Origin of the sequence: Nonomuraea sp. LPB2021202275-12-8 (assembly GCF_037044575.1) — a bacterium.
Classification (GTDB): Bacteria; Actinomycetota; Actinomycetes; order Streptosporangiales; family Streptosporangiaceae; genus Nonomuraea.
Map to the genome: position 1 here is coordinate 455,488 of NZ_JBAHWD010000003.1, position 41,393 is coordinate 496,880.

Consider the following 41,393-nt stretch of genomic DNA (forward strand, 5'->3'; position numbering starts at 1 on the left):
GACTGGTGGAAGTACTGGATCGGCTGGTTGCCCAGCACCGCGTTCTCGCCGTTGATCCGGCCGACCTGCAGCTCGATGTCGTCGCGCAGGCGCCTGTACTCCTCCACCCGCTCCCGGCTCGGGGTGGCGATCTGCACGAAGACCGCCTCACCCGGGGCGATCCGCCCGTCCTTGAGCAGCTCTCCGAACGCCTCCAGGCGCTGCCCGATGCCCTTGGTGTAGTCGAGCCGGTCCACCCCGAGCAGCACATGCTCCGGGTCGCCGAGCTCCATCCTGATCTCCTTGGCGCGGGAGATGACCTGCGGCTCGCGCACCATGGAGTCCAGCTCGCCGAAGTCCACCGAGATCGGGAACGCCTGCGTGGTCACGACCCGGTCCTCGAGGAAGATCTCGTTGCCCTTGTACGGCACGCCGAGCAGCCTGCGGCACAGCCGCCGGAAGTTCGCGGCGCCACCCGGGAGCTGGAACCCCACCAGGTCGGCGCCGAGCAGCCCCTCGACCAGCTCCCTGCGCCACGGCAGCCGCCAGAACAGCTCCACCGGCGGGAACGGGATGTGCAGGAAGAACCCGATGCGCAGGTCCGGCCTGAGCTTGCGGAGCATCGCGGGCACGAGCTGGAGCTGGTAGTCCTGCACCCAGACGACCGCGCCCTCCTCCGCCACCGCGGCGGCGGCCTCGGCGAAGCGCTCGTTGACGGCCCGGTACGCCTCCCACATGGGCCGCTCGAACACCGGCGGCGCGACCACGTCGTGGTAGAGCGGCCAGAGCGTGGCGTTGGAGAACCCCTCGTAGTAGAGCTCCACCTCGGTGGCCGACAGCGGCACCGAGATCAGGCTCATGCCGTCCTGCTCGAACGGCTCCAGCTCCTCGTCGGCCGCGCCGGGCCAGCCGAGCCAGGCTCCGTGGCGGCGCTGCATGACCGGCGCTATCGCGGTGACGAGGCCGCCGGGGCTCCTGCGCCATGAGGCCGTTCCGTCCGGCTCGACGGTCCGGTCCACCGGCAACCGGTTCGCGACGATCAGAAACGAGCTACGGCCAGCCACCCAAGTCCTCCTAGGCAATCACTGCGTCGAGACTCCGACGAGACGGTCACGAAAGACGCGAAGCGCGTCTCACAGCGGCCACCACCTGCTCCGCCCCCGCATGGGGAATGATCGCGGCGATATGGGCATCGGGCCTGATGAGCCATGCCTCATCGGGTCCTGCGCCGAGCCTCTCAGCGAGCGTGCCGGTCCCGTCTATCCCCGCGAGCTCGCGGACGGCGAGCGGCGCCGTAATGACCTTGCCCAGGACCTGGGCAAACAAACCCGAATCGCACATATCACCCAGGAGAAGGAGGAAACCGTCACGGCAGTGCTCGCGCAGCCGCCCACCCGGGAACGGCACGTCCGGGACGATCACTCCCGGCGCCGGTGCGCACGCCTCGCCCTTCGGCGGCCGGCCCTTGAACGGCCGCCCCGGCTCCGGCGTGGTGAGCGGCGAGTCCACGTACCAGAACGGCTCGGCGAAGCGGCCGGAGTCGACCTCGGCGACCTGGCCGGACTCCAGGACGGCGCGCCTGCGGGTCCGCTCGCCCTCGGTCCGCGGCGCGAGAAAGCGCATGGTGGCGGCCGTGACCTCGAGGTTCTCCAGCGCAGCCGCGTGGCGCTCGGTGTGGTAGGTCTCCAGGAGTTCCTCCGGCGCCCACCCGTTGAGCACGAACGCGAGCTTCCAGGCGGCGTTCTCGGCGTCCGGCACCCCCGAGTTGAGCCCGCGCGCGCCGAACGGGGCCACCAGGTGCGCGCAGTCCCCCGCCAGCAGCACCCGGTCCACCCGCATGCGCAAGGCGACCCGCGAGTGGAAGCGGTAGGTCGTCTGCCAGAGCAGGTCGTAGTCGCGGTCCCCGATGATCTGCCGGATCCTGCGCGCCACGTCCTGCCGGGTCGGGATGAAGTGCGGCGGGATCTGCCAGTCGATCCGGAACGTGCCCCCCGGGCAGGGATGGATGAGCACCTGCCTGCCGGGGTTCCACTCCGGGTCGAAGTGGAAGCGCCGCTCGTGCTCCCAGCCGGGCAGATCCGCCCGGATGTCGCAGATCAGAAACTGGTCGTCGAACGTCTCCCCCTCGAAACCCACCCCGAGCGCCTGCCGCAGCCCCTGGGCGCGCGCACCGGCGCAGACGATGGCGTACGGGGCCCGCAGCACCCGGTCACGGCAGCGCACGGTGACGCCGCGGTCGTCCTGCTCCAGGCCGGTCACCTGGTGGTCCCAGCGAACCTCGATCAGCGGCTGCGCGGCGATGGCGGCGTCGAGGATCTCCTCCGTGCGTGTCTGGGAGATGTTCACGCACGGCGGCAGCGGTCCCTGGGCGTCGAACGTCCAGGAGAACAGCTCCTTGTCCCGGTAGTAGGTGCGGGCCGTGGTCCAGGCCAGCCCCTCCTCGGCGATCCGGCCCGCGCCGGCGGCCGCCCAGATGTCGAGCACGTCGCGCTGCTGGCAGATCGACTTCGATCCGGCGGAATCGCGCTCCGGACGCTGGTCCAGCACCAGCACCGGCACGCCCCAGCGGGCCAGCAGCAGCGCCGCGCTCTGCCCGACCGGCCCCGCGCCGACGACGATGACCTGCCCGCTCATGACTGCAGCCGCTCCCAGACCTCGCGGTCGCGCTCCGCCGTCCAGATCCGCGGCCGCTCCACCCCGTCCAGCTCGTCCCACAGACGCGAGACGTTGAACGGCAGGCAGTGCTCGAAGATCGGCCAGGCGCCGTAGCGGGGCGCGAGCGCCCGGTGCGTGCTCCCGAACGCCTCCTTGAGGGTGCCGCCCCTGCCGTGCACCGCACCGACCTCGGCGAGCATCACCCGCAGGAAGTCACGGGTCTGCGCGACGGCCGCGTCCACCTCCCGCTTGCCGCGTGCCACCACTCCCCTGCCGCCGACCAGGACCTCCGCCCCGAAGGCGGCGACCCGGTCGAGCGTGGCCGAGGCCCACTCGCGGTGGAAGGCGTCACCGGTGTAGAGGGCGGCCTGCGACTCCACCAGGTCACCGGCGAACATCACCCGCTGCCTCGGCAGCCACGCCACCAGATCGCCCTCGGTGTGACCGCGCCCGCAGTGCGCCAGCACCACCTCGCCCCGGTCGCCGCCCAGCTGGATGGTGAACGTGTCGCTGAACGTCGCCGTCGGCCAGGTCAGCCCCGGGATGGACGCGGGCTCCTTGAACAGCCGGGGCATCCGGCCGTACTCGCTCGCCCAGTCCTGCTCCCCGCGCTCGGCGATCAGCTCGCGGGTCTTGTCGTGCGCCACGATGACCTCGGCGCCGAACGCCGAGGCGCCCAGCACCCTGACCGCGTGGTAGTGCGACAGGACCAGGTAGCGCACCGGCTTGTCCGTGCGCTGCCGCAGCAGGGCCAGCCATTCGCGGGCCGCCACGGGGGTCGCCATGGCCTCGAAGCAGACCAGGAAGTCCTCCCCCTCGACGGCCCCCACGTTCGGGTCGCCCTCGGCCGTGAGCGCGTACACGCCCTCGGCGAGCTCCTCGAAGGAACGCTGCTTCTCACCGAGGTCCGCCGACGAGGCGAACGGTCTGGGTGACTTGGCGTGGTCGCTCACTCGGCCCTCCGATGCTCAGGCTGACAGGTCACGACATACCCCACCTCGACAGGTCAAGCGGGGCGGCGGGACTGGACGAGGTGGAAGCGGCCGGCGACGTAGCCGGGGTCGGTGAGCGAGGCCGTGGCGGCGGGGTTGGCGCCGGTCCCGTGATAGTCGGAGAACGCGGCCGACTGGTTGACGAACACGCCGCCGGTGAGGTTGCACGACAGGTTGACGCCCGCGTCCAGCGCCGCCCGCTCCGCCTGCTCCAGCACGGCCGCCGAGGTGGAGTAGACCGAGGCGGTCAGCGCGCCGCGCGCGCGGATCGTCCGCCGGAGCACGTCGAGGCTCTCGGCCGTCGAGCTCGTCGGGATGACGAACGAGATCGGGCCGAAGTGCTCGTGACCGTAGACGTCGGTCTGCGAGGGGGCCACACGGAGGATCGCGGGGGTGCGGACCACCGCGTCGGGGAAGGCCGGATGCTTGGGCGAGCGGGATTCGAGCACCGTGTCGCCGAGCAGCGGCGAGCTCTCCACCCGCGACAGCACGTCCGGATTGACGATCGCGCCGGTCAGCTCCACCGCGCGGGCGTCGTCGCTCAGGAGCTCGCGCACCGCCTGGGCCAGCCCGTCGGCCACCTCATCGAAGCTCTTGTGCCCCTCGTCGGTGGAGATGCCCGCGGCGGGGATGAGGATATTCTGCGGGGCGGTGCACATCTGGCCGCTGTAGAGCGACAGCGAGAACGCCAGGTTGCCGAGCATGCCGCGCCAGGAACCGGTGGAGTCGATGACGACCGTGTTGACCCCGGCCTTCTCGGTGTGGACGAGCGCATGTCTGGCGTTCTGCTCCAGCCAGTCGCCGAACTCGGTGGAGCCGGTGAAGTCGATGACGCGGACGTCGGGGTCGGTGGCGAGCTCGACCGCCAGCCCCCTGCCCTCCTCGGCGGCCAGCTGGACCAGCGCCGGGTCGAAGCCGGCCTCGGCCAGGACCTCGCGGGCGATCCGCACGGTGATCGCGAGCGGCAGGACGGCGCGCGGGTGCGGCTTGACGATCACCGGGTTGCCGGTGACCAGGGAGGCGAACAGGCCCGGATAGGCGTTCCAGGTCGGGAAGGTGTTGCAGCCGATGACCAGCGCGACGCCGCGCGGCACCACGGTGAAGCGCTTGTCCATCACCAGCGGATCTCCCTTGCCCGGCTTCTCCCAGCGGGCGGAGGAGGCCGAGGCGGTCATGGCCGCGTATCCGTAGGCGATGGCCTCCAGCGCGCGGTCCTGCGCGTGCGGCCCGCCCGCCTGGAAGGCCATCACGAACGCCTGGCCGGTGGTGTGCTGCACGGCGTGGGCCAGCTCGAAGCTGCGCTCGTTGATCCGGTTGACGATCTCGACGCAGGTCAGCGCCCTGGCCTCGGGGCCGGCGTCGCGCCAGGCGGGCAGCGCCGCGCCGGCGGCGGCGATCAGGTCCGTCGCGGACGACTCGGGGTAGGTGACACCGAGGTCGATCCCGTACGGGGAGCGCTCGTCGCCGATCCAGGCGCCGGTGCCCGGCTGGTCGAGGGCGAACCGCTCGCCGAGATGACCCTCGAATGCCTGCCTGCCGCGCTCGGCCGAGCCTTCGCCGTAGACGCGGGGGCTGGGCGACTCGGGATAGGCGCTCCAGTAACCGCGCTCGGCGATCGCGGTCAGAGCCTTGTCCAGGGTCTCGCGATTGTGTTCGAACATCGTTGTTCACCCTCTTGACAGAACATGAGCCGGACGATGAAGTATTTACCGAACATTCGGTCAGTTGCAAGGGAGACTTCCGTTGGAGAGCGCGCGTCGCATGATGGACGCCGACATCGCCTCCTCGGCCCTCGGCATCGAGCTGGTGGACCTGGGCGAGGGCCGGGCGGTGTGCCGGATGACGGTGACCGACCAGATGATCAACGGCCACGGGCTGTGCCACGGCGGCTATGTCTTCCTGCTCGCCGACACCGCCTTCGCGTGCGCGTGCAACACCCGCGGCCCGGTCACCGTGGCGGCCGGGGCCGAGATCATCTTCGTCTCCCCCGCCCGCGCGGGCGAGGTCCTGGTGGCCGAGGCGGCCGAGCGCACCCGTTACGGCCGCAGCGGCGTCTACGACATCACGGTGACACGGTCCGACGGTCAGGTGGTCGCGGAGTTCCGGGGCCGCAGCAGGGAGTTGAGATGAGCCTGGGCGACCCACCCGCCGCGCACGAGCTCGACCCGGTCGAGCGGATGTCCGGCGACGAGCTGGCGGCGCTCCAGCTCGAACGGCTCGGCCCGCACATCTGGGAGGACCACTTCTACCCGGAGACCGTCGACCCGCACAGCGGCGCCCAGGCGCAGGCGGGCGAGCTGGTCCTCACCACGCTCACCAAGCAGGCGCAGCCCGTCGTCCGCTACCGCACCCGCGACCTGACCCGGCTGCTGCCCGGCACGGCGAGGCCGGCGTTCAGGCGGATGGAGAAGGTGACGGGCCGCACCGACGACATGATCATCGTGCGGGGCATGAACGTCTTCCCGACCCGGATCGAGGAGGTCGTGCTGCGCACGCCGGGCCTGTCACCGCACTTCCAGGTGCACCTGACGAGGCCGGGGCGGTTGGACGTGATGACGGTCAAGGTGGAGGCGCGTCCCGGCTTCGCGGCCCGTGCCGAGGCGGGCTCGGCGCTGCGCAGGGCCGTCAAGGACGCGACGGGCGTGAGCGTGGGGGTGGAGGTGGTGGATCCCGAGACGCTGGAGCGCTCGGTGGGCAAGCTCCGCCGTGTCATCGATAAGCGGGATAATTAGCCATATGTCCATCACAACCCGTCAGCGGAGACGCGGACACGACCCGGAGTCCGTGCTCTCCATCGCCGTCGGCGTCTTCAACGAGCGCGGCTACGACGGGACGAGCATGGAGGATCTGGCCAGAGCGCTCGGCGTCACCAAATCCGCCATCTACTACCACGTGCCAGGCAAGGAGCAACTGCTCGCGCGGGCGCTCGACCGGGCGCTCGACGGCCTGTCCGCGGTGGTGAGCGACGAGCGCGCCACCTCGGGCCCGGCGATCGAACGCCTGGAGTGGGTGGTACGGCAGTGCGTGCGCACCCTGGTGGACCGCCTGCCGTACGTGACCCTGCTGCTGCGCGTGCGCGGCAACAGCGTGACCGAGCAGCACGCGCTGGAGCGGCGGCGTGAGTTCGACGCCTTCGTCAGCCACCTGGTCAAGGAGGCGGCGGCCGAAGGGAGCATCCGGCCGGACCTCGATCCGGCACTGGTGACGCGGCTGCTGTTCGGCGCCGTCAACTCGATCACCGAGTGGTATCGCCCGGCGTCCGGCGGCTCGGCGGACGAGCTGGCAGACACGCTGGTGACGATGACGTTCGACGGGTTGCGGCTCTAGGCGCGGACGGGGTCAGGCATCCAGCTCCGGGTTGCGCCGGCCGGGCGGCAGCGGAGCCTTGACGCGCAGATCCTTGCGGATGGCCTCGCCGAGCTTCTTGGTGGCCATGCGGTTGAGCGCGCCTCCGGCCACCGCGCCGGTGAGGAACGGGCCGAGCGTGGTCAGGTGGCGCCCGAGGGTCCGCATCAGCCGGTTGCGCAGCGCGGTCTTGGTGGCCGCGCCGAGGGCGAGGGTCACCGAGGCGGGGGCGAGCGGGTCGACGCCGCGCTGCTTGGCCCAGGCCGCGGTGAAGGCCACCGCGCGCTGGGTGCCGCTGCCCTGGACGTGCACGCCGTAGACCTCGTGCAGTTCGGCCAGGAGCTTGACCTCGATCGCGGCCACCACGATGGTCTCGGCCACCAGCTGGGCGGGGGCGGACAGGAGGAGGGGTGGAGCGGCGAACTGGGCCGCCGCGAGCGCCCCGCCGATGGCCCCGACGGTCATCGTGGCCTTCTGGGCGGTGCGTACGAGGTCGTCGGCGAGCTCCTCGCCGGTGAGACCCTGGTGGTGCGCGGAGAGCGTGTGCAGATCCCTGATCGGGATGCGGGGCGCGATGCTCAGGAAGACGTCCGCCAGCCAGCGGCCGCGGCCGGTACCGGACTTCCTGGCCTTGCTCGCGCCCGTCGACAGGGCACGGGCTAGGCGGCCGAGCAGCCTGCGCCGCTCGGCCGGCTCCAGCTCACCGGGCTCGGTGAGCCTGCCTACGAGCTCGCCGACCTCCGACTCGGAGGTGGCGATCTCGTCGCCCGGTTGTTGATCCTTCTCAGGTGCGGACACGCGTCTGCCTCCTTATCAGGCGGCGCACTCCCGGCAGACCTGCTGACCGTTCCTCTCGGAGGCCAACTGGCTACGGTGGTGCACGAGGAAGCATCGTGAACAGGTGAATTCGTCAGCCTGGCGCGGGATCACCCGCAGGCTGAGCTCTTCGTTCGACAGGTCCGCACCGGGCAGCTCGAGCGACTCGGCGAGATCGGTCTCGTCGATGTCGATGCTGCCAGACGACTTGTCCGTGCGCCGCGCCTGGAGCTCCTGGAGGCTGTCTTCCCCCAGATCGTCGTCTGTCTTGCGCGGGCTGTCGTAGTCGGTAGCCATGGTGATTACTCCATCCCCCTCATCAATATGTCTTCGCGCTCATCGCGCGTCTTCTAACGTCCGGGAGGCCCATCTTGTGCCCGTTCCGCCGGGGAGATTTCCCATCGGTACCCCGAGGCAACGGACCACGAACCTCCCAACACGTCAGGGCCTGCTGCCGTCGGCAATGGTTAGCCAAATATGGCGAAACCCACAGCCTTGGCGTCATGCGCCACCGTGTTCGACGGCACATCCAACCACATGTGCGACGAGAACGAGACGCCCCCCGTTGAGCAACACGCCGAGGCTGCACGCCGGATCAGCGTCCCGGAAGCCTAATGGTCACGACAAGTCCTCCGCCCTCCCGCGGCACCGCGTTCACATTGCCGCCGTGAGCTTGCACCACCGCACGGACGATGGACAACCCCAGTCCCGCCCCCTTGGCCGAATCGACGCGATCGGCGTTGAGCCTCCTGAACGGTTCGAACAGGCTGTTCACCTCGTACGCAGGCACATGCTGCCCTGTGTTGGCCACCTGAACAACCAAGGCACCGTCCACCATTCCCGTACGGATCCACACTTTTCCGTTTTCGGGAACGTTGTACTTCACCGCGTTCTCAAGGAGGTTGCTGACCGAGCGCTCCAAGAGCACGGGATCGCCGATGGTAGGCGCGCTGACCAGTTCGGTGGTGAGCGTGACGCCGTGTTCTTCCGCGAAAGGCGTAACCTGCTCCACCGCCGTCTGGGCGACGTCCTTGACGTCCACCGGCTTGCGCACCGCCAGCTCCCGCTCGCTCCTGGCGAGCAGCAGCAGGCCCTCGATGAGCTTCTCGTTACGCGCGTTGACTTCCAGCAGTGTGCGGCCCATCGCCTTGAGGTCCGGCGAGGCCTCCGGGTCCGACAGGGCGATCTCCAGGACCGTCCTGTTGATGGTGAGCGGCGTGCGCAGCTCGTGCGAGGCGTTGGCGACGAAGCGGCGCTGGGCGTCGAAGGCGACGTTGAGCCGGGTCAGCATGTCGTCGAAGGTGTCGGCCAGCTCCTTGAGCTCGTCGTCCGGCCCCGACAGGGCGATGCGCTGGTGGGCCAGGGTGCTCTCGGAGAGCTTTCGCGCCGTGGAGGTCATCTGGCTGACCGGCCGCAGCGCCCGGTCGGCCACGAGGTAGCCGAGGATCAGGGCGAGGATGCCGACGCCGAGCAGGGCCAGGATCGACTGCCTGACGAGGGTGTCCAGCACCTCGTTGATGCCGTTCACCCGCAGGAGCTTGACCTGCGTCTCCAGATAGGAGGCGAGCTCGGCCGGGGTGTCGCCGGGCAGGCGCAGCCGATACTCGAACCCGGTGTAGAGCACCGCCCTGACGATGAAGTACATCACCACGAGCAGCAGCGCGCCCGCCACGAAGAACATCGCGCTGTAGGTCAGCGTCAGCCGCCAGCGGATGCTGACCTTGCCGGGAAGATCTTTCACGCGCTCCATGGTGGTGCGCGGGGCCGGCGCGTACGAAGGCGGGGGCGGGCCGTCCCAGACGGGCGGGCCGTTGGGCGGCGGCGCCTGCGCGGCGGCCCGAGCCGCCTTCCTCTCCGAATGCGGGCTGATCATCGGGTGCGTGGGCACCGACTCATCCGGCCGTTCTGTCACAACTTGTACCCAACCCCAGGCACAGTCTCGATCACCTGAGGCTCGCCCAGCTTCTTTCGCAGCGTCATCATGGTCACCCGCACCACGTTGGTGAACGGGTCGATGTTCTCATCCCATGCCTTGTCCAGCAGGTCCTCCTGGCTGACCACGGCGCCCTCGGCCCGCAGGAGCTCCTCCAGGACCGCGAACTCCTTCTTGGTCAGCACGACCTCGCGGCCGTCACGCTCGACGAGGCGCTTGCCCGGGTCCAGCCGGATGCCGCCGCGTTCGAGCACGGGCGGCAGGGCGGGGGCCGAGCGTCGGCCCAGCGCGCGCACCCTGGCGACCAGCTCGACGAAGACGAACGGCTTGGCGAGATAGTCGTCGGCGCCGAGGCCGAGACCCTCCACCTTGTCGTCCACGTCGCCGGACGCGGTCAGCATCAGGATCCGCGACGCGGAGCGCTGCTCGACCAGGCGGCGGCAGACCTCGTCTCCGTGCACGACCGGCAGGTCGCGATCCAGGACGATCACGTCATAGTCGATGTAGGAGGTGCGCTCGAGCGCGCCGCCGCCGTCGTAGGCCACGTCCACGGCCATGGCCTCACGCCGCAGCCCCGTCGCGATCGCGTCGGCGAGCACCCGTTCGTCCTCGACCACCAGCACTCGCACCCTGGTACACCTCTCTCCGATTTTGCTGAGTCATTCTGCCCACAGCCTCGATAAGCGCACGGTAAGGCATGTCCGGGCACGCGGCGGCACAGGTGACGCAAGGCACAACCGATTTCATGTTTCGGGATCAGAGGAGTCTGGGTAGACCAGCGAAACACCCAAAGCCCGTGCGCCGATTTCGGTGTCTCCCGGGTGATGGAGCACACTTCGCCCCCGCACGAGCACGACCCCTGAGAGAGTAGGTGAGATGGGCGAGTTCACGACCACGATCGAAAGCCGCCTCGACCAGGCTTACAAGGGCCTTCGGGAAGCCAGGAGCACCGGCGACGACTACCTCGCCGACACCCTCACCGCCGAGATCGAAGATCTGCGCCGCCTAGCGGACGATCACGGCATTCCCTTGCCCCGCTGATCGTGACACGGCCGGAGCCCTCAGGGGCTCCGGCCGTTCTCATCAGCCCTCCGTCACGTGTCGCGTTCCGGGTCCAGCGGCGCGAGCAGATCGTGCAGCTCCTCGAACAGGCCGGGCGCGGCGCAGAGCGTGAGCTCGCTGTTGTACGGCCTGCCGCGCAGGCCGCCGATGACGGCCCCGGCCTCGGCCGCCACCAGGCCCGCAGCGGCGTAGTCCCAGTAGTTGACGCCCCGCTCGTAGTAGGCGTCCACCCGGCCGCAGGCCACCGAGCACAGGTCGACGGCGCAGGAGCCGCCGCGCCTGATGTCGCGGACCCGCGGCAGCACCGCGGTCAGCACCTCGGCCTGGACGGCCCGCCTGGCCGAGTCGTAGCCGAAGCCGGTCGCCACCAGGGCCTGCCCGAGTGGCACGGCGGGGTTGCAGCGCAGCCGCTCGCCGCCGAGCCAGGCGCCCTCGCCGAGGGCGGCGGTGAACATCTCGCCGCGCGGCACCACGTTCACCGCGCCCGCCACGATGCGGCCGTTCACCTCGACGGCGATCGACACCGCCCACTCCGGCAGGCCGTACAGGAAGTTGACCGTGCCGTCGATCGGGTCGACGACCCAGCGGACGTCGGACTCGCCCGGCGCCTCGCCGCCCTCCTCGCCCAGGATGCGGTCGCCCGGCCTGGCGGCCAGGATCCGCTGGCGGATGAGCTGCTCGGACGCCCTGTCCAGGGTGGTGACGACATCGGTCGGGCTGGACTTGGTCTGCACCGCGCCGGGCGCCACGGACATCGTGGGCCGCTTGGCGAGCAGCATGTCGCCCGCCTCACGGGCGATGTCCTCGGCCAGCCGGGTGAAGTCGGTCATCAGGCCACCGAGTCCGGGCGCTTCCACTCCTGGCCGAGCACGTGCTGGGCGAGGAAGGCCAGGACGGTCTCGTACCAGGCGACGGTGTTGCCGGGCTTGAGGATCCAGTGGTTCTCGTCGGGGAAGTAGAGGAACTTCGACTCCACCTCGGAGCGCCGCAGGTCCCACCACAGGCGCAGGGCCTCGCCGATCGGCACCCGGTAGTCCTTGTCGCCGTGGATGACGAGCATCGGGGTGCTGATCTTGTCCAGGGCGTGGTGCGGGGAGAGCTTGGCGTAGCGGTCGGAGCCGGGGGCGCCGAACTCCCGCTGCCAGTACATGGCCGCGTCGGTGGTGCCCGCGAACTGGTCGAGGTTCCACAGCGAGGCGTGGGTGACGATCGCCCGGTAGCGGTCGCTGTGACCGGCGACCCAGTTGGCCATGTAGCCGCCGAACGAGCCGCCCATCGCGCCGATCCGGTCGCTGTCGATGTCGTCCCTGGCCAGGGCCACGTCCACGATGGCGTCGAGATCGGCCATGGTCCGCGGGCCCCAGTCGCCCCAGCCGCGGTCGATCATCTCCTGACCGTAACCGGTGGACAGGCACGGGTCGGGCATCAACACGGCGTAGCCGTGCTGGGCCATGATCCACGACTGCCAGCGCCACTGCCAGTCGTTCCAGGAGGCCACGGGGCCGCCGTGGATCCAGAGCAGGAACGGCGCGGGCGAGGCGGCGGAGGCGCCCTCGGGCAGCACGAGCCAGGCGCGGATGGTGGCGCCGTCGTCGGCCGTGGCGGAGATCTCCGTCAGCGTGCCGGGCACCTCGGGGCGCGGCGCGGGCGACGGCAGGTCGACGACCTCGCCGGTGGCGACGTCGATCCTGGCCGGTCCGGGAGCCAGCGCGATGCCGCTGTGCAGCGCGTAGACGAAGCGGCCGTCGGCGGCGGCGTTGAGCCCGACGTAGGCGGCGTCGTCCTGGGTGAGCCTGGCGTGCTCGCCGGTGAGCGGAACCCGGAAAACGGGCCGGCGGCCCTGGTGGTCGGCGACGACGAAGACGGCCGAGGAGTCGGGCGCCCATTCGACGTCCATCGGGAACAGGTCGGGCGCGTAGGCGCGCCCCTCGCCATTGGCCAGGTCGCCGATCCAGAGCTCGGACCTGCTGGAGACGTCCTCGCCGGTGAGCCGCTCGCGGACGCAGGCGACGCGGGCGCCGTCGGGTGAGACGGCGACCGGGCCGCGGAAGTCCCAGCCCTCCTCGCTGAACAGGGTGCGCCGCTCCCGACCGGCCACGTCGATGGCCACCAGGTCGCTCCGGTGCTGGCCGCCGGACAGCTCGACCCGCCACGAGGCGATCACGGTGGAGCCGTCGGGCGTGAGCGTGAACGAGGTGTCGCGCAGCGCCTCGCCGGGAGCCGGGGTCAGCTCGCGCACGTCCTCCAGGCGGTCGTCGCCGAGCCGGGCCGCGAACAACCTGGTGCGGCCGGGGCCGAGGTCGTGGTCCCAGTAGCGGACCGGGTAGCCCTCGTGCAGGATCGCGCTGATCCCGGCGTCCTTGCGTGCCTTGCGGCGCTCCTCCTCGGCGGCCTCCTCGCCGTCGAGGACGTCCGAGGCGAACACGACCACGTCGCCGGCCGTGCGGAACGCGCCGATGCCGCCGGGCCTGGAGGCCACCTGCCGCGCCTCGCCGCCGGCGCGCGGCAGCAGCCAGAGCGCGGGCACCTCGTCGGTCGCGTCCTTGTCCGTGGGGTCCGGGCGGGCGGAGGTGAAGAGCAGGTCACCCGAGGCGGTGAAGTCCGCCGCCGTCTCCCCCTTGGCCGACCTGGTCAGCCGGTACGGCTCGCCGTCCACCGGGATGGACCACAGGGCGGTGCCGTACGACTTGCCGTCCGGGTTGAGTGCCTGGACCGCCGACACCAGGTGGGAGCCATCAGGCGACAGCTTCAGCGAGAGAACCCGGGGGATGGCCACGTAGTCACGGATATCGTCAAATGCGCTCACTCGACCGAACTTACCTCTTGGGAAGACCACTGGCACTCCGGCATAGGCTTGACCACGTGGGAGATTACGACGCGCTGCTGGTGTTGTCGTTCGGCGGTCCCGAGGGTCCCGACGACGTCCTGCCGTTCCTCGAAAACGTGGTGCGCGGCCGGGGAGTCCCCCGCGAGCGGCTGCTGGAAGTCGCCGAGCACTACCAGGGCTTCGGCGGCGTCAGCCCGATCAACGGGCAGAATCGCGATCTCGTCGAGGCGCTGCGGCCAGTGGTGGACGTGCCGGTCTACTGGGGCAACCGCAACTGGCACCCCTTCGGCGAGGACACCGTGCGGCAGATGGCGGCCGACGGCGTCCGCAAGGCGGCCGTCTTCGCCACCTCCGCCTACGCCGGCTACTCCAGTTGCCGCCAGTATTACGAGGACATCGCCAGGATCTCCGTCGACGGCGGCCCCGAGCTGGTCAAGCTGCGCCACTACGGCGACCACCCGGGCTTCGTCGAGGCCATGGCAGACCACACCCGGCAGGCGCTGGAGCGGCTCGGACACGACGACGCGCGCCTGGTCTTCACCGCGCACAGCATCCCGGTCTCGATGGCCGAGACCGCGGGCCCCTCGGGCGGCCTCTACGAGGCCCAGCTGCGCCGCACCGCCGAGCTGGTCAGCCGGGCGCTGGGCCGCACCGGTCCCTGGGACCTGGTCTGGCAGTCGCGCAGCGGCCCGCCCCAGGTGCCGTGGCTCGAGCCCGACGTCTGCGACCACCTGCGGGAGATCGACGCCAAGGCCGTGGTGCTGGTGCCGATCGGGTTCGTCTCCGACCACATGGAGGTCGTCTACGACCTCGACACCGAGGCCAGGCAGGTGGCCGGCGAGCTCGGGCTGCCGATGGAGCGGGCCGCGACCGCCGGCACCCACCCGGCCTTCGTCCGGATGGCGCGCGAGCTGATGGACGAGCCCGAGCCCGTCCCCTGCCCGCTGACCTGCTGCCCACCGCCCAGGCGGCGTCAGGCATAGGCGCGGGCGTACGCCTCGGCGATGCCCATCACCTTGTTGACGTAGTCCCACGAGTGGTTGTAGTGCCAGATCGCCTTGCGCAGCTTCTCGCCGCCCTGCCCCGCGCCGGTCGCGCAGAGATAGTTGGCCGCGCCGGGCACCGCGTCGTACGGGCTCCAGATGTCGGACTCGCCGTCGCCGTCGCCGTCCACGCCGTAGGACTTCCAGGTGGCGGGCATGAACTGCATCGGGCCGAGCGCGCCCGCGCTGGACGGGCCGTTGTTACGGCCGTGGCCGCTCTCCACCTGCCCGATCGCGGCCAGCACGGTCCATGACAGCCCCGGGCAGCGGGTCGCGGAGACCTTGTAGAGCTCCAGATAGCTGCCCGGCCGCCCGCTGGTCGCCACCACCTGCTCCCGCTTGGGCTGCTGCTGCTTCGTCCGGTCCGCGGCGTCCAGCAGGACGATCTGGGCTCCCTTGCCGAGCAGCTTGCGCACGCCCGCCTCGCCGATGCGGCCCTGCTTGCCGTGCAGCAGCACCGCGACGCCCCGCGCCAGCCCCAGTGTCCTGCCCATCTCGGCGCTCACCAGGCCGTCGACCCCGGTCAGGCCCAGCGCCGCCGAGGCCGCGACGCGCAGCCGGGGGCCGCCGTCCGCCTGGTAGTGGGCGCCCAGGGCCAGGCCGAACCGGCGCACGGCGGCCGCGTCGGCGACGAGCTCGCCCCTGGCCAGCGCGCTCCAGACGGCGCCCTGGTCGGCCACCGGCTGCGGAGTCCACGACCGGAAGGTGGCGGGGTCGACGGCGAGCAGGTTCAGCCCCGTGCCCGAGACCTTGACCGCGCCCGCGTCCACCACGATCGCCTTCTGGACATGCGCCAGCCCCGACAGCGCGAAGCGGGTCCGCTTGGGCACCGTGCCGCGCGCGACGGCGAGCACGCGGGGCGGGGTCGAGGTGACGCCGGCACCACCTTGGCCGAAGTCCTTGACCGGAGCGGTCGTGGGGACGAGCTTGTCGAGCGCGGGGGTCTGCTGCTGGGGTGCCCGCCGCAGCGGCTCCTCGGATGCCGTCTCGAGCGGGTCCCCGCCCATGACCAGCACCACGCCGCCGGCCGCGAGGGTGACGGTGAGCACGGCCACGACCATGAAAAGCACACCACGGAAGGACGGAAGACCGGACACCCGGCACACGTTAACTCACTCGCCGGGAAATCAGTTGCAGTCCGGACAGACGATGCGCAAAGGTAAGCGGTCAACGTAAGGAGAGTCAGGGATGGTCGGGCCTTACCGGGGGTTGTTCAACGGGCCCGGCGTCAAAGGATTCGTGCTCGCCGGGTTCGTCGGGCGGATGCCGATGTCCATGCTCGGCATCGGGGTCGTACTGCTGGTGCAGGGCCTCACCGGGTCGTACGCGATCGCCGGGGCCGTGGCCGGGGTCTGCAACATCGCCTTCGCCATCGCCGCGCCCCTGTCCGGACGCCTGGTCGACCGGTTCGGCCAGAGCCGGGTGATCATCCCCTTCGCCGCCGTCAACGCGCTCGCGCTCGCCGCGCTCATGCTCAGCGCCCGCCTGGACCTGCCCCAGTGGACCCTCTACGCCGCGGGGCTGCTGGTCGGCGCCACCTCGCTCTCCCTGGGCTCGATGGTGCGGGCGCGCTGGTCCCACCTGCACGGCGGCTCGGCCAAGCTGCACACGGCCTTCGCCTTCGAGTCCGTCGCCGACGAGGTGATCTTCGTCACCGGGCCCGCGCTGGTCACGGTCCTGGCCACCATGGTCAATCCGTACGCGGGACTGATCGTGGCGCTGGCGTGCATGTTCAGCGGGTCCATCGCGCTGGCGCTCCAGCGGCGCACCCAGCCGCCCGTCCAGCCTGTCAGGTCGGCCGGCGGCACCCCCATCCTCATCCCGGGGGTCGCCCTGCTGTCGTGCGTCTACCTCGGGCTGGGCGCGGTCTTCGGCTCGGTCGACCTCATCACGGTGGCGTTCGCCGAGGAGCACGGCGCGAAGGGGGCCGCCGGGTTCCTGCTGGCCGCCTTCGCGGGCGGCTCGATGGTGTCCGGGCTCTGGTTCGGTTCACGGAGCTGGCGGATCTCGCTGCGCGGCCGGTTCGTGCGGTCGCTGGGCGTGTTCGTGGTCGGACTGCTGCCGATCATGTTCATCGGCGACGTGCGGATCATGGCGGCGGGGCTCTTCCTGGCCGGGCTGGCCATCTCGCCGACGCTCATCACCGGCTTCTCGCTGACGGAGCGGCTGGTGCCGCCGTCGCTGCTCACCGAGGGCATGGCCTGGATCTCCACCTCGATCGGGTTCGGCGTGGCGATCGGCGCGTGGGCGGGGGGCAGGCTAACCGAGACGTTCGGCCCGTCCAACGCGTACGGCTTCTCGCTGGCGGCCGCGTTCCTCGCGGTGGTCGTGGGTCTGGCAGGTTCGGGTTTGCTGAGACTTCCCGAAGCGCCTTCACCAGCCAAGAGCTGATCCGCTACCGTCGGGACATCCCTCGCAACATCCTTCACACTGGAAGCTTTACTTATGTCCCGACAATTCAGTTCACTTTTGGCCATTGCTGCTGTTGCCGTCACCCTCGCCCCGGCACCCGCGCTCGCCCAGGCCCCCGCGAAGGAGGTCGACTGCACGGAGGTCAAATGCGTCGCACTCACCTTCGACGACGGCCCCGGCAAGTACGCGGGGACACTGCTCGACACCCTGAAGAAGTACGACGCCAAGGCGACGTTCTTCCTTGAGGGGCAGTACGTGAAGACCCGCCCCGCCTACGTCAAGCGGATGGCGAAGGAGGGGCACGAGCTCGGCAACCACAGCTACAAGCACCCCGACTTCACCAAGCTGACCGCGCCCGCCATCCGGGCCGAGATCCAGAAGACCAACGACGAGATCAAGAAGGCCGCGGGCGTCGAGCCCAAGCTGCTGCGTCCCCCGTACGGCCTGGGAGACATCCAGACCTCGGAGGTCGCGGCCGAGTTCGGCATGCCGATCGTCCTGTGGACCGGCGGCTCCCGCGACTGGGAGACCAAGAACGAGGCGGCGATCAAGAAGCAGACGCTCGCGGTCGCCAAGGGCAACAGCATCGTCCTGATGCACGACTGGGTGAAGCAGACCGTCGACGCGATGCCGGCGATCATCCAGACCCTGCAGAAGAACGGCTACCACCTCGTCAAGGTCTCCGACATCATCAAGCACGAGGACCTCCAGCCCGGCGACGCCTTCCCGGTTCCGGAAGGCTGGGATAAGTGAGTATCGTTCGCGTTTAATCCGGACGAGGCTCTAGGCAGGGACGCGCTCATGGTCTTCACGAACTGGGCAGGAAATCAGACGAGCGTCCCCGCCGAGGTGCGCACGCCGGCCTCCACCAAGGAGGTCGTGCGCGCCGTGCAGGACGCCGCCGCGAGCGGGCGGCGGCTGCGCATGATCGGCACGGGCCACTCCTTCACCGGAGTGGCCCTCACCGACGGCATCCTGCTGCGCCCCGGCGCGCTCACCGGCGTCACCTCCTGGCACGACGACCGCGTCACCGTCCGCGCCGGCACTCCGCTCAGGGCGCTGAACGAGCTGCTCGACGAGCGCGGCCTGGCCCTGGCCAACATGGGCGACATCACCGAGCAGACCGTCGCCGGCGCGATCCAGACCGGCACGCACGGCACCGGCCGCGACACCGGCGGCCTGGCCGACCAGGTCACGGAGCTGGAGCTGGTGCTCGCCGACGGATCGGTGGTGACGGCCGGTCCCGGCGAGGACCTGTTCGACGCCGCCAGGGTGGGCCTCGGCGCGCTCGGCGTGCTGACGTCGGTGACGTTCCGGGTGGAGCCCGCGTTCCTGCTGCGCAACCAGCGGCGGCGGATGGCGCTGAGCGACATCCTCGGCTCGCTCGACGCCATGACCTCCGGCAACGAGCATCTGGACTTCTTCTGGCTGCCGCACACCGACACGTGCCTGGTCAAGACGAACAACCGGCACCCAGGCCCGGCCAGCCCGCCCAGCGCCTTCAAGCACTGGCTGGACAACGTGTTCCTGGAGAACACCCTCTTCGGCGCCGCCTGCGCCACCGGCGCCCGCTTCCCCGCGCTGATCCCGCGGATCAACGCGGTCAGCGCGGCCGCACTCGGCGACTCCGAGGCCGTCGACACCTCGTACAAGATCTTCACAGCCCGCCGGGACGTGCGCTTCCTGGAGATGGAGTACGCCGTCCCGCGCGAGCGCCTCGGCCAGGCGCTACGCGAGACGCGTGACCTGATCGACCGGATGGACTGGAAGATCACCTTCCCGGTGGAGGTGCGGGTCACGCCGCCCAGCGACGCGTGGCTGTCCACGGCGTACGGCAGGCCGACGGCCTACCTCGCCTGCCACATCTACCGGCCCACGCCCAATTCCGCGTACTTCGAGGGGGTCGAGGAGGTCATGGCCCGGATGGCCGGACGGCCGCACTGGGGCAAGCTGCACACCAGGGACGCCGCCTACCTCGGCGGCGTCTATCCCCGCTTCGCCGACTTCGTGGCCCTGCGCGACCGGCTCGACCCGGACCGGCTGTTCTCCAACGCCTACCTGGACACGGTCCTCGGCTGACGGCCCTCACCGGACTCGCCGTCGGGCTCCGGGACCTCGGCCGGCGGCGTCGCCTCCGTCGTGTCGGGCGTGCTCTGCTCCTGCGAGGGCACGGGGTCGCTCTCGGTCGGCGTGGACGTGGGCGTAGGAGTGGGCTCCGTCGTCACGGTCACGGTCGGCGTGGGCGTGGGCGTCGGCGTGCTGGTGACCGTGACGGTGACGGACGGCGTCGGCGCCGGCGATCGCGGCTCCTGCGACGGAGGATGGCCCTTCTCGACGTCGCCGGAGGGCGCCTCCTGCCGCTCCACCCGCTTCGGCGACTCCCCGCGCACCTGCTCGGACACCGTCGACTGGGTGACCGCCTGGTAGGCCAGGATGCCGCCCATGCTGACCGCGAACACCAGCGCGGCGGCCACCGCGACCCGTCCCCAGGCCGGGCCCCGGCGCGGCGCCACGGGAGCCATGACGAGCGTCGTCTCCTTCGGCTCCTCCTCGCGCACCGTCGCGCGGACCGCCGTGGCCAGCTCCCCCTGGCCCTCGGCCCGCAACTCCGGCTCGCCGGCGTGTTGCAGCCTGGCGATCACCGTGTGCTGCTTGACCTTCTCACCGGTGCGCTGGAGGTAGTGCGTATAGACGGCGCTGGCCACCGTACTGGCCACGCTGACGATGGCGGCGCCGATCACCGTGCCCGCCACCCCCAGGTAGGAGGCCGCGACCGCGGCCGTCACCGCCGCGAGTGCGCTCCCCCCGATCTGCGGCACGCTCAGCTCGAATTTCCGCTGCTCGCCGCTCATCCCCCGGATCAGTCCCCTCTCTTCATGCCTCAGGTAAAAAACCGTCTCGTGAATAGACGCGAGCGCGTGTCCCGTTGTTCCTGTGACCTCTGTGACAGGCAACCTCGTCGCTCGTGCCCCGACGATTCGGCCTGCCCTCCGTATACCTCGCGGCGGCGGTGGTCACAGCCGCGGCCACCGCCGTGACCACCACTGTGCCCCTCGCCATGACGCCCGCCTCCGGCCTGGCCGGCCGCCCCCAGGTGACCGAGCCCACCCGCCCCTACATCGTCACCGCGCGTGACCGCGCCGCCGCCCGCGATCTCGTCGGAGAGATGCGCTGGCGGGTACGGCGCTACTACACCGCCGCGCTGCCCGGCTTCGCCACCTGGCTGAGCGCCGCCGAGGAGGCCGAACTGCGTGCCGACCCCCGCGTACAAGCGCTCGAACCCGACCGCCAGATCCACCCCATGAACGGGCGCAGACCCGCCGTCGCCCAGACCGCGGGCGGCAAGGGCGTCACGGTGTACGTGGTGGACAGCGGCGTCGACATCACCCGCGGCGAGTTCGGCGAGCGCGCCTGGCGGGCCTTCGACGCCACCGGCGGGACCGGCCAGGACTGCACCGGCCACGGCACCCAGGTGGCTCACACCGTCGCCGGCCGCTCGTACGGCGTGGCGCCACAGGCCAGGATCGCCTCCGTGCGGGTGCTCGGCTGCGGCGGCTCGGGCACGCTGTCGGACGTGCTGGCCGGCCTCGACTGGGTGCGCAGGCACGCGCGCGGCCCCGCCGTCACCAACCTCTCGCTCGACGGCGCCGACTCCCCCGCGCTGGACACCGCCACGCGCGGGCTCGTGCGCTCGGGCGTCTTCGTCACCGCGGCGGCGGACTCGGGCGCCTGCCGCACCGCCCGCGGCGGCCAGGCGTACTCCGCGGCCGCCCCGCAACTCGCCGGCGCCGCCGCCCGACATCTGGAGCTCCATCCGGACACCACCCCATCCTTCCTGGCGTCTTCGCTCAACTGCACGACGGCGCGCGGTGGGATTCGCCAGAATCCGTCAAGGACCTCTAACCTCCTCCTGCGCGGCGGCGGGCTCTGAGAGGATGGATTCGTCAAATGTGACCGGCGTCACATCGCCCCGGGGCTATCCCATGAAGGCGATGTTCGGACATGCCGGGTACGGTGCTGGCAGGCAACCGGCACACGCGAGAGACTCAAGGGTCCGGGGGAAGAATGAGCACGCTGACGAAGGGACTCGCATGCAGGAGCTCCGACTCGTCGCGGTGAGTGAGGACGGCACCTATCTCGTGCTGGCTACTGCCGGACGAGGCACGCGCTTCACACTTCCCGTGGACGACCGGCTCCGTGCTGCCGTCCGCGGCAACTTCTCCCGTCTCGGCCAGTACGAGATCGAAGTGGAGAGTCCGTTGCGCCCCAAGGAGATCCAGGCCCGCATCCGTGCCGGCGAGACCGCGGAGGAGATCGCCGCAACCGCCGGCATCCCGGTCGAGCGTGTCCGTTGGTTCGAGGGGCCCGTGCTCCAGGAGCGCGAGTACGTCGCCCAGCAGGCGCAGCGCGCCGCCGTCCGGATGCCCGGCGAGTCCTCGTCCGGCCCCACGCTCGGCGATCTCGTCGCCGAGCGCCTCAACCGGCGGGGGGTGCCCACCGACGAGATCGACTGGGACTCCGCCAAGCGCGACGACGGCCTGTGGCGGGTCAAGCTCGGCTACGTGTGGAACGGTCACACCAGGCACGCCGAGTGGCTCTTCGATCCGCGCAGGCGCCACGTGAGCCCGCACGACGACGAGGCGATCCGGCTGTCGGCCGCCGACTTCGACCCTGATCCCGTGGTGGAGGACACCACGGTCACCCCGTTCGCGCCACGCGTGGCCAAGCTGCAGCCGGTCCCGCCGCTCGCCTCCGCCCCTCTGTCGTTCCCCTCCGTCATCCGGCAGGACGAGCGCGAGGAGCCGGCGGTCGGCTACGAGCCGCCGGCGCGAGGCGCCGAGACGGCTTACACCTCCTCCTACGAGGCGCCGCCGTCCAATCCCGCCATGGAGGCCCCGTTCGACCGGCCCCGCGAGGCCGACCCGGCGCCCCCGCAGCGCGACGTCCCCCACCGGGCGGAGCCGCCCGCGAGGGAGACCGGCTACTCCCGTCCCGGCGAGACCGTCTCCCGCCGTGGCGGGTCTTCGCCATGGCTGCCCGACTTCGGGCAGAGCCGCGACCGTGATTCCTTCTACGCCCCCGCCACCCGCGACGCCCACACCGCCCCGCCGCCGCCTCCGGCCGCCCAGGAGCCCGCACCGCCGGCCCCGCCCGCCACCCGCCGCCCCGAAACGGGCTCGGGAGCGGCGTCCGCCCCGCAGCGAACCGACGACCGCGCACCGGCCGTCGAGGCGCCCGGCACGGCTCAGGCGCCGGCCGCCGAGCGGCCCTATGCCCAGCCCGCGGCCCCTGCCGGGCACGCCCGGACGGAGAGCGCTCCTGCCGCCCCCGTCCAGGCCCCCCCGACCGCGGCCGAGGTCCCGGCTCCTGAAGCCGCGCCCGCCGCGCAGCCTTCCCGGCCCGAGCCGGTCACGGCCGTCACGCCCGCGCCGTCCGCCGAAGCCGGGCCGGTGCCCGCCGCAGCCACCGCGCCCAGCGCGGAGCCGACGCCCGCAGAGGCGACGCGTCCCGCCGCGGAGCCGTCCCCCACCGTGGAGACGGCACCCGCCGTGGAGACGGCACCCGCCGTGGAGACGGCACCCGCTGTCGAGACGGCGCCCGTCGTGGAGACGCAGTCTGCGGGGCCGCAGTCCGTTGGGGCGCCGCCTTCTGCGGAAACCCGGCCCGCCGCGGCCGCCGCGCCCCCGATGGATGCGCCCGGCTCGAAGCCGGAACCCTCCGTCGAGCCCACGCCGGTTGAGGCGGAGCCGGTTAGGGAGACACCAGCGCAGCCGCAACCCGTCGCCACGCCGCCTGCTCAGTCCCAGCCGGTCACGGAATCCCCGGCGCGACCCGAGCCGGTCGCGGAATCCTCGGCGCGACCCGAGCCGGTCGCGGAGTCCCCCGCGCCACCCCAGCCGGTCGCGCAGACTTTCGCGCAGACCGAACTGGTCGCGAGTGCGGCTGGGCAGCCGTCCTCCGAGGCTTCACCCGCTTCCGACGTCGCCAGTGCCCAGGACACGTCCTCGGCCCCGGAGGCCGAGAGCGCAGCCACGGTCACCGATGCCGACGGCGTCCAGGCAGCCTCCACCGCAGATGCGGACTCCTCGCAGGCAGCGGCCGGCGAGGTGGCGGCCGAGGCGACGAAGCCCGCCGCGGAGGCGACGAGCCCCGCCGCCCAGACGAGCCCCGCCGCCCAGGCGGGCTCCCCCGCCGAGGCGGCGAAGCCCGACTCCGAGGTCAAGGGGCACGCGCCGGAGACGAAGGGCCAGGATGTGCCCTCGGCACCGGCGATCGCACCCGAGGAGGCGGCTCCCGCCGCCGAAGTGACGGCACCCGCCGCGGTCGAGACCGCGACCCCAGCCGCGCCGGTGAACGAGGACGTGCCCGCCGCGGGCAAGGAAGACGCCGCGCCCCCCGCTCCTCAGAGGGACGCGACGCCGGCCGCACCGGCGGCCGCGACGCCCGCAGTACTCGCAAAGGACGCGACACCAGCCGTACCGGCAGAAGTGACACCCGCCGTGCCGCCAAAAGTCGCGACGCCCGCCGTGCTGGCGAGGAACGCGACGCCGGCCGTACCTCGGAAAGAGGCGACACCGCCCGCCGCGAGCAAGGACGCAAGCCCCGCCGCAGCCGGACAGGACGCCGCGCAGACCGCTGCGGAGCCGGAGGCGACGCCCGAGGACACAGCGCCGGGGAAGGACGCGGCGGCCGCCGCGTCCGAGGGCAAGTCCGAGGCACCCGTGCCGAAGGCGAAGCCTGAGGGCAAGGGCGCGTCCGGAGGCAAGCCCGTGCCGGCCGCGCGTCCGAGCAAGGACGACCAGGCGAAGGAGGAGCCCGCCGCCAAGGACGAGCCTCCCGTGCCGGTGCCGTCCCCGCCGCCCGCCCCGGCCGCCCGCCAGGCGCGCAAGGGCTCTCGGGGCCGGCGCGCATCGGTGCCCACGTGGGACGAGATCATGTTCGGCGCCCGCCGCCAGGACTGACCAGTCCGGTTCCTGTCCCCTGGAGCATTCTCGCCAGGGGACGGGCGACGGTCAGCGGTCCAGGAAGGGCGCCAGCCATTCGGGGGTGACCTCGCTGGGGAAGGCCGTCGCCTGGGCTTCGGAGACGTCGATGGCCGAGTAGCCGCCCTTGCCGGCGCCGACCCCGGCGATCATGGTGAGGACTCCGGCGCGCCTCTGGAACCAGGTCTGGCGCAGCCGCCAGCCGACGACGGCGCGCCGTTCGACCACTGCCTGCGCGCGGCGCAGCGAACCGGAACGCACCGCCAGGCGGACCCCGTCGTAGCCGTGACCGAGCGAGTGGTAGCGGTCGATGCCCAACGGGATGCCGACGGCCGCCATGATCAGGGCGAGCACCATGAGGACCCACCACAGCGGCGACGCCGTCGCCCAGATCAGCGCGGCGGCGACGGCGGCCACGACCAGCCACGGAGCGATGGCCCTGAACAGGCGCCGGTTTCTGGCGACGGGCGGGTGCCGGCGCAGCGGGGCGTGGTAGGGGCCGATGGCGTCGCCGGCGACGTTGAAGACCACGGGGCGGGGCACGACCGGCAGGAGTTGCCCGCGGGTCTGCGAGTCGCCGAGGCCGGTCACGATGGCCCAGGCGCGGGCGACCCCGGCCCAGCGTTCGGCGAGGCCTTCGGCGATCTCGTAGCCGCGCACCCGTCTGGACTCCAGCGACACGCTGCGCCTGTTGATGAGGCCCCGCTCGGCGACGAGGTAGCCGTCGCGCCTGGTGAGCCTGAAGTTCCAGTTGAACACGGCGTACATCACGCCGCCCACGAACGGCATCGCCACCACGAGCAGCACCGCGGCCGCCACCAGCAGGGACGGGTGCTCCCAGAGCCACTCGCCGGCGGTCCAGGCGGCGTTGCGGCCGAAGCCCAGCTCGTCGCCCCATTGGAACGCCAGTCCGACGGCGCCGCCCGCGAGCGCGAACGGGGTGAACAGGTAGGCGCCCGACAGCGGGCCGTACAGGAGCCATCTGCGCGGCACGGCGACGATGACGTGCTCGACGGGCTCCTGCTCCGGCGCCGCCTCCCTCGTGACGTCCTGGGGCTCGGCGCCGGCGCCGGCGCGGCGCAGCAGGATGGGCTTGAGCCGCTCGGCCTCGCGCAGGGTGACGCCGTCGAGCGTGGCCTCGCCGTCGCCGCCGCTCGCGCCTGTGTCGATCTTGAGTACGGCCAGGCCGAGCAGCCGGTGCATGGGCGGGGTGGACACGTCCACGCCGCGCACCCGTTCGAGCGGGATGGTGCGGACGGAACGGCTGATCAGTGAGCGTTTGATCTCGAGCCTGTCGCCGGCGAAGTCGTAGCGGAAGGTGAGCCATCTGACCACCGCGAACACCACGGTGCCGACCAGGCCCAACGCCGCCCACAGGTAGGACCTGCCCGAGAAGCCGCCGACCACGAGCACGCCGACGAGCGGCAGGAGCAGCGAGGGCAGCATCCGGACCGGGTCGATGAGCAACACCTTGGGACTCAGCCGCCGCGATGTCCGGGGTGGCCGGAACGTACCGGGGTCCGGGGGCTGAGGAAACTCCGGCGCGGGCGGGCCGCCGTAAGGCGGTGCGGGCTCGCCGGCGGACGGCGGCCGGGCGGGACCGCCGGAAGGCCGCGCCGGCGCGTCGTGGTGCTGAGGGGCCGGGCCCTCAGGCTGAGGGGCCTGGCCTTCGGGCTGAGGGGGTTGGGCCGAGCCGGTCACGTCGCGTCGTCCCTGAGCTGCTCGGCGCGGTGGGCAAGGTCCTCGGCCAGCCTGGCGGCCACGAGGTAGTCGAGCCCCTTGATCGTGGAGGACCCGGCGTGGGACGCGGTGCGAATCTCGAGCGTCGCCAGCCCGAGCATCCGCTCCATCCAGCCCTGCTCCTTGTCCACCGTCTGGATGCGGCTGACCGGCACGAACACCCACTCCCTGGTCAGGAACCCCTGCCTGGCGTAGACGACGTCGCCGGACAGCTCCCACCGGTGCACCGCGTAACGCACGAACGGCTCCGCCACCAGGAACGGCGTCGTCAGCACGCCCACGGCGACGGGCAGCACCCATGGCCGGTCGGCGAACCACGAAGGCACCCACGACCATCCGCTGCCGCCGACCCAGCCGCCGACCAGGATCGATCCGCCGATGAGGAGCACGAAGCCGATCAGCGCTTCGAGCAGCCAGAGCCCGCGGGCCTTGGGCGAGACGCGGTTCGCCGGGTCGCGTAGGGGGCCAGTTGACATCACAGCACCAGCTTATGGCTCGCGGCATATCAGTGATCTGTCAGCAGCCCGGTGATCGCGTCGGGAAAGTGTCAGTGGCGTAGGCCACAGTGGGGTCATACGACGGAGGGAATGAGCATGCGGTATGCGATAGAGGCCGAAGGCCTGGTGAAACACTACGGCGAGACCAAGGCGCTGGACGGCGTCGATCTCGTCGTGCCGCCCGGCAGGTTGCTGGGCGTGCTCGGCCCCAACGGCGCGGGCAAGACCACCGCGGTGCGGATCCTGGCGACGCTGCTGGTGCCGGACTCCGGCCGCGCGTCCGTGCTGGGGTTCGACGTGCGGCGCCAGGCGCATCAGGTCAGATCGCTGATCGGGCTCACCGGACAGTACGCCGCGGTGGACGAGATGCTGACCGGTGTCGAGAACCTGGTGATGATCGGCCGTTTGCTGGGCTTGTCCCGTAGCGAGTCGCGTGCGCAGGCGACGTCCTTGCTGGAGAGGTTCGATCTGGCCGACGCCGGGGGACGCGCCACCAAGACGTTCTCCGGGGGCATGCGCAGGCGGCTCGACCTGGCGGCCAGCCTCGTGGGGAGGCCGCAGGTGCTGTTCCTCGACGAGCCCACCACCGGGCTCGACCCGCGCAGCCGCACCGAGTTGTGGGGTGTCGTGCGGGGGCTGATGGCCGACGGCGTGACCGTGCTGCTCACCACGCAATACCTCGAGGAGGCCGACCAGCTCGCCGACGACATCGTGGTCTTCGACCACGGCAGGGTGATCGCCGCGGGCACCTCCGACGAGCTCAAGGCCACGACGGGCGCGCAGGTGCTGGAGGTGCGGCCGATGCAGGAGCACCACCTGGAGCTGGTGGCCAAGGTCGTCACCGAGGTCGTGGACGAACTGCCCGAGGTGTCGGGCGGCCGCGTCACGGCCGCCGTGCACGACCCCGCCGTGGTGCCCGCGATCGTGCGCCGCCTCGACGAGCTGGGCATCGTCGCCTCGGAGCTGGCGCTGCGCAAGTCCAGCCTGGACGAGGTTTTCCTGGCCTTGACCGGCCACCGCGCCGAGGAGCCGGCGGACGCCGAAGAGGAGATCTACGCATGACCGCGATCACCGCCCTGCCCGCCCTGCCCAGCCGGGTCAGCCCGGGCGCCACCGTCAGGCAGACGCTGACGCTGGCATGGCGCAGCCTGGTGCAGATCAAGCACAACCCCTGGGAGCTGCTCGACCTCAGCATCCAGCCGATCATGTTCCTGCTGCTGTTCACCTACGTGTTCGGCGGCGCGATCTCCGGCTCGACCGGCGACTACCTGCAGTTCGCGCTGCCCGGCCTGCTCGTGCAGAACGCGCTGTTCTACACCCTGTCCACGGCGATCGGGCTCAACACCGACATCACCAAGGGCGTCTTCGACCGGCTGCGAAGCCTGCCGATCGCGCGGACGGCGCCGCTGGCGGGGCGGATCATCGCCGACACGTTCAAGCAGGTGTGGGCGTTCGCGCTGCTCGTCGGGTTCGGCATGGTTTTGGGGTTCAGGATCTCGACCGGCGTGGCCGGCCTGCTGGGGGCGCTGGCCCTGCTGGTGGTCGTGGCGCTGGCCATGTCGTGGATGTCGGTCCTGATCGGGCTCAAGGCGTCCAGCCCGGAGAAGGTGCAGATGATCGCCTTCTCGGTGATGATGCCGCTGACGTTCACCAGCAGCGCGCTGGTGGCGCCCGACACCTTCCCCGGCTGGCTGCGGGCCTGGTCCGACGTCAACCCGGTGACCCACCTGTCCGACGCGATCCGCGGGCTGATGATCGGCGGCGACGTGGCGGGCTCCGCCATGATCTCGCTGCTGTGGTCGGCGGGCTTCGTGGTGGTGTTCGCGCCGCTGGCGATCAGGGTCTTCCGCAGCCGCGTCTGACCGGGGTCAGACCCGCAGTGCCAGCGCGACGACGTCGTCAGGGTCCATCGCCCGGCCGCGTTCGAGGTGACGGAGAAACTCCCGATCCCCGAGCGCGGCTTTCGCGTCCGCGGTGAGCCGCACATGGTCGAGGTCCACCACCGCCGTGATGCCCTTGACCGCCTCCGCGCCGCCGAGCAGCACCGCGGCGTCCGCCGCCCGTCTCTCGGCCAGGGCCACCCCCGAGCAGGCGATGACGGCGATTCCGATGAGCTGCGCGTCGCGCACCTCCGCCGCCTGCTTCAACGCCAGGGTGAGCATCCGCCGCGCCATGGCGAGGTCACCCTCCTGTACGGCCATCAGCCCGAGGGAGGAGTTGACCGCCGAGATCATCTGCACCGGTACCACGGTGGCCGCGTCCAGCATGGACATCGCGCGGGCGTAGTGCTCTCGGGCCCTGGCGAGGTCGCCGTCCTGCCTGGCGAACTCGCCCCAGGCCGCCGACACCCCCGCCTCGCCGAGCTGGTCGCCGGCGTCGGCCGCCACCTGGGCGACGTCCCTCAGGAGCTGCTCGGCCTCGGCCCGGTAGCCCTGGAGGTTCAGCCCGAGCGCCAGCCTGGCCCGCATGTACGCGGTGTCCTCCAGCGCCCCGAGCTCGTTGACCAGCTCCAGCGCGTCCCGCATGACGTCGGTGCCGAGCCCGGGGTCGCCGCGCAGGAAGTGCACGTCGGACAGGGCCGCGAGCGCGGTCGCGGCGCCCCAGCGGTCCCCGATCGTGCGGTAGCCGTCGAGCGCGGCCAGTGTCTCCCGCTCGCCCTCCTCGATGTGGCCGGCGGAGTAGTGGCTCAGCCCACGCAGCAGCATCCCGGTGGCGACCACCCACGGGTCGGGGTGCCCGGCCATCTCCGCCACCAGCGCCTCGTCCCGCGGCCCGCCGCTACCGACCAGCACGAACATGGGCCCGGCCATCGCCACCAGCGCGTGCGGCGCGACCTCGGGCGAAAGCAGCCCCCGCATCTCCTCCAGCGTGCTCATCGCCTCCTCCCACGACAGCAGCAGGCCGACCCCGTTGAGCACGTACACGGCCAGGCCCACGGCGCGCATCTGCGCCGGAGTGCCGGACGCGGCGTCGAGCGCCTCCCGTGATCTGGTCGCGGCTTCGAGCCGGTGGCCGCGCAGCCACCAGTACCAGCCGAGCGCGCCGACCAGCCGGAGCGCCTGCTCACCGGCGCCGCTGTCGACGGCCCAGCGCAGCGCCGTGGACAGGTTCTCGTGCTCGGCGCTCAGCTCGGCCAGCCGGTCGAGCTGCTCTCCCCTCCGCAGTCCCGGCTCGGCGGCCTCGGCCAGCTCGGTGAAGTGCACCGCGTGCGCCCGCCGTACGGTGTCCAGCTCGCCGGATTCGGCGAGCCGCTCCGCCGCGTAGGCGCGGATCGTCTCGAGCATCCGGTATCGCCCCGCGTCGAAGACCACGAGCGACTTGTCCACCAGCCTGGCCAGCGAGTCGAGCACATCGCCGTGCGCGCGCTCGGCGGCGTGGGGTGGCGGGGGCTCGTGTCCCCGCTCGGACGCGGAGCCGTGAGGTGGCGCCGGCGTGATGTCCTGGAGCTGCTCGACGACAGCGTGGAATCGCTCGATCGTGGCGAGCGTGGCGCCGCCGGCGAACACCGACAGCCGCCGCCCGAGCGTCCGCTCATGCTCGTCCAGCAGGTTCCAGCTCCATCCGACCACGGCCCGCAGTGTCTGGTGGCGCGGCTGGGCGGTGCGGCTGCCGGTGCTGAGCAGCCGGAACCTGTCCTGCTGTGCCGCTCCCAGGCGGGCGGCGATCTCCTCGGCGGTCATCGACCGCAACCGGGCGGCGGCCAGCTCGATGGCGAGCGGCATCCCGTCCAGCGCCCGGCAGATGGCCACGACCGGCCCGGCGTCCTGCCTCACCTGATAGCCGGGCCGCACCGCGGCGGCCCTGTCGGCGAAGAGCCGCACGGCGGGATAGGAGGCGGCGTCGCCTGCCCCGGCTCCCGCCGGCGGCAGGCCCAGCGGCGGCAGCGTCCAGGTGACCTCGCCGGTGATGCCGAGCGGCTCCCGGCTGGTCGCCAGGATCCGCACGCCGGGACACTCGGCGAGCATCCGGTCGGCGATCCGCGCCGCGTGCTCCACCACGTGCTCGCAGTTGTCGAGCACGATCAGCAGCCGCTTGCCGTGCAGTGCCCTGAGCAGGCGGTCGAGCGGGTCCTTCGGCAGCGACGCCAGCGGGAGGGGCAGCCCGTCGCGCAGGTCGAGCGCGCTGATCACGCTCTGTACCAGCCCGGCCTCGTCGCGTACGGGGGCCAGCTCGGCCAGCCAGACCCCGTCGGGCACGGCTCCGGCGCCAGAGGCCGCCATCGTCTGCGCGACCTCCGTGGCCAGTCTCGTCTTGCCCGCGCCGCCGGGCCCGATCAGCGTCACCAGCCGATGCGCGGCCAGCAGGTCGCCGGTGTGGGCGAGGTCGTCCTCCCGCCCGACGAAGCTCGTCAGGCCGGCCCGCAGGTTGCCCCGCCGCACCCCGGCCTGCGGCTCCGCCCGCTGCCCGCGATCCCACGGAGGCATCGGCTCCTGGGCGCCCCCTGTCGGGGGCGGCTGGTCACGCAGCATGCTCATGTGCAGCTCCGCCAGGGCGGGCGACGGATCGGCGCCGAGCTCGTCGCGGAAGGTGCGGCGCGCCGCCTCGTACGCCGCCAGCGCCTCAACCCGCCGGCCGGCACCGTACAGGGCTCTCATGCGCTGGCCGTGCAGGCGCTCGCGCAGCGGGTGGGCGGCCAGCAGGCCGGACAGCTCGTCGAGGAGGCCGGCGTGCCGGCCGAGTCGCAGCTCGGCCTCGATGCGGTCTTCGGCGACGGTCAGCCGCCGGCTCTCCAGCCGGGCGACGTCGGCGGCGATCACCTCTCGCGGCAGGTCGGCCAGCACGGGACCGCGCCACAGCGCCAGCGCCTCCCGCAGGGTGTCGGCCGCCGTGCGCGCGTCACCGCCTGCCAGAGCTTCCTGCCCCTGGCGGGCGAGCACGCCGAATCTGCGCACGTCGACCTGGTCAGGCCCGGCCATCAACCGGTAACCGGCCGGATCGGCCACCAAGATCTGGCGCACCTGATTTTTTCCCAGCGCGGCGCGCAGCCGCGAGACCAGCGCCTGAAGGGCGTTGCCGACGCCCGACGGCACCCGGTCGTCCCAAATCCCGGCGACCAGCCGTTCGACGGGAACGGTCCGGCTGGCGTCGAGAACGAGCAGGCCAAGCAGGGTCCGCAGGCGCTGCCCGGCGATCTCCACGACCTCGCCGTCTCGGCGGACCTCGAGCGGGCCGAGGATGGCGAAGGTCATGCTTGGGTCCGAGCTCACCCGCTCCATGCCTCGATTCTGGCGGATTTCGCGTCCTTTACCTGCCACCGACCCTCTCGAAACGGTCGGCGCATCGCCGAGAGCCGCGTAGCATCATCCGGCATGGGGCTGTGTAACAGGGCAAGGCGTGTGCGACGCACTGCTGTCATTGTGACAGCGGTGGCGGGAGTGCTCGCCTCGACCGGTTGCGGCGCCATCTTCGGAAGATCCGAAGCCAGCGAGATCGCGGGCATCAACATCTCGAGCCCGGACCTGCGCGAGGGCAAGCCGCTGCCCCGCCAGCACTCCTGCAAGGGCAGCCAGGGCAGCCCGGCGCTGCGCTGGTCAAGCCAGCCCCTGTCGAAGGCGAAGTCCGTCGCGATCGTCGTCGACTCCCATACTCCTGCTACATCGGCCGTGCACTGGGTGCTCTACAACATCCCGCCCACCACGACCGAGCTGGGACCCGGTGCCGCCGAGAGCCTGCCAGAAGGCTCCAGTCAGGCAAGGGTGACCAGTGGAAAGGTGGGCTACGAGCCCCCTTGCAATGACGAGGGCACATACCGGTTCAGCGTTTACACGCTGAGCGGGCGGGTCAAGGTCTCGGAGGGCGCCCCCCTTTCCGAGGTCCTGAAGAAGATCGCAGATCAGACCATCGCCCGCGGACGGCTCACCGTCGTCGACATTGAGTGAGATCCCGGACACTGCCCGTGTTAGTGGTTACCAATTCTTCACTTAGGGTGTGACAACGCTCGTAGTGGTCCGACAGAATCAGATCCAATTGTTAGGTGCTGGTGATCAAAGGGGGCAGGTCGCGTCGATGGCCGCGCGATCTCACCGGCGCCACAGGGAGGCCATGGCTTTGAGGGTGGTGCAATGATCGCGGTCGTCGTGAGCTTGGTCGCTGTCGTGCTCCTCGTGCTCGTCGTCGTGGCACTGGGCATGCGTTCCATGAATCGCCGGGAGAGTTCACTTCCTCCCGAACGGCTGAAGGAGATGGCTGAGAAGGAGGGGATGACCCACGCGCGCTCGACGGACGAGTTCGCCGCGTCCGAGCCCCGCATGAGCAAATTCAGTCCGGATTTCAGCCCGATTGACGAACCCAAGGCGAAAACGGTCCGCACCGGTCAGCGTGGCAAGCGTGGCGTGGACGAGTGGGGCAACCCGAGCTCCGATGACGAGGACGAGGAGTTCTGGGCCAACATCCGCAGTGACGCCGAGGAGGGCGGTTTCGGCGCCGGCGGCACGGTCGCGGCCCGTAAGGGCGCCTCTCGTCCCGTCGACCGCGAGCGGCCCGGTGGCGGCGAGCGTGAGCGGCCCCCGGCCAGGCCCGAGCGGCCCGCCCAGCGCAGGGGCAGGCGCGAGCCCGTCTCCGCCGACCCGAACGCGGCGACCGTCCAGGCACCGCTGCCCCAGCGCCCGGCCAAGGCCCCCGCTCCGACTCCCGCTCCCGCCGCCGGCCTGGCGGACCTGGTCGAGCCGCCGCAGCGGCCCGCCCCGTCCAGCGCGGACATGGCCGACCAGCGCACGGTGACGTTCGCCGCCCCGACGGCCGACGTGATGACCATCCTGGGCGCGGGCGCCCAGGCGGTGCCGTCGACCCGCCCCGACTCCCTGCAGGGCAGCGGCTCCTTCCCCGCCTCGCCGAGCCCGTCGCTCTCCAGCAACGGCTCGTCCTATCCGGCCGTCTCCGGCGACGGGTCCCGCTACCAGTCGGTCTCCACCAACAGCAGCGGCTCGTTCCCCGCCGTGAGCCCCACGTCCAGCGGCTCCTTCCCAGCCGTGCCCGCCTCGCCCATCCACGGGGCGCCGACCAGCGACCCGTTCCCGGCCTACAACGGCACGGCGAGCCCGCTCGACGCCACCTGGGCCGGCTCCCCGGCCACCACGTCCGGCTCCTGGGCCGCCTCCCCCGACATCCTCGACGACCCCGCCCCCGCCGCGTCCACCCCGAGCGGCTCCTGGCCGGCGTTCGAGCCGCAGCAGAGCGTGCCGCAGCCCTCCTACCCCGCCTCCTACGAGGTGCGCGCCGGCTGGGCCGTGGCCGACGACTCCGACGCCCTGACCGGGCCCTCCCCTGTCACCAGCACGCCGACGGCGCCGGGCAGGGCGGTCTCCGCCTACGACGACGTCCTGTCCGCCCCGGCACCCGTCCAGCCCGCCCCGTCGTACGCGTACGAGACCGGCGACTACGCGAGCAGCCCGGCGGCCGCCTGGCCGGAGCCTCCCGCGGCGAACGGGAGCTGGCCAGGCTACGGCGAGAGGTACGGCGCGCCCGAGGTGGGCGCCGCCAGGCCGGGTGACCAGAGCGGCGGTCACCGCCGGACGACTCCGGAGCAGGAGTTCCCCGACTACTACCGTTGATCGCCGCCGCGTCGATCGACACGGCTGCCAAGACATGAATATGTAAAACCCGTTGTGCACGCCTTAACGGAGAGCCTGGCGGCACTAGGGTTTGTCCATGATCCGCGTCACTGACAGTAGCGTGTGGAGCACGCTCAGGTACGACGTGCCTGCCTCGCTCGTGGTTTTCCTCGTCGCGGTGCCCCTGTCGCTGGGCATCGCGATGGCCTCGGGCGCCCCCCTCGCCGCAGGGCTGGTCGCCGCCGTGGTCGGCGGGATCGTGGCGGGCGCTCTCGGCGGCTCGGCCGTCCAGGTGAGCGGGCCCGCGGCCGGGCTCTCCCTGGTCGTCGCGGACCTCGTGCAGACCTACGGCTGGCGGGCCACCTGCATGATCACCCTGCTCGCGGGCGCGGTGCAGCTTCTGCTCGGCGTGTTCAGGGCGGCCAGGGCCGCGCTGGCCGTCTCCCCCGCGGTCGTCCACGGCATGCTGGCGGGCGTCGGCGTGGTCATCGCGCTGTCCCAGCTGCACGTCGTGCTGGGCGGCAGCTCCCAGCGCTCCGCTCTGGCGAACCTCATCGAGCTGCCCGGCCAGCTCGCGGAGCTGCACGGTCACAAGATCGCGGTGGGCCTGCTCACCATCGCGGTGCTGGCCGTCTGGCTGCGGCTGCCGAGATCGATCAAGGTGGTGCCGGCGCCGCTGGCGGCGCTGCTCATCGCCTCGCTCAGCGCGTGGGGCTTCGGCTGGGACGTCACCCGCATCGACCTGTCCAACACCTTCACCGAGTGGGCCTTCCCCGTGCTGCCGCAGGGCGACTGGCACATGATCCTGGCCTCGGTGCTGCTGGTGGCGCTGCTGGCCGGCGTCGAGTCGCTGCTGTGCTCGGTGGCGATCGACACCATGCACAGCCGCCCCCGCAGCGACCTGGACCAGGAGCTCGCCGGCCAGGGCGTGGCCAACATGGTGACGGGAGCGCTCGGCGGCCTGCCCCTGGCGGGAGTGATCGTACGCAGCACCGCGAACGTGCAGGCGGGGGCGCGTAGCCGGGCCTCGACGATCCTGCACGGCGTGTGGGTGCTGGTGTTCGCGCTCGGCTTCGGCTGGACGATCCGGCTGATCCCGGTGGAGGCGCTGGCCGCGCTGCTGGTGTTCATCGGCGTGCAGATGGTCAACCTCGGCCATGTCAGGAAGGTGCACGGCCACGGCGAGGTGCCCGTCTACATCGTGACGATGGCGGGCGTGGTCCTGCTCGGGCTGGCCGAGGGCGTGCTGTTCGGCCTGGCTCTGGCCGCACTGCTCGCGCTGCGCCGGCTGACCTGGGTCACCGTCAAGACGCGGCAGGAGCCCGACGGCCGCTACCACGCGACGATCTCCGGCTCGCTCACCTTCCTCGGCGTGCCGCGGCTCACCCAGGAACTGCGGGCCATTCCGGCAGGGGCGCCCGTCGACCTCGACCTGGACATCGACTTCATGGACAACGCCGCCTTCGAGGCGATCCACTCCTGGCGGCAGGACCACGAGCGGCTCGGCGGCACCGTCGACATCGACGAGCTGCACGACGAGTGGTACGCGATGGCGGCCAGCGGCGTCCGCATGTATCCCGCCAAGAACCCGACCAGGCCGCCGGAGCGGTGGTGGCTGCCGTGGGCGCACCGCCGGAACCGTAAGGCCCACCGGGTCCTGCCCCTGCACGGCACCTCCGGGCAGGCCGACTGCCAGATCACCGCGGGCGCGCGGGAGTTCCACCGGCGTACGGCCCCGCTGGTGCGGCCCATCTTCACCGAGCTGGCCCGCAAGCAGCAGCCCACGCACCTGTTCATCACGTGCGCGGACTCCCGGATCGTGCCCAGTTTGATCACCGCGAGCGGTCCGGGAGACCTGTTCACCGTCCGCAACATCGGCAACCTGGTGCCGCGCAAGGACTCCGACACGCAGGACGACTCGGTCGGGGCCGCGATCGAGTACGCCACGCAGGTGCTGGGCGTGCACACCATCACGGTGTGCGGGCATTCGGGCTGCGGGGCGATGGCCGGGCTGCTCAGCGGCGGGGTGAAGGCGGGCAGTCTGCCGGCGATGCGGCGCTGGCTGCGTCACGGCAACCACAGCCTGGCGAGGTTCATCGAGACGGAGGGCGACCGGCTGGACAGCGGGGCCCTGGACACGCTCTGCCGGGTCAACGTGCAGCAGCAACTGGAGAACCTGCGCACCTACCGGAAGGTCGACGAGCAGATCAGGGCCGGGCGGCTGAAGCTGGTGGGGCTCTACTTCGACATCGGCTCGGCCAGGGTGCACATGCTGCCGCCGGTGCCGTCAACGCTCTGCGTGAAGACGTGACCCGGGCCGCGCCCGCGCGCAGAATGAACGCATGAAGGTGCTGGTGGTCGGTGGGTCTGCGTTCCTGGGTCGCGCTGTCGTGGAGGAGGCGATGAGCCGGGGGCACGAGGTCACGACGTTCAACCGGGGCCGCAGCGGCGCCGACGTGCCGGGCGTGGAGGCGGTCAGGGGCGACCGGGAGGTCACCGCCGACCTCCGGCGGCCTGGTCGAGCAGGGGGCGGGGGTCTTCACCGAGCTCCCGCTCTGGGGCGGCCCGCCGTCACAGGAGATGGTCAACTTCTGGGGCGTGCCGACGGCCAAGGCCGAAGCGGCGGGCCTGCGTTCCCGCCCGGTCGCGGAGACCGTGCACGACACGTGGGAGTGGCTGCGGCGGATCCCCGAGGACCAGCGCTCCTACGGCGCCACCAGAGCACGGCATGGCGCCGGAGAAGGAGGCGGCCATTCTCGCCGCCTGGGCCGCCCGCTCTGCGTAATCCTCCGCAGACCGGCCGCGGGCGCGCGGCTAACGTCGTCGGCATCCGCGAGGTTGCCCCCAGTGCCCATGGCTCACCTCGCGGAGGGTCCTGACTCCCAGGGGCCGGAGGGGCGGAGGCGCCGATGCCTCCGCCCCTCATCCAGCGCTGGTGTGCGCGTACGTCTCCTGCGGGCGGCCCACCGGGTAGTAGGCGGCCCACGCCTGGTCGCCCATGCGCAGCACCTTCACCCCGATCCAGCCCAGCCCGGCGACGGGCACGGTCCAGAAGAGCGCGGTCGCGGGCCCGTACGAGACGGCGAACGACCCCAGGTAGCCGGCGGCGACCAGCGCGGGCACCCACCAGCCGACGAACCCCGCCCGCCACACGGCCGCGACCAGCACCGGCAGGCCGAGGAACCCCAGGAAGGCCCAGGGCATCTGGAAGCCGTAGACGACGCCCGGCAGGTTCATCATCTCGTCGAGGATCTGCTGTGCCCGCTCCGGCGGGTAGTGCCGTCCCAGCCACCACTCCACGGGGTCGGTCATCAGCAGGCCGGACAGGGCGACGTAACCGATCACGGTCAGCGAGCCGGACACATGCCCGAGCCTGGTCGCCTTGTGCCTGGTCAGATGGATGAGCCCGAACGCGGCCACCGCCATGAGCATCCAGCTCCAGTGGTAGAGCACGGACTGCGTCTGGGCGAGGACGGGATCGTCGCCGAAGCTGACCGCCTCGCGCTCGTCGCCCCACGTGCCGGGGTCGACGATGACGGCCAGGGCTTGGAGAAGGGGGGCCACGATGAGCAGAATGCCCGCGGCGACGCGGCGGAAGGTCACCTGATCTCTCAACATTCCGCAGACAGTAGGCGCGAGTCGCCGTGGCGGTCGTCCGCCTGCGGAATGACCGCCTGTCGCCCTCGTGGCGGATGGACGGCTATCGATCTGCTCCGTGCGGGTGAGCACCCCGCGTCCCAGTGGCGAGAACGCGACGAAGCCGATGCCGAGCTCGTCCATGACGGCCTTTCGCCGTTGTCCAGCACGTCTCGGGAGAAGAGCGAGAACTCCGACTGCACGTCTGCCAGCGGTGTACGGCATGCGCCCGGCGGATGGTGGCCGCGGACGCCTCCGACAGTCCGATGTGCCGGACTTTGCCCGCCTTGACGAGCTCCGCCATCGCACTGATGGACTCTCGCGAGGCTGGAGAGCGAGACGATTCCTGCCGTCTGGCCGGGCTTCGCCGCACGGCTGAGCCCTTGACGATCCGGCCGGACGAGTGCCGATGGACTACGGTGCGGCCATGGTGAGCCAGACCCCCCAGATGATTGCGAACAGTCATGTCGTTTACGCCGCGGCGGTGTTGGCTGGCACCGCAGATCTGCGCGGATATCCCCATCGTCACCTGGCGGTCCTCTCCCAAATCCACGCCGGATCCGCGATCACCCTCACGGAGGTGCTCATAGCGGTCGAGATCCTGCAGCAGTGGGGGTGGGAGTTGGTCAACGTGGCCAGCCTTCCCAACGGAAAGGTGACGAGCCAGATATGTGCGGTCATGCGGCGCCGCGACTGAGACGCATGACGGGGAGACGGCCTACCTCTCACGGCGTCGAGGTCGCGAGACGAGAACGGCGATCAGGGTGAACAAGGTCAGACGCAGCTGCGGCCCGGCGCCGCGACGATCCCGAGGCGATGGACCGCCGGGGACGCCTGTTTCCAGAGGATGAAGACCTCGGTCGGGGAGTCAGCGAGATCGGCGTCCTTGCGGAACAGGGACACGCGCTGAGCGCCCCGCGCCCGGTCGGGGACGTGAAGAGAGACGAGCCGGCCTGTAGGCCGGGTTCTATTTCCACCTGCCTCTGACCTGTATGTAAAGGAGAGATCAAGGCGGGAGCTGCAACAACGATGACGTTGTTTGACACTGGTTATCGCGCTCTGTCGATGCAGTGTGCCCTGGATGTGCCCTGTTAGGTCAGTGAGGTTGCATCGTCGAGCTGCATCACATGGCAACAAAAGGTGCAGAATGGGGCATTTTTCGCAAATGAGTGTCTTGTTCGGAGCCCGGGCGGCGACAAGCTTGAAACCCATAAGAAACTTGCAACATCTCAACTCTCTGGAACGATTTACCGAGAGGGGACTCCGCCCCTCGACCGTGGACGTCAAAGATGGCAGTCATGGAACCGAGCGAGGGACAACATGCAGGTCAACAATCTGGGACCAATAACCAACCAGACCAATATCGACCATAGTGTCGCTCTATCGCGAGACGATCTGCAAGCCGGCGTGGCACAGCTTAGGAGTCTCATCAAAGCCGGAGCCATCCCAGAGAGTGTGGGGTCTGAGGTGGTCGCCGAAGTTGAGGCGAGCTTGAACGAGGCAAATGGCCAGCCTACCGGTCGGCTGAAAGGCGCACTTCAGAGGCTGCGGGACCTGCTCGCGGTCGGCGGAGCGTCCGCTGACGACGTCGCCAAGGTTGCCAGTGCGATAACCGCCATATCGGCGATCGTCGGGGGGTGAGATGACGGATCTCGCCGATGACAAGGTTTCGGTCGGGCCTGACCAGAGCGAGATGCACGTTAACAATCATGCCCCGGTCGGTAACCAGCAGAACATCGAGAACTACTACGGCGAAGATCGGCCGCCTGAGGATCATCTCAGTGCGGCCCGCCGGGCGATGGAGGAAAGGCGATGGACACAGGCCTATGAGCATTACGCGGATTACCTGAAGTCTGAACCTGCCTCGACAGCCGAGAAGATGGCCGAAGTGCGGGTAGAGCACGCCCTGGCCAGACTGCAGGGGAGACGACCTCGTGCTCTTCCAGATCGCATCCAGAACGAAGTCCACACGCTCTTGTCTCGGGCTTGCGAACTCGATCCTGACTCAGCAGCGGCCACTGTTCTCATGGCCATCTTCAACGAGGACCTCGATCACGCATTTTTGCGCGAGGCGGATTCTTCTGATGAGGTACAGCGTGCGAGCGAGAACCTAAATTTTGAGTGGGCACGGCGGATCGTGACTGCGATCTCAGTTCGCGAATCGCTGACCTGGAAGACTCTTGATCAACGGGTCACCCCAGGTGGCACCATGCCGACTACGATGCTGACCTTGATCAGCGAAGAGGAGCGGGGAGAGCGTGAACATCGAATGCGTACACTGTTCACCCCGGTCCCGGCAACGCCGGTGCGGGAACCACGCCTCAACCCAGTCTTCGGCCTTCTTCCTCTTGCTGGCGGCGGTGTCATCGTTTGGGTTGCCATCGCTCTTCTGGCAGGATACGGAGCTCCTTGGTGGTCGCTAATATCACCTGCTCCATATATCGGCGTGATGGGTGCCGGTGCGGTTTCCCTTGGTGGCTGGCTGACATTCAGGGCGCTATTCGTCAACTGGCGGCAGAGCCGACTTTTCCATCGCGCCATGCGAGACTATCAAGAACAGAAACGCATCTATGAGGAGAATCTTCCCGCCAATGCCCAGATAACCCGCTGGTTCCAGCACGATGTAGCGGCCATTGTAGATCGGGCCCTGACCCGTTTGGGTATCGTGATGGAGGAACTACACAACACAGGGCGCATCACTGATCCACTCGTTATCGTGGGTCCTGCCAATCCACCGAAGACCAAATTGGTGCGGCACCATCGAGTTGGAGACGGTTATATCGCATCTCGCTATACGGTCTTCGTAGTTTGTATGGCGGATTACAAACTGGGGGCGTACCGGACGACCTTGGATTCCATCACGGGCGCGCGTGAGCCCGAGGAGCAGACGAGCGAATACCGTTATCAGGACATCGTCTCCGTGAATGTCAAGACCGTCCGTTTGGACCTTCCACCGGGCGCCCAGAAGACTGAGGACGCCGAGCCTACTTACGCTTTCGTGGATGCCGAAGAAAAACACACCGTGGCAGAACGATTCACCCTCATAGTCCCTGGTGATCGTTTCACGGTGACAACGAAGGTTAGCACCGAGGACGGCAAGGGATCGAGCATCGACTTCTCCAAGGCGGATCGTGCATTGGCTGCTATAAGGCGGCGGATCGCTGCCAGCACCAGACTGGCGTAACTAGTGAGCGGCGCTGGTATTGAGCCATCGACTCTTCGCTTGTAAACGAAGTTGAAAGCATCTCCCCTGAGTGGATAGCAACCTCTAGGTCGGTAGGACGTCCGTGGGCGTCCACAAGTACATATACAGATGGGCCATTGTTACTTCGCTTAACACTCCGGTTCGTCATGGCCCGGTCGAGGGACGTGGACCCTTCGTCCCGAACTCGCGGTGCAGGGATAGTTGAGAGTCGGTGTGGAGGCTGAGTGGTCTGCGAAGGTCGCGGCTGGGCGCTGGCGGTCGGCAGGGTTGCTGCATATGGCTGCTGCACCCTTGAGCGGAGGGAGCTATATTCGAACCCTCAACTTCCTGCTTGCAAACGAAACCCAAGCTATGCCTGGCCTGAGGGCCTGGGCGGGTAGCTTGGAGAGAACGTCCACATGCGTCCATAGGTGGGTGCGATGATGGGAACGCGTTGCCACTCAGGCCAGCCAAAGGGAGACAGAATGTGGAAAGAGCTTCTTCCATACTTGAGCCAATTAATGACCATTACAGTCGCCGTGGCAGCCATACTTTTCACGCGAATATCAAGTCGCGAAAGCGTAAATTCACAACTGCGACAGAAATGTGGGAGAAGAAAGCTGAAACGTATGTCGATATTATCCGCCAAACGACGCGCGCTGACCCTCACAACGGGAAGACGCCAAAAGGATACATGAGAGAAGCTACCCAAGATCCTGGTGGCGAGGTGAGCTTTCTC

General features: G+C 70.4%; 36 protein-coding genes and 1 pseudogene (1 of these 37 running past the window's edge). 20 read left to right on the forward strand and 17 right to left on the reverse strand.

Annotated features, from left to right (window positions below; genetic code table 11):
* The 4 genes in view from V5E28_RS08375 to paaN are tightly spaced (at most 53 nt apart) and all read right to left on the reverse strand, a layout consistent with a single transcriptional unit that may run on beyond the window.
* A protein-coding gene (locus V5E28_RS08375; RefSeq protein ID WP_336205834.1) for an alpha,alpha-trehalose-phosphate synthase (UDP-forming) crosses the window boundary here: on the reverse strand, positions 1-1,043 show its 5' portion. The gene continues 391 nt to the left of window position 1, outside the view; only the first 1,043 of its 1,434 coding nucleotides appear in the window; its start codon is at positions 1,041-1,043; its stop codon lies off the left edge, out of view.
* A gap of 46 nt (positions 1,044-1,089) precedes the next feature.
* On the reverse strand, positions 1,090-2,613 hold the full coding sequence (locus V5E28_RS08380; RefSeq protein ID WP_336205835.1) for an FAD-dependent monooxygenase: 1,524 nt from the start codon (positions 2,611-2,613) through the stop codon (positions 1,090-1,092).
* Complete coding sequence (locus tag V5E28_RS08385; RefSeq protein ID WP_336205836.1) at positions 2,610-3,587, reverse strand: MBL fold metallo-hydrolase; 978 nt, start codon at positions 3,585-3,587, stop codon at positions 2,610-2,612. Before V5E28_RS08385 ends, V5E28_RS08380 begins: the two co-directional genes overlap by 4 nt.
* A gap of 53 nt (positions 3,588-3,640) precedes the next feature.
* Positions 3,641-5,287 carry a phenylacetic acid degradation protein PaaN gene (paaN, locus tag V5E28_RS08390; protein ID WP_336205837.1) on the reverse strand — a complete coding sequence of 549 codons (1,647 nt, stop codon included), beginning with the start codon at positions 5,285-5,287 and terminating at the stop codon, positions 3,641-3,643.
* A gap of 100 nt (positions 5,288-5,387) precedes the next feature.
* On the opposite strand from paaN, the gene paaI reads away from it, so the two are divergent.
* The 3 genes and pseudogenes from paaI to V5E28_RS08405 all read left to right on the forward strand — a co-directional run bounded on the left by paaI (position 5,388) and on the right by V5E28_RS08405 (position 6,953).
* Complete coding sequence (gene paaI / locus V5E28_RS08395) at positions 5,388-5,756, forward strand: hydroxyphenylacetyl-CoA thioesterase PaaI (RefSeq protein WP_336205875.1); 369 nt, start codon at positions 5,388-5,390, stop codon at positions 5,754-5,756.
* 89 nt (positions 5,757-5,845) lie between these two features.
* Positions 5,846-6,358, forward strand: a pseudogene (locus tag V5E28_RS08400) (phenylacetate--CoA ligase family protein); the annotation flags it as partial.
* A 4-nt stretch (positions 6,359-6,362) separates the two neighbouring features.
* Positions 6,363-6,953: a TetR/AcrR family transcriptional regulator gene (locus tag V5E28_RS08405; RefSeq protein WP_336205838.1), complete on the forward strand. Its 591-nt coding sequence runs from the start codon at positions 6,363-6,365 to the stop codon at positions 6,951-6,953.
* A 12-nt stretch (positions 6,954-6,965) separates the two neighbouring features.
* Here the strand turns inward: V5E28_RS08405 and V5E28_RS08410 are convergent, their stop codons facing one another.
* From V5E28_RS08410 to V5E28_RS08425, 4 genes are all read right to left on the reverse strand, one after another.
* On the reverse strand, positions 6,966-7,769 hold the full coding sequence (locus V5E28_RS08410) for a hypothetical protein (protein ID WP_336205839.1): 804 nt from the start codon (positions 7,767-7,769) through the stop codon (positions 6,966-6,968).
* Between the two features lie 15 nt (positions 7,770-7,784).
* Positions 7,785-8,084, reverse strand: coding sequence for a DUF4193 domain-containing protein (locus V5E28_RS08415; protein ID WP_090929286.1), 300 nt, complete (start codon positions 8,082-8,084; stop codon positions 7,785-7,787).
* 298 nt (positions 8,085-8,382) lie between these two features.
* Positions 8,383-9,660: a sensor histidine kinase gene (locus V5E28_RS08420; RefSeq protein ID WP_442945791.1), complete on the reverse strand. Its 1,278-nt coding sequence runs from the start codon at positions 9,658-9,660 to the stop codon at positions 8,383-8,385.
* A gap of 35 nt (positions 9,661-9,695) precedes the next feature.
* The gene (locus tag V5E28_RS08425; protein ID WP_336205840.1) at positions 9,696-10,349 is read right to left on the reverse strand and encodes a response regulator transcription factor; all 654 of its coding nucleotides are present in this window, start codon (positions 10,347-10,349) and stop codon (positions 9,696-9,698) included.
* Between the two features lie 247 nt (positions 10,350-10,596).
* Here V5E28_RS08425 and V5E28_RS08430 point away from each other — a divergent pair, with 247 nt between their 5' ends.
* Positions 10,597-10,761: a hypothetical protein gene (locus V5E28_RS08430; protein ID WP_336205841.1), complete on the forward strand. Its 165-nt coding sequence runs from the start codon at positions 10,597-10,599 to the stop codon at positions 10,759-10,761.
* Between the two features lie 53 nt (positions 10,762-10,814).
* Here the strand turns inward: V5E28_RS08430 and V5E28_RS08435 are convergent, their stop codons facing one another.
* Positions 10,815-11,612 carry an inositol monophosphatase family protein gene (locus V5E28_RS08435; RefSeq protein WP_336205842.1) on the reverse strand — a complete coding sequence of 266 codons (798 nt, stop codon included), beginning with the start codon at positions 11,610-11,612 and terminating at the stop codon, positions 10,815-10,817.
* Positions 11,612-13,588 carry a S9 family peptidase gene (locus V5E28_RS08440; protein WP_336205843.1) on the reverse strand — a complete coding sequence of 659 codons (1,977 nt, stop codon included), beginning with the start codon at positions 13,586-13,588 and terminating at the stop codon, positions 11,612-11,614. Before V5E28_RS08440 ends, V5E28_RS08435 begins: the two co-directional genes overlap by 1 nt.
* A gap of 56 nt (positions 13,589-13,644) precedes the next feature.
* Between V5E28_RS08440 and V5E28_RS08445 the strand changes: the two genes are divergently transcribed.
* On the forward strand, positions 13,645-14,592 hold the full coding sequence (locus V5E28_RS08445) for a ferrochelatase (RefSeq protein ID WP_336205844.1): 948 nt from the start codon (positions 13,645-13,647) through the stop codon (positions 14,590-14,592).
* Here the strand turns inward: V5E28_RS08445 and V5E28_RS08450 are convergent.
* Positions 14,583-15,749, reverse strand: a complete 1,167-nt coding sequence (locus V5E28_RS08450) for a lytic murein transglycosylase (protein WP_336205845.1) — start codon at positions 15,747-15,749, stop codon at positions 14,583-14,585. The genes V5E28_RS08445 and V5E28_RS08450 overlap by 10 nt on opposite strands.
* A gap of 91 nt (positions 15,750-15,840) precedes the next feature.
* On the opposite strand from V5E28_RS08450, the gene V5E28_RS08455 reads away from it, so the two are divergent.
* The 3 genes from V5E28_RS08455 (at position 15,841) to V5E28_RS08465 (ending at position 19,143) form a co-directional block, all read left to right on the forward strand.
* Positions 15,841-17,043 (forward strand): MFS transporter, encoded by a 1,203-nt coding sequence (locus V5E28_RS08455; protein ID WP_336205846.1) that lies wholly within the window; start codon positions 15,841-15,843, stop codon positions 17,041-17,043.
* 78 nt (positions 17,044-17,121) lie between these two features.
* Entirely contained in the window at positions 17,122-17,817 is a 696-nt protein-coding gene (locus tag V5E28_RS08460; RefSeq protein ID WP_336205847.1) for a polysaccharide deacetylase family protein, read from the forward strand.
* 48 nt (positions 17,818-17,865) lie between these two features.
* Entirely contained in the window at positions 17,866-19,143 is a 1,278-nt protein-coding gene (locus V5E28_RS08465) for a D-arabinono-1,4-lactone oxidase (protein ID WP_336205848.1), read from the forward strand.
* On the opposite strand, the gene V5E28_RS08470 is transcribed toward V5E28_RS08465, so the two are convergent.
* Positions 19,119-19,916 (reverse strand): hypothetical protein, encoded by a 798-nt coding sequence (locus V5E28_RS08470; protein ID WP_336205849.1) that lies wholly within the window; start codon positions 19,914-19,916, stop codon positions 19,119-19,121. The genes V5E28_RS08465 and V5E28_RS08470 overlap by 25 nt on opposite strands.
* A 113-nt stretch (positions 19,917-20,029) precedes the next feature.
* Here V5E28_RS08470 and V5E28_RS08475 point away from each other — a divergent pair, with 113 nt between their 5' ends.
* Both V5E28_RS08475 and sepH read left to right on the forward strand, forming a co-directional pair.
* Entirely contained in the window at positions 20,030-20,995 is a 966-nt protein-coding gene (locus tag V5E28_RS08475) for a S8 family serine peptidase (protein ID WP_336205850.1), read from the forward strand.
* 160 nt (positions 20,996-21,155) lie between these two features.
* Positions 21,156-24,026: a septation protein SepH gene (gene sepH / locus V5E28_RS08480; protein ID WP_336205851.1), complete on the forward strand. Its 2,871-nt coding sequence runs from the start codon at positions 21,156-21,158 to the stop codon at positions 24,024-24,026.
* A gap of 51 nt (positions 24,027-24,077) precedes the next feature.
* Here the strand turns inward: sepH and V5E28_RS08485 are convergent, their stop codons facing one another.
* Positions 24,078-25,517 carry a PH domain-containing protein gene (locus tag V5E28_RS08485; RefSeq protein ID WP_336205852.1) on the reverse strand — a complete coding sequence of 480 codons (1,440 nt, stop codon included), beginning with the start codon at positions 25,515-25,517 and terminating at the stop codon, positions 24,078-24,080.
* A gap of 227 nt (positions 25,518-25,744) precedes the next feature.
* The gene (locus V5E28_RS08490) at positions 25,745-26,263 is read right to left on the reverse strand and encodes a PH domain-containing protein (protein WP_336205853.1); all 519 of its coding nucleotides are present in this window, start codon (positions 26,261-26,263) and stop codon (positions 25,745-25,747) included.
* Between the two features lie 117 nt (positions 26,264-26,380).
* On the opposite strand from V5E28_RS08490, the gene V5E28_RS08495 reads away from it, so the two are divergent.
* Together V5E28_RS08495 and V5E28_RS08500 are read left to right on the forward strand one after the other, a co-directional pair.
* Positions 26,381-27,346, forward strand: a complete 966-nt coding sequence (locus tag V5E28_RS08495; RefSeq protein ID WP_336205854.1) for an ATP-binding cassette domain-containing protein — start codon at positions 26,381-26,383, stop codon at positions 27,344-27,346.
* Positions 27,343-28,146 (forward strand): ABC transporter permease, encoded by an 804-nt coding sequence (locus V5E28_RS08500; protein ID WP_336205855.1) that lies wholly within the window; start codon positions 27,343-27,345, stop codon positions 28,144-28,146. Before V5E28_RS08495 ends, V5E28_RS08500 begins: the two co-directional genes overlap by 4 nt.
* A gap of 6 nt (positions 28,147-28,152) precedes the next feature.
* Here the strand turns inward: V5E28_RS08500 and V5E28_RS08505 are convergent, their stop codons facing one another.
* The gene (locus tag V5E28_RS08505; protein ID WP_336205856.1) at positions 28,153-31,473 is read right to left on the reverse strand and encodes an AfsR/SARP family transcriptional regulator; all 3,321 of its coding nucleotides are present in this window, start codon (positions 31,471-31,473) and stop codon (positions 28,153-28,155) included.
* A 177-nt stretch (positions 31,474-31,650) separates the two neighbouring features.
* Between V5E28_RS08505 and V5E28_RS08510 the strand changes: the two genes are divergently transcribed.
* From V5E28_RS08510 to V5E28_RS08525, 4 genes are all read left to right on the forward strand, one after another.
* Entirely contained in the window at positions 31,651-32,163 is a 513-nt protein-coding gene (locus V5E28_RS08510) for a YbhB/YbcL family Raf kinase inhibitor-like protein (RefSeq protein ID WP_336205857.1), read from the forward strand.
* A gap of 183 nt (positions 32,164-32,346) precedes the next feature.
* Positions 32,347-33,834, forward strand: coding sequence for a hypothetical protein (locus tag V5E28_RS08515; protein ID WP_336205858.1), 1,488 nt, complete (start codon positions 32,347-32,349; stop codon positions 33,832-33,834).
* Positions 33,835-33,931: 97 nt separating this feature from the next.
* Positions 33,932-36,145 carry a bifunctional SulP family inorganic anion transporter/carbonic anhydrase gene (locus V5E28_RS08520; RefSeq protein ID WP_336205859.1) on the forward strand — a complete coding sequence of 738 codons (2,214 nt, stop codon included), beginning with the start codon at positions 33,932-33,934 and terminating at the stop codon, positions 36,143-36,145.
* 31 nt (positions 36,146-36,176) lie between these two features.
* Positions 36,177-36,713: an NAD-dependent epimerase/dehydratase family protein gene (locus V5E28_RS08525; protein WP_336205860.1), complete on the forward strand. Its 537-nt coding sequence runs from the start codon at positions 36,177-36,179 to the stop codon at positions 36,711-36,713.
* Between the two features lie 43 nt (positions 36,714-36,756).
* Here V5E28_RS08525 and V5E28_RS08530 read toward each other — a convergent pair whose 3' ends face one another.
* Together V5E28_RS08530 and V5E28_RS08535 are read right to left on the reverse strand one after the other, a co-directional pair.
* Positions 36,757-37,452 carry a hypothetical protein gene (locus V5E28_RS08530; RefSeq protein WP_336205861.1) on the reverse strand — a complete coding sequence of 232 codons (696 nt, stop codon included), beginning with the start codon at positions 37,450-37,452 and terminating at the stop codon, positions 36,757-36,759.
* An 82-nt stretch (positions 37,453-37,534) separates the two neighbouring features.
* Positions 37,535-37,993 (reverse strand): aldo/keto reductase, encoded by a 459-nt coding sequence (locus V5E28_RS08535; RefSeq protein WP_336205877.1) that lies wholly within the window; start codon positions 37,991-37,993, stop codon positions 37,535-37,537.
* Between V5E28_RS08535 and V5E28_RS08540 the strand changes: the two genes are divergently transcribed.
* The 4 genes from V5E28_RS08540 to V5E28_RS08555 all read left to right on the forward strand — a co-directional run.
* Complete coding sequence (locus tag V5E28_RS08540; protein ID WP_336205879.1) at positions 37,880-38,167, forward strand: hypothetical protein; 288 nt, start codon at positions 37,880-37,882, stop codon at positions 38,165-38,167. The two genes, V5E28_RS08535 and V5E28_RS08540, sit on opposite strands and share 114 nt — an antisense overlap.
* Positions 38,168-38,790: 623 nt before the next feature.
* Complete coding sequence (locus V5E28_RS08545; protein ID WP_336205862.1) at positions 38,791-39,111, forward strand: hypothetical protein; 321 nt, start codon at positions 38,791-38,793, stop codon at positions 39,109-39,111.
* A 1-nt stretch (position 39,112) separates the two neighbouring features.
* Entirely contained in the window at positions 39,113-40,654 is a 1,542-nt protein-coding gene (locus tag V5E28_RS08550) for a hypothetical protein (protein WP_336205863.1), read from the forward strand.
* A gap of 487 nt (positions 40,655-41,141) precedes the next feature.
* On the forward strand, positions 41,142-41,393 hold a 252-nt coding region (locus V5E28_RS08555; protein WP_336205864.1), incomplete at its 3' end, for a hypothetical protein.

Excerpts from the sequence above, each read along its gene's own strand:
- V5E28_RS08380 (WP_336205835.1), bottom strand. The coding sequence starts at position 2,613 with ATGAGCGGGCAGGTCATCGTCGTCGGCGCGGGGCCGGTCGGGCAGAGC.
- paaN (WP_336205837.1), bottom strand. The coding sequence starts at position 5,287 with ATGTTCGAACACAATCGCGAGACCCTGGACAAGGCTCTGACCGCGATC.
- paaI (WP_336205875.1), top strand. The coding sequence starts at position 5,388 with ATGATGGACGCCGACATCGCCTCCTCGGCCCTCGGCATCGAGCTGGTG.
- V5E28_RS08405 (WP_336205838.1), top strand. The coding sequence starts at position 6,363 with ATGTCCATCACAACCCGTCAGCGGAGACGCGGACACGACCCGGAGTCC.
- V5E28_RS08415 (WP_090929286.1), bottom strand. The coding sequence starts at position 8,084 with ATGGCTACCGACTACGACAGCCCGCGCAAGACAGACGACGATCTGGGG.
- V5E28_RS08420 (WP_442945791.1), bottom strand. The coding sequence starts at position 9,660 with ATGATCAGCCCGCATTCGGAGAGGAAGGCGGCTCGGGCCGCCGCGCAG.
- V5E28_RS08430 (WP_336205841.1), top strand. The coding sequence starts at position 10,597 with ATGGGCGAGTTCACGACCACGATCGAAAGCCGCCTCGACCAGGCTTAC.
- V5E28_RS08435 (WP_336205842.1), bottom strand. The coding sequence starts at position 11,612 with ATGACCGACTTCACCCGGCTGGCCGAGGACATCGCCCGTGAGGCGGGC.
- V5E28_RS08455 (WP_336205846.1), top strand. The coding sequence starts at position 15,841 with ATGGTCGGGCCTTACCGGGGGTTGTTCAACGGGCCCGGCGTCAAAGGA.
- V5E28_RS08465 (WP_336205848.1), top strand. The coding sequence starts at position 17,866 with ATGGTCTTCACGAACTGGGCAGGAAATCAGACGAGCGTCCCCGCCGAG.
- V5E28_RS08470 (WP_336205849.1), bottom strand. The coding sequence starts at position 19,916 with ATGAGCGGCGAGCAGCGGAAATTCGAGCTGAGCGTGCCGCAGATCGGG.
- sepH (WP_336205851.1), top strand. The coding sequence starts at position 21,156 with ATGCAGGAGCTCCGACTCGTCGCGGTGAGTGAGGACGGCACCTATCTC.
- V5E28_RS08490 (WP_336205853.1), bottom strand. The coding sequence starts at position 26,263 with ATGTCAACTGGCCCCCTACGCGACCCGGCGAACCGCGTCTCGCCCAAG.
- V5E28_RS08495 (WP_336205854.1), top strand. The coding sequence starts at position 26,381 with ATGCGGTATGCGATAGAGGCCGAAGGCCTGGTGAAACACTACGGCGAG.
- V5E28_RS08500 (WP_336205855.1), top strand. The coding sequence starts at position 27,343 with ATGACCGCGATCACCGCCCTGCCCGCCCTGCCCAGCCGGGTCAGCCCG.
- V5E28_RS08505 (WP_336205856.1), bottom strand. The coding sequence starts at position 31,473 with ATGACCTTCGCCATCCTCGGCCCGCTCGAGGTCCGCCGAGACGGCGAG.
- V5E28_RS08515 (WP_336205858.1), top strand. The coding sequence starts at position 32,347 with ATGATCGCGGTCGTCGTGAGCTTGGTCGCTGTCGTGCTCCTCGTGCTC.
- V5E28_RS08520 (WP_336205859.1), top strand. The coding sequence starts at position 33,932 with ATGATCCGCGTCACTGACAGTAGCGTGTGGAGCACGCTCAGGTACGAC.
- V5E28_RS08525 (WP_336205860.1), top strand. The coding sequence starts at position 36,177 with ATGAAGGTGCTGGTGGTCGGTGGGTCTGCGTTCCTGGGTCGCGCTGTC.
- V5E28_RS08530 (WP_336205861.1), bottom strand. The coding sequence starts at position 37,452 with ATGTTGAGAGATCAGGTGACCTTCCGCCGCGTCGCCGCGGGCATTCTG.
- V5E28_RS08540 (WP_336205879.1), top strand. The coding sequence starts at position 37,880 with ATGGACTACGGTGCGGCCATGGTGAGCCAGACCCCCCAGATGATTGCG.
- V5E28_RS08535 (WP_336205877.1), bottom strand. The coding sequence starts at position 37,993 with ATGGGGATATCCGCGCAGATCTGCGGTGCCAGCCAACACCGCCGCGGC.
- V5E28_RS08545 (WP_336205862.1), top strand. The coding sequence starts at position 38,791 with ATGCAGGTCAACAATCTGGGACCAATAACCAACCAGACCAATATCGAC.
- V5E28_RS08550 (WP_336205863.1), top strand. The coding sequence starts at position 39,113 with ATGACGGATCTCGCCGATGACAAGGTTTCGGTCGGGCCTGACCAGAGC.